Here is a 57671-nt window from a genome sequence, read left to right on the forward strand (position 1 = left end):
GCACCTGCTCGAGCAACTCGGCGAGGTCGAGCGCGCCCGGGCGGAGTTCCGTGCCGCAGCGAACCTGACCACGAACGACATCGAACGCCGCTACCTCCAGCGCCGCGCAGAAGGAGCCGACCTGTGACCCTCAGGCCTCAGGTCCCGCTCGCCGAACGCGCACGCCGTTGCGGCCGAAGTCCCAGACACCGCCGTCGATCTGCTCACGGGCGATGTCGAGCTGTCCGGTGTGGGCGGCGTTGTCGTTGAACACATGTAGGAGCACGCCCCGGACGGTGCTCTGCCGGTAGCCGCCCCAGGCTCCCTCCGGCCACCACAGCGGCGCGGACCCGCTGGCGATGTGCTCGACGGCGGCACGCGCCTCGGCGCCGGTGGTGCGGCGCAGGTCCTCCAGGAGGGTCGCGAAGGGGACGTCCGGGTCGTTGTCCCAGGCGGTGTCCTCCTGGAAGTCCATGGGATGCCCGGCGACGACGTTGTGCAGCCAGAAGCCGGTCGAGTCGCGCACGTGCCCGACCAGGCCGGCGATGCTCCAGCCGGACGGGGCCGCCGGTGCGCGCACCTGGTCCTCCGTGAGTCCCTGCGCGGAGCCGCGGATGTGCTCGGTGGTGTGCTGGATCCAGTCGAGCAGTTCGATGGTGACGGGGTCCCGGTGCTGCGTGTTCGGTGTCATGACCGTAGGTCGGAGCCGTTCTCGGGTTTTCGACAGTCCGACGCACACGTTCCACGCAGGCGGTGCTGGCACACTTCTGGCGTGAGCACCTCAGCCGGCGATGCGGCCGCACCGGAGCCCCTCCGTCGTCGCAACGTCTGGGGCTTCGGCCTCGGCACCCTCGGGCGGGACATGGTCGCCGCGATGGTGACCCTGTTCCTGCTCGTCTACCTCACCGAGGTGGTCCAGGTGCCGAACCAGACCCTGGGCGCCATCACCGTGGTGCTCGTGCTCATGCGCCTGTTCGACGCCGTGAACGACCCGGTGATGGGGTTCATCGTCGACAACACCCGGTCCCGGTGGGGCAAGTTCAAGCCGTGGATCGCGATCGGCGCACTGGCCTGGGCGGCTGCCACGGTGCTCATGTTCTCCGACTGGGGCGTCGAGGGCACGGCGTTCGTCGTCGTGTTCGTGGGTGTCTACCTCGTCTGGGAGGTCGCCTACACGGTCAACGACATCTCCTACTACGGGATGCTGCCGTCACTGTCGCGGGATCAGGGCGAGCGGGAGCGGATCGGGGTCGTGGCCCGGGTCTGCGCGAACGTCGGTCTGTTCGCCCTGGTGGTGGCCCTGGTACCGGTGACGGCAGCGCTCGAGGGCGCGCTCGGCTCGGCGCAGCGCGCCTGGTTCGTGCTCGCCGTCGTCCTGGTCGTGGTGATGCTCGCGTTCCAGGCGATCACGCTCGTCGCGACCCGGCAGCGGGTCGCCGTCGAGACGATCTCGCCCACCCCGCTGCGGGAGCTGCTCGGCGTGATCGCCCGCAACGACCAGCTCCTCTGGGTCACCCTGGCGATGGTGGTGTTCATGACCGGGTACACGGTCACCACCAGCCTCGGGCTGTACTACTTCACCTACATCTTCGGCGACGCCGGGATGTACTCGGTGTTCGCGGCGATCCTCGGCGTCACGCAGATCCTCGGGCTCCTCGTCTTCCCGCTGGTCTCGGCGCGGCTGTCCCGGCGCCGGGTCCACCTGGTGGCCACCTCCCTCTGTGTGGCCGGCTACGCCGTGTTCCTGCTCGCGGACTCCACGATGGTGGGGATCGGCGTCGCCGGCGTGCTGCTGTTCGGAGGGCAGGCGTTCATCCAGTTGCTCATGATGATGTTCATCGCGGACTCCGTGGAGTACGGGCAGTGGAAGCTGGGCCGTCGCAACGAGTCGGTCACGTTCTCCCTGCAGCCGTTCATCTACAAGGCCTCCAGTGCACTCGGCGCGGGTGTCGTGGGGCTCACCCTCATCCTCTCCGGGGTCAACGAGGCAGACACGCCGGCCGACGTCCCCGCGGGTGGTGCGGCCCTGTTCAAGGTCGCGATGATGGGCCTGCCGATGCTCCTGGTGATCGTCAGTTGGCTGGTGCTCTCGCGCCGCTACCGCCTCGACGAGGCCACCTACGCCGGAATCGTGACCGACCTCGCGGACCGTGAGGCGGCGCTCGCGTCGAACGTCGGGCCGGACCCGACCGCCGGACCCCTCGGAGCCGCCGGAGGCCCCGATGACCCGCGTTGAGGCGCGCACCCGGCTGAAGGAGATCTACGGCCACCCGGTCGGGCGGGACGCGATCGACAAGGTACTGCTGCAACTGGGCCGCTCGAACCGGTGGGTCCGCAACCCGGTGGTGGCGAACCTGCGCCTCGGTACCGTCGCGCGGCTCGCCCGGCCCCTTCTCGGCGAGGAGTTCGCGCAGTCGCTCGTGACCGTACTGGCCGACCACGGACCGGACGACGAGACCACACCCGGCCCTGCGCCGTCGGGCCATGCAGCGGCGCAGCCGCCGTGGTGGCGCCGGGCGGTGTTCTACCAGGTCTACCCGCGCTCCTTCGCGGATTCCGACGGCGACGGCATCGGTGATCTGCGCGGCGTCACCTCCCGCCTCGATCACCTCGCCGACCTCGGCGTCGACTGCGTGTGGCTGTCCCCGATCTTCGACTCGCCGAACGAGGACATGGGCTACGACGTGCGCGACTACCGGGCGGTCATGGCCGAGATGGGCACCCTGGCCGACCTCGACGCGCTCATCGCCGGCGCTCACGAGCGCGGGATGCGGATCATCCTCGACCTCGTCGTCAACCACACGTCCGCGCAGCACCCGTGGTTCCGGGCCGCCGTCGCCGACCCGGACGGCCCCTACGGCGACTACTACCACCTGCGGCCCGGCGCCCCGGGCGAGGACGGCAGCGGGAGGCCCCCGAACAACTGGGCCTCGTTCTTCGGGGGCAGCGCGTGGCGTTGGATCCCGCAGGCGCACCGCTGGGCGCTGCACCTGTTCGCGCCCGGGCAGATGGACCTCAACTGGGACAACCCGCGGGTGCGGGCCGAGGTCGCCGAGATCGTGCGGTGGTGGCGCGGGCGCGGCATCGACGGGTTCCGGCTCGACGTCATCAACTACATCTCCAAACGAGGCGGCCTTCCGGACGGCAACGAGGCCATCGGTGCCCTCATGGGCTTCCCAGGGATCGAGCACTACTTCTTCGGGCCGCGGCTGCACTCCTACCTGCGCGAGTTGCGCACGGTCGGCTTCACCCGGTCCCCCGGCGATCCGGCGCCGCCGTCGACGGTGCGCTCGCGCCGCCCGGACGGCACCCTCGGCGACCCGGCTCCCCCGGACCCGGTCGGTGTCATGGTCGGCGAGACGCCCGGGGTCGGCGTGGAGATGTCCCGGCTGCTCAGCGGGGCCCGGCGGGGCGAGCTCGACCTGGTGTTCAACTTCGACGTGCTCGACGGCCCCGGCAAGGTTCGCTGGGACGACTACCGGTACGACCTCGGCTACCTCAAGGGGTTCTACCTGGACTATCTGGACCGCGTCGGGCCGGACGACGCGATCGCCCTGTTCCTGGACAACCACGACAACCCCCGGATGCTCTCCAAGGTGCTCGGCGCGCGCGACGCGGACCCGGTCCTGCGAGCCGCGCTCGCCAAGGCGCTCGCGACGATCCAGCTGATGCTGCCCGGTACCCCATTCCTGTTCCAGGGCCAGGAGATCGGCGCCGTCGACCAGGACTTCACCTCGGTGGCCGACCTGCGCGACGTCGAGTCCCTGAACCGGTTCGCCGAGCTGTGTGCGGAGGGGGCGAGCGAGGCCGAGGCGCTGGCCCGGGTGCTGCCCGGGGCGCGCGATCACGCCCGGGTGCCGATGCGCTGGGAACCGGGACCCCACACGGGGTTCAGCACGGGCACGCCGTGGCAGGTCGGCCGGGAGGACTCGGCCGGCTTCACGGTCGCCGAACAGTCCACGGACCCGGGCTCGGTGCTGAACTTCCATCGAGACCTGATCGGCCTGCGCCGCGCCGAACCGGCGCTGACCGACGGCGGGTTCCGCGCCCTGGCCCCCGGCTCCCGCACGTACTTCGGGTGGGTGCGGACGGCGCCCGGCACCGGGTCGGACTGGCTCATCGAGGTCAACCTCACCGACCGCACCATCAGGCGCCCGCGTGGCCTGCCGCGCGCGCGGGTGGTGCTCGCCTCCACCGGGACGGCACGGAGGGCGACGATGGCGCCCTACGAGTGCTCCGTCTCGCGGGTGTCACCCGAGCGGTGACCGCTGCGCGAGGAGTGACCGGACGTGTCAGGTCGGCTGGTTGCCGGAGATGTTGAACAGCCACCTGATGCCGAACCCGTCCACACACATCCCGAACGCGTCACCCCACGGCGCGACCGCGAGTGGCTCCGTGACCGTCCCGCTCCCGGAGAGCTTGTCCCAGTAGCCGCGCAGGGTCGCGTCGTCCTCGGGTCCGCCGGACAGGGAGACCGAGATGTTGCTGTTCGTGCCGGGGAACTCGAGCGAACTCGGGGTGTCCGCGGCCATCAGCAGGATGCCGCCGTCCCCCTCGAGCTGGCCGTGCATGATCTTCTCGGCGTCGGCCGGATCCTCGGCCGCGCCGAACTCGGCGAACGTGCTCGTCGTCAGTTCGCCCCCGAACACCGAGTGGTAGAACTCCAGCGCCGCGCGAGCGTTGTCGGAGAAGTTGAGGTACGGGTTCAGCCGGGCCATGGCACACCTCTTCCTGCGGTTCCGATCAGAGGAGACAAATGCTCCTCGTCCCGGGCCGGTTCCACAACCCGAACGCGTGCGTGCTCCACTGACCCCGAAACGCGGGTCAGACCCGCAACCATCCACACTTCGCGCCAGCGGAGCGCGCGGTCGCGTGAACGCGCGGGCGGGACGTCGGAGGCATCGGGTCCCGCGCGCTCACGCGTGGGTCGCGGCCGCCCACTGCTCGAGCTTCGCGGCCGCCGCACCCGAGTCCACGGCACCGGCGGCGACGTCGAGCTTGTCGCCCAGCCGCTCCACGATCGGCGTCGAGATCCGAGCGGAGTCACCGGCGAGCTCGAAGGAGACGAGCCCGGCCGCGGCGTTGAGGAGCACGATGTCGCGAAGCGGACCCGCGTCGCCGGCGAGCACCCCCCGGATCACGGCGGCATTCTCGTCGGGCTCGCCGCCCAGCAGGTCCTCGATGCGCGCCCGCGGGATACCGAGGTCGCGCGGGTCGAGGTCATGCTCGGTCACCGCACCTCGGGAGACCTCCCAGATGTGGCTGTGCCCCGTCGTCGTCAGCTTGTCGATGCCGTCGTCGCCGCGGTAGACGAGCGCCGTCGCGCCGCGGGTGCGGAACACGCCGACCAGCAGCGGCACGCGCGGCAGCGACGAGACCCCGACGGCGGACGCCTCCGGGCGGGCGGGGTTGCAGAGCGGGCCGAGGATGTTGAAGAGCGTCGAGATGCCGAGTTCGGCGCGCACCGGGCCCGCATGACGGAAGCCCGGGTGGAACTGGCCCGCGAACGCGAAACTGATCCCGACCTCGTTCAGTACCTCGGCGACGCGTTCGGGGGCGATCGTGATGTCGACGCCGAGGCTCGTCAGCACGTCCGAGGCACCCGACCTCGAGGACGCGCCGCGGTTGCCGTGCTTGATCACCGGCACGCCGGTTGCGGCACAGATGATCGACGCGACCGAGGAGATGTTGAACACCGCGCCGTACGGGTCGCCGCCGGTGCCGACGATGTCGAGCGCCATCGGATCGACCTCGAGCGGCAGGGCGGCCTCCAGCGCCGCATCCCGGAAGCCGACGATCTCGTCGACCGACTCCCCCTTGATCCGCAGCGCGGTCAACAGCGCGGCGATCTGCGTGGGCGCCGCCTGACCGGTCACCACCTCACGCATCGCCCAGGTGGCCTCGCCCACCGAGAGGTCGGAGCCTTCGACGAGGGTCTCGAGCAGGTACGGCCACGTGGGGGTCTCGGGCATTGCCGGATCCTATCGAACCCGTCCCGCGGCCCGGTCACGGGTCGATTCACAGGTCGATCGCGACCTCGGGGCGGACGTCCGGGCCAGTGATTGCCGTCGGGGAACACCTGCAGGCAGGACAGGAGGCCAGTCAGAGCGGCCCGGACCTCCCGACCGGTCCGCGTGGTTCGTAGGTTGCTGTCTGCGAAAGGAGCACGATCATGACCGAGCAGACTCCCTACGCCCCGCCCGCCGAGGCGCAGTTGCAGTACGTCCACCTCGAGAAGCTCTACGGGTACCTGCCCGGCCTCACCGAGTCGCTACCGACGATCTTCGGCGTGCAGCCCGAGGAGTACGCCGCGATCCTCGGCCGGTTCGATGCCCGGGCCCGCGCCGCCGCCGAGAGCCTCCTGGCCGATGCGGCCTTCGCCGACCGGGTCGCGCTGCTCCCGTTCGAGCCCGGCGCGCGTGTCCTTGCCGTGGGCGACAGCATCACCGACGATCTGCAGTCCTGGGCCGAGATCCTGCGACACGTGCTTGCACTCGGGCGGCCGGACGGCCAGCTCACCGTGGTCAACGCGGGCCTCTCGGCGCACACGTCGGCGATGATCCTGCGGCGCTGGCCCTCGATGCTGCATCCCGTTCCCGACTGGATCATCTGTGGGCTCGGCGGCAACGACGTCACCCGGATCGCCGGCGGAAAGACTCAGGTCTCCCTGGCCGAGAGCGTGGCCAATCTCCGGGAGCTGCACCGCGTGGCCGTGGAACGGACCCGGGCCCGGTGGGTCTGGCTGACCCCGGTGCCCGTCGACGAGACGCGGGCCGGTCAGCACAGGCCGTTCCAGTACGGGGCGAGCAGCTGGCGCAACTCCGACATCACGGCGCTGGCCGATGCCATGCGGTCGTTCGATGAGCCGGTCGTCGACCTCGTGCGTTCGTTCGGCGTGCCCGCCCGGTCCGACCTCCAGGGTGCGGACGGCGTCCACCCCTCACTCGCCGGAGAGCAGCAGATCGTGCGTGCCCTCGTGGATCTCCTCACTGGGCAGCGCCTCGACCCCGGCCGAACGTCGGATGCTTCCTCCCGCGATGCGTCGAGCAGCGATCCGTACGATTCTGTTCAGGATTGAGGCCGGACGCCCAGCCGCAAACCGCAAAGGAGCACCCGATGTCCAGGACGATCCTCGACATGTCCATCTCCCTCGACGGATTCATCGCCGGACCCCATGAGACGGTCGACCACGGCCTCGGCGACGGCGGCCAACGCCTCCACGACTGGGGGATGCCTCGGGACGCCAACGGCGCCTACCTGGAGGACGGGCTCGGCGACGTCGACGCCGAGATGATGGCGGCCTACGAGTCGGTGGGCGCTTCGGTCTGCGGCCGCGGCACCGTCGACCCGGCCGGCGGCTGGGGCGGCGAGGCCTACGGCGGGCCGCCGGTGTTCATCTATGCGCGCCGACCGCCGGCGCCCGGCGACCTGCGCTGGCCGAAGTTCACCTACGTCCAGACCATCGAGGAGGCGATCGGTGCGGCCAAGGAGGCCGCGGGCGACGCCTACGTGGTCGTCCAGGGCGCGGGGACGGGCCAGGCCGCCCTCACGGCCGGGCTCCTGGACGAGATCCAGCTGCACGTGGTCCCGCTGCTCCTGCGCGACGGCCGCCGGCTCTTCGACCCGCCCGGTGGTGCACCGATCGACCTGGACCTCGTCCAGGTACGGCAGGGCGTCGCACTGCACCTGCGCTACGCGATCGGCCCTCGCACCGAACGGGCGGCTTGAGGGTCGTCTGGCTACCTGCCAGGGCTGACGAACCGGTGGCAGTCGACGGCGACCGACCCGCCGGGGACGGGCGCACGGTGGACGATCGGGCCGCCGTCGTCCCATCCTTGCCGTTCGTAGAACCGACGGGCGGCAACGTTCCCCGTCGCCACCACCAGCCAGGCCCGCTCGTGGCCCGCCGCGATCACGGCTTCCTCCGCCGCCTTGAGCAGCGCCGACCCGATGCCGCCGCCGCGCGCGGCGCGGTCCAGGTACAGCTGATCCACCTGGTCGCCGTCGATCATCGCGAATCCGAGGACCGCCTCGCCTCGCACCGCGACGATCGTGTCCGCGACCTGTTCGCGCGCGCGTTCGGCGAACGAGGCCGGGGTCCGAGCCGCGACCAGCGCGGCGGGGACATGACCGAGATGGGCATCGGCCCACCCCTGCCGCCAGATGCGAGCGATGTCGCCGGCGTCGGCCGGGACCGCCTGCCGCATCTCGACGTCCAGCGGCGCGTGTGATCGCTCGCCACCCGGCTCCCCCTGTCGTGGCGCCGTCATCGCCTGGCCTCTCCGCCGACTCGTGCAGTGACGTCGACACTAGCAACGGTGGAGCGCTGCGATGTCCCGGGTCCGTCTCACACCGTCGGGAATCCGTCCCGCCAGGACGGGTATCGAGGACGCCAGCCGGCTGCCCGCGCCCTGGCATTGGAGACGGCCCGGCGCCGTGGCGCCCCGTCGGGCAGCCCGGCGACCCTCGGCACCGGCGCGCCGAGCCCGGCCGCGTACACCGGGAGCCACACGGTCCCGGGTGCCGGCTCGTCGTCGACGATGTTGTACGTCCCGTCGGGCCAGTGGAGTGCCTGCACCGTGGCTGAGACCACGTCGTCGATGTGGACGAACGGCGTGATCGCCGGGGTGGCCGGTAGTTGCCCGGCGACCACCGCGACGCCGGTCCGGCCGCCGGGCGCGTACCAGGTCCCGGCGCCGTAGAACATGCCGTAGCGCAGGACCGTGGCACGTGGGAGCCGCTGGACCAGTGCTTCCAAGACCCCGACGGCGGAGCCCGGCTCGAGTGGGTCGTCCTCCGTTGCCGTGGTGTCGCCCGGGGCGTACGCGAACGCGATGCTCTGCGCGATCATGCGGCCCACCCCGGCGGCCTCGGCGGCGGCCACGAGGTTCGCCGTCCCGTCCCGGCGCAGGCGGGCGTTGGCGTCGGTGTCGTACTCGCCCAGGTCGGTCAGCTGGTGCATGACCAGATCCGGCGCGGCGGCGGCCACGGCGTCCGCCAGGCGCGGTGCGTCGAAGACGTCGACCACGACCCCGCGCGCGCCACGCTCACGCAGGACGTCGATCCCCTCCGCGCGTCGGGTCGTCGCGGTGACGTCATGACCCGCCGCGTGCAGGGCCGGGATCAGTCTGCTTCCGACCACACCGGTGCCGCCGGCGAGGAAGATGCGCACGAAGGGACCCTTTCATGAGGTCTGGTGGTACGTCGGCAACGATCCGAGCGCCGGCCCTCGACGACGCCCGGGGCTCAGGTCCGCGGTCGAGGAGTCAGCCGAACGCTCTGCCGCTCGATGGAGTACAGGTCCGGCTGCTCCCTCGCGAACACGTCGCCGAGGGCGTCGAAGCCGTGCGCCAGGCAGTGCGCGGCTTCCTCCTCCGTGACCGGCACCAACTGCAGCCAGGTGACGTGGACGTCGGCGTCGCTGTAGGACTCGAACGAGTTCCAGAGGAACGGCGGCACCGACATCAGGTGCGGGGTGCTCGCCTGGGGGTAGCAGTTGCCGATCGCGCTCCGGTACACGGTCCCCGGCCGCACTGCGTTCGGTTCGCCGATCTGGAACGCACACGCGGCCACCGCGTCGCCGAGGAGCGTCCATCGTGAGTCGACGCCCGCCACGAACTCGACACCGATCGGTCGCCCGTCCCGCGTCCGGTACCCGGACGGGAAGAAGCTCGCGGCCACGGTCGCCCAGGCCGTCACCCCCGTCTGTGGGCAGTCGGGTACCTCGACCATGCCGATCTTCTTGGCGCCGTCCCCGCTCGCGCGTGTCATGGGCGCGGGCACCGCGGTCACACCCAGTCCGGCAGCGACCCGTGACACGACGTCGTAGGAATCAATCATCTCGCCCCCGTGATCAGTTCCGGTGATGCAGTTCCACTACGTCCAGCAGTGGGCCCAGAGGGACTCGAACCCCCGACATCCGCGGTGTAAACGCGACGCTCTAACCAACTGAGCTATAGGCCCTGGCGGGTACCAAGACTAGCAAGCGCACCCGGCCCCGGCGGTCACGGCTGCGGCCAGGCGCCGCGGGCGATCAGCACATCCCGGAGCACGTCGATGCGGTCGGCGACGATGCCGTCCACGCCGAGGTCGAACAGGGCGTTCATCGTGTCCGCGTCGTCGATGGTCCACACGTGCACCTGGAGCCCGTACCGGTGCGCGGTCGCCACGAAGGACTCGGTCACCAGCGCCCGCCCGCGGAACGTCGTCGGCACCTGCAGGCACACCACGCCGTTGCGGGCGGCCAGGGACCGGGCGGCGCCCACGCCCCACCGCAGGGACGCCGTCTCCAGCGGCGAGCCGGAGGTGGCCGCCTCCGGGTGCGTGCGCCGGACCCGCTGCAACCGGCGGTGGTCGAACGCCGCGATCAGGACCCTGTCGAACGCACGCTGCGCCTCGATCACGGCGAGCGCCGGCCCGGCCACGTCGTCCGACTTCACGTCGATGTTGAACCGAGTGGCCGGGAACTCCTCGAGCAACTCGGCGAGCGTCGGGATGGACTCGCCACCGGCGAGGGTGGCCGCGCGCAGGTCGGCGGCCGTCAGCGCATGCACGTCGACGGCGGAACCCACCACCCGGGACAGGTCCGGGTCGTGGAAGACGAAAGGGACGCCGTCGGCGCTTGCGCGCACGTCGGTCTCGACGTACGTGAAGCCGAGGTCGACGGCGTTGCGCACCGCGCGCAGGGAGTTCTCGATCCCCTCGTTCAGCTCGTACCCCGCGCCGCCCCGGTGCGCCAACGCCAGCGGCCCGGGGTGCAGGTAGGCCCCACCCGCACCGGCGGCGACCTGTCGCTGCCGCCGGGTGCTCACACGACCAGGGCGTCGAGGGCGCGCAGGTAGCCGTCCAGCGGCCGTGCCTGCCCGCGCGGGTTCAGCACGGACCAGCGCACCACGCCGTCCGCGTCGAGCAGCAGGCTGCCGCGCAGGGCGAGTCCGGACTCGGAGTCGAACACGCCGTAGGAGCGGGCGATCTGCCCGTGCGGCCAGAAGTCGCTGAGCAGGTCGAAGCCGAGCTGCTCCTGCTCGCCCCAGGCCCGCAGGGCGAACTTCGAGTCGCAGCTGATGCCGAGCAGGCGCACCCCGGCGCGCTCGAACGCACCGAGGTTGTCCCGCAGTTCGCAGAACTCGCCCGTGCAGATCCCGGAGAACGCGAACGGGAAGAACACCAGTGCCACGGGCGTGCCGCGCAGCGCGGAGAGCGTCACCGGGGTGCCGTGGGTGTCCTCGGCGGTGAAGTCCGGCGCGGGCTCCCCCGGCGCCGGCAGCGCGCTCACTTGCCGCGACCGCGGGCGGTCAGGCGGATCCCGGACCAGTGCTGTGCCGCCGAGATGGCGCTGGTGGCGTGCAGGCCCGCGGTGCTGGCGGCCTCCTCGAAGTCGGCGGGCCGCACGTGCCCGTCGCGACCTGACTTCGGCGTGAACACCCAGATCAGGCCGCCGTCCTCGAGCATCTCCTGGGCGTCGACCATGACGTCGGTGAGGTCCTGGACGTCGCCGTCGTCCTCGCGCCACCACAGGATGGCCGCGTCGGTCACGTCGTCGTAGTACTCGTCGACCAGTTCCTGCCCGGCGGCCTTCTCGAGTTCCGCCCGGAGTTCCTCGTCGACGTCATCGTCATAACCGAACTCCTGGATGACCTGCCCCCTGTCCACCCCGAACCGCGAGGTGGGCTGGTCGCCGGACGGACTGGCCACGGAACCCGCGGTCGCTTCCACGTCTGTTACTCCTTGCTATCGACTGCTGATCTGTCCCGCCGCTGCGGGGTTGATGTCCTACCCCACCGCACAGTAGGTCTCGGCGCAAGGCCGGGCGGTGACCCGATCCTATGGCGGGATCACTGTCGGTCGCGTCACATCTGTTGGTTCAGACTCCACTTAGCCAAGTGCGGCCCATAGGATCGTCAGTACCGCACCACACGTGCCCGCCTGAGACTGGGCAGATGTAACTGTGGCGCCGACCCAGGCGCCGGAGAGAAGAGAGTCGTGACGTCACGCAACGAGGCCGGACCGCTGATCAACGGCCTACTCAGCCAGGTCCCCGACATCGACCCCGAGGAGACCGACGAGTGGTTGGAGTCCCTCGACGGACTCATCGACGAACGCGGTGGCCCGCGGGCGCGCTACGTGCTGCTGAACATGCTCAAGCGGGCGCGGGAGCGGGACGTGACCGTCCCGTCCTCGATCACCACCCCGTACGTGAACACGATCGGCGTGCACGACGAGCCCTACTTCCCCGGTGACGAGGCCGTCGAGCGCCGCTACCGCTCCTACCTGCGGTGGAACTCCGCGGTGATGGTGACGCGGGCACAGCGCCCGGGCATCGCCGTCGGCGGTCACATCTCCTCCTACGCCTCCGTGGCCACCCTGTACGAGGTCGGCCTGAACCACTTCTTCCGCGGCAAGGACCACCCCGGCGGCGGCGACCAGATCTACTTCCAGGGCCACGCGGCCCCCGGCATGTACGCCCGCGCGTTCCTCGAGGGGCGCCTGTCCGAGCACCAGCTCGACGGGTTCCGCCAGGAGCTCTCGCACAACGGTGGCGGCCTCTCCTCCTACCCGCACCCGCGCAACATGCCCGACTTCTGGGAGTTCCCGACCGTCTCGATGGGCCTCGGCCCGGCGTCGGCGATCTACCAGGCGTGGGTCAACCGGTTCATGCAGTACCGCGGCATCAAGGACACCTCGCAGCAGCACGTCTGGGCGTTCCTCGGCGACGGTGAGATGGACGAGCCGGAGTCCCGCGGCATGCTGCAGCTCGCCGCGCAGCAGAACCTGGACAACCTCACCTTCGTGATCAACTGCAACCTGCAGCGCCTCGACGGTCCGGTGCGCGGCAACGGCAAGATCATCCAGGAGCTCGAGGGCTTCTTCCGGGGCGCCGGCTGGAACGTCATCAAGACCATCTGGGGTCGCGAGTGGGACCCGCTGCTGGAGGCGGACAAGGACCGCGCCCTGGTGAACCTGATGAACAACACCCCCGACGGCGACTACCAGACGTATCGCGCCGAGAACGGCGCGTTCATCCGCGAGCACTTCTTCGGGCGCGACCCACGCACCAAGGCCCTGGTGTCCAAGATGACGGACGACGACATCTGGGCGCTCAAGCGCGGCGGTCACGACTACCGCAAGCTCTACGCGGCCTACAACGCGGCGGTGAACCACACCGGTCAGCCGACCGTCATCCTGGCGCACACCATCAAGGGTTACGGCCTGGGCTCCTCGTTCGCGGCGCGCAACGCCACGCACCAGATGAAGAAGCTCAAGGAGAACGACCTCAAGCTCCTGCGCGACTCGCTGCGGATCCCGATCACGGACGCCCAGATCGAGGAAGACCCCTACCTGCCGCCGTACTACCACCCGGGCGCGGACGCCCCGGAGATCGAGTACATGATCGACCGGCGCCGTCAGCTCGGCGGGTACCTGCCCGAGCGGCGCAGCAAGTACACCGCGGTGACGCTGCCCGCGGACAAGTCCTACGAGCGGCTCGCGAAGGGCTCCGGGCAGCAGGAGGTCGCCACCACGATGGCGCTCGTCCAGCTGTTCAAGGACCTGCTCCGTGACAAGGACTTCGGCAAGCGGATCGTGCCGATCATCCCCGACGAGGCCCGCACGTTCGGCCTCGACGCGATCTTCCCGTCGCTGAAGATCTTCAACACCAACGGTCAGCACTACCTGTCCGTGGACCGCGACCTGCTGCTCTCCTACAAGGAGTCCGAGGCCGGCGGCCTGCTGCACACCGGGATCAACGAGGCCGGTTCGGCGGCCGCGTTCCAGTCCGTGGGGACGTCCTACGCCACCCACGGCGAAGTGCTGGTGCCGTTCTACTTCTACTACTCGATGTTCGGCTTCCAGCGCACCGGTGACCAGTTCTGGGCCGCCGGTGACCAGCTCACCCGTGGCTTCCTGATCGCCGCCACGGCCGGCCGGACCACGCTGACCGGTGAGGGCCTGCAGCACGCCGACGGGCACTCCCCGATCCTCGCCTCGACGAACACCGCGGTGGTCTCCTACGACCCGGCCTACGGGTACGAGATCCGGCACATCGTCAAGGACGGTCTGCAGCGGATGTACGGCGAGGGTGATCACCGCGACCCGAACGTCATGTACTACCTCACGGTCTACAACGAGCCGATGATCCAGCCGGCCGAGCCGGAGGACGTGGACGTCGACGGCATCCTGCGCGGGATCCACAAGATCGCCACGGCCGACGGCGAGGGCCCCCGGGCCCAGCTGCTCGCCTCCGGGGTCTCGGTGCCGTGGGCGCTGGAGGCCAAGGAGATCCTCGCCAACGAGTGGGGTGTGCAGGCGGACGTCTGGTCGGTGACCAGCTGGACCGAACTGCGCCGCGACGGTCTCGCCGCGGACCGGCAGGCGTTCATCGACCCGACCGGGGAGCAGCGCGAGCCCTACGTGACCGCGAAGCTGAAGGACGCCGGAGGCCCGTACATCGCCTCGACGGACTACGACTTCCAGCTGCCGGACCAGATCCGGGCGTGGGTCCCGGGCGACTACTGGACGCTCGGTGCGGACGGCTTCGGCTTCTCCGACACCCGGCCCGCGGTGCGTCGTCACTTCCTGATCGACACCCACTCGATCGTCACCCGGGCGCTGCAGGCCCTGGCCAAGCGCGGCGAGATCGACGCCTCCGCGCCGGCCCAGGCCGTGGAGCGCTACCGCCTCCTCGACGTCAACGCCGGCACCACCGGCACCGCCGGGGGCGACTCCTGACCGCCTGAGGGCCTGGCGTTCGGACGCCGATCACTGCCGCACGACGGCGGGGGTCGGCGTTCGTCGTCATCGGCACGCTGGTCGGTGGTGCTTCGCCGGACGAGGGGCGTCCGGGCCCGATGCGGCAGGATGGCCGCATGGACCTCCTCGACTCCGAACGCCGGGTGGTCGACGCGGCCGTGGCCCTGGCCGGGCGGCTCGGCGCCGACCCGAACCACACCGTGGCGGCCGCCGTGATGGACACCCGGGGGCGGATCCACACCGGTGTGAACGTCTACCATTTCACCGGTGGCCCGTGCGCCGAACTGGTCGCGCTCGGGGTCGCGGCCGCGGCCGACGCCGGCCCGCTGCTGACCATAGCCGCCGCGGGCGACGGCGGTCGGGGCGTGATCGAGCCGTGCGGCCGCTGCCGGCAGGTGCTCGTCGAGCTCCACCCGGACATCCTGGTGGCCGTGCCCGGCGCGAACGGGCCGCAGCTACGCACGCTCAACACGTTGCTGCCCGAGACCTACAACCACCGGGACGCCCGCCCCGCCCGCTTGGTGCGCTTCAACAAGCGGCACTACGACGACGTGGTGACCGGCCGCAAGACCGTCACCGTCAGACACGACGACCCGATCGCCGTCGGGCCCGCGCTCCTCGTCTTCGAGGACGACCCACCGCGGACGCTGCCGGGCGAGGTGCACTCGGTGGCCTCCTACCGGCTCGACCTGCTCCGGCCGGAGCAGGCCGGGGTCGACTCCCCCGAGGCGCTTGTGCGCCTGCGGGACGGGCTCCGCGGGCACTACCCCGACCTGACGCCGACCGCCACGGTCGAGGTGGTCCGGTTCGGTGTGCGGGCCGGCTGAGTTCGAAGCCGCCGACGGCGGTCGCTCAGGAGGTCTTCGCACTCGCCTCGGCGGCGGCGACGAAGGGTTCGAGCTCGGCGACCACGCCCGCGGTGCCCGGCCGGTCGGCCCCGTACTCGGCGAGGGCGCTCAGATGCTGGCGGGCCTCCGCCGGCCGGCCGGCGTCCAGCGCGGCCCGGATCACCTGGCGGCCTGCCTCGGCGTCCTGATCGGCCGGGGACCAGTGGCCCACGCCGAGGCCGAGCGCGTCCGCGGGCATGTGCGCCTCCCGGAGCATGCTGATCCCGGACGCGAGCGCCTTCCCGCTGGGGTCACGTTCGCAGGCGGCCCCGAGGCGGCGCATCGCCCCCTCCTTGTCATCGAGCAGGGACAGCCGGGCGAGTTCGATGAGCGGATACCAGGCGCGCGGCCGGCCGGCCAGTTCCTCGGCGAGGGCCCAGTGCGCGGTGTCCGCCGAGGAGGCCTCGATCGGTCCGGTGTCCGCGCTGAGCGGGTCCGGCTGCTCCACGTCGCTGGCCCGGCGCCGGACGAGTTCGGCCAGTTCGTTGAACGCGACGACGTCGTTGGGGTCCGCGGCGAGCTGCTCACGCAGGCGGTCCTCCTGGCCGGCGTCGGCAGGCAGCGGGGCGTGGCTGGGACGTCGCGATCCCGGCGTCGGGGCCGGGGCCGGCCGGGCGAAGAGCTCCCTGAGTCGCGTGAGGAATGACATACCGCGAGGATATCGTCCGGGCGCTCCACTGACCCGGTGAGGCGCAACGGCGGCTCCGACACCCACCCGGGTTGCACGTTCCGGCGGGGCGCCGACGCCGGCGGACGGCAGCACGAACATCGATCGGAAGGAACCCGCCATGACGCAGCAGCATCCGAGCCCACCGAGCCACCCGCCCGTCGACGCGGGCAGACTCTGGGCCGGAGGAGCCGCCACCGCGCTCGTGGCCGCCCTCATCGCGGTCGCCGGGATCGTGATCTGCCGCGGCGTGTTCGGGATCGCGATCCTCGCACCCGAGGGCGACGGAGCCTGGGGCAACGCGAGCACCTTCTGGTACGCCGGCGCGGCCGCCCTCGCGGCCCTGCTCGCCACGGCCCTCATCCACGTGCTGATCCTGACCACACCGCAACCACAGCGGTTCTTCGGCTGGGTGATCGGCCTCGCCACCGTGATCGCCGTCGTGATGCCCTTCGTCCCCGACGCCGGCCTCGACGCGAAGATCGCGACCGCAGCCATCAACGCCATCATCGGGATCGCGATCGGTTCACTCGTCCCGTCCGTCGCGCGCAGCGCGATGGCCATGGCGCTGCGCCGGCCGGGCGGAGCGCCGTCCACCGGTGGGATGCCCCCGGCGCGCTGACTCGCGGACCGTCGTTTGTGGGCTTTCCACAATCCGGGCCGTATCCTCACCTCATGAACAGCGCGGCATCCGAGCGAGGGAAGGCGACTCGCGGACCGGCGCCAGCGCGGACCAAGAGCGACACCGACGCCGCCGCCGACGCCGAGCGACCGGCCACGCAGGAGATGGTCCGCCGGCTGCGGCACGGCACGGACCTGCTCACCGCGGCCGCCATGCGCCGCCTGGACGACGAGCTGCCCTGGTACCGGGCCCTTCCGGCCGAGGACCGCTCCTGGATCGGCCTCGTCGCCCAGTCCGGGATCGCGAACTTCATCGCCTGGTACGAGAATCCCGAGCACGGCTCCTACAACGCGGCCGAGATCTTCCGGGCCGCGCCGCCGGAGCTGACCCGGTCGATCTCCCTGCAGCACACGCTCCAACTCGTGCGGATCGTCGTGGAGATCGTCGAGGAGAACACCGAGCAGCTGGCGGCGCCCGGCCATCACTCCAAGCTGCGCGAGTCGGTGCTGCTGTACTCGCGCGAGGTGGCGTTCTCGGCCGCCGAGGTCTACGCCCGCGCGGCCGAGACCCGCGGCGCCTGGGACGCGCGCCTGGAGGCTCTGGTGGTGGACTCGCTGCTCCGCGGCGACGGCGACGACTCGCTGCACTCGCGCGTGGCGGCGCTTGGTTGGGCGGGCCGCGGGAACACGCTCGTCATGGTCGGCACCACCGAGGGGGAGCTCGACGACGTGGGCACCGCGGAACTGCGCAGGGCCGCCCGGCGCACCGCCCAGGACGCGCTCGTGGGCATTCAGGGCAACCGGCTGATCGTGGTCCTCGGGGGCACCGGGAACCTACGCCTGCAGGCCGAGGAACTGCTGCCGCGGTTCGGCCCGGGCCCGGTGGTCATCGGCCCCCAGGTGCGCGAGCTGGCCGACGCCGGCCGGTCCGCGCGGGCGGCCCTGTCCGCGCTGCAGGCGGTGCCCGCCTGGCCGTCCGCACCGCGCCCGGTGCTGGCCGACGAGTTGCTCCCCGAGCGGATGCTGCTCGGGGACCCGGACGCGCACCGGACCCTGCTCGCGGACGTCTACGGCCCGCTGCTCGGGGTGGGCGGACCGCTCCTGGAGACCCTCTCGGTGTACCTGAACGAGGGTCGCTCGCTCGAGGCCACGGCACGGCTGCTGTATGTACACCCGAACACCGTGCGGTACCGGCTCAAGCGGATCGCGACCATCACCGGCTGGGACCCGGCGCAGGCCCGGGAGGGCTTCGTGCTCCAGATCGCGATCGCCGTCGGGCGCCTCGCCGAAACCGTGCCATTGTAGGAATCGCACAATCCCCCCGACGGAGCTTCGTGCGATCCGTCGCCCGCACCGGCAGGACCGCACAGGAAGAGTGGAACGGTGATCGCAGTCCTCAGCCCTGGTCAGGGCGCCCAGTCCCCCGGCATGCTCGCCCCATGGCTCGAGCTCGACGGTGTCGCCGGCTCGTTGTCCGACGAGCTCGACGGTTACGCCGACGCGATCGGGGTGGACCTGCGCACGCTGGGCACGACGGCCGACGCGGACACCATCAAGGACACCGCCGTCGCCCAACCCCTGATCGTGGCGACCTCACTGCTCGCGCTCAGTGCGCTGCAGGCCCGCACGGGTGACGTCACCGGCTGGGCAAGCGCCGCCGCCGGCCACTCCGTCGGCGAGTTCTCGGCCGTCGCCGCAGCCGGGGTCCTGCCCGCCACCGACGCGCTCCGACTGGTCGCCGTGCGCGGCGCCGCGATGGCGAAGGCCGCCGCCGCGGAGGCCACCGGGATGTCCGCCGTCGTCGGGGGCGACCCGGACGAGGTGCTGGCCGCACTCGCCGCCCATGACCTGGTCGCCGCGAACGTCAACGGTGGCGGGCAGATCGTCGCCGCCGGTGCGCTGCCCGGGCTCGCCGCCCTGGCCGACGATCCCCCGGCGAAGGCCCGTGTGATCCCGCTGGCCGTCGCCGGCGCATTCCACACCGCGTACATGGCACCCGCCGTCGAGGCCGTCGCCGCGGCGGCGGCCGCGCTCACCCCGGCCGACCCCCGACTGACCCTGCTCTCGAACGCCGACGGCGCCGCCGTCGCCTCGGGGGCAGCCGCCCTGACCGCGCTGGTCCGGCAGATCTCCTCGCCGGTGCGTTGGGACCTCTGCCAGAACACCCTGCTCGAATCCGGGGTGCAGGCGGTCATCGAACTGGCTCCCGGCGGGGTCCTGACCGGTCTCGCCCGCCGGACGATGCGCGGTGTCGAGACCCTCGCGCTGAAGTCCCCCGCCGACCTCGACGCGGCGGCAGACCTGATCGCCCGCCACCGCGGATGACCCGCCGACCCACCACGCGCCGGCCGCGACCCACCCGCGACGCGGCCACCCGACCGGACCGGCCCGAACCCGCCCGGACCACTCGACCCACCCAGGAGCCCCGATGACCAAGCCGACCCTCGCGCAGCCCACGCCCGTCCTCGGCTCCCGCATCCTCGCCGTCGGGGGTTCGCGTGGCAGTGAACTCGTCCCGAACGACGACATCGTCGGCCCGATCAACTCCTCGGACGAGTGGATCCAGCAGCGCACCGGCATCAAGACCCGGGCACGCGCCGCGAAGGGCGTGACGGTCAAGGATCTCGCCGTCGACGCCGCGCAGGACGCGCTCGCCAAGGCCGGCCTGACCGGGACGGACCTGGACGCGGTGCTGGTCTCCACGGTGACCCACTTCGAGCAGACGCCGTCGCTGGCCACCATCGTCACCGACGCCATCGGGGCCACCCCGGCGCCTGCGTATGACGTCTCCGCAGCCTGCGCGGGCTACTGCTACGGGATCGCCCAGGCGGACGCGCTGGTGCGGGCCGGGACGGCCGAGAACGTGCTCGTCATCGGCGTCGAGAAGATGAGCGACTTCATCGACCCGACCGACCGCACCATCTCCTTCCTCCTCGGTGACGGCGCCGGCGCCACGATCGTCGGCCGCTCGGACACGCCCGGGATCGGGCCGACCGTGTGGGGCAGCGACGGCTCGCAGGCGTCGGTGATCTACCAGACCCACTCCTGGCTGGACTACCGCCGCGAGGAGCTCGGCGAGCCGGTCCCGGAGACCCCGGAGACCGCCGAGGAGGTCTCCCAGATGACCACCCCGACGCTGCGTCAGCTCGGGCCGACCGTGTTCAAGTGGGTGATCTCTTCGATGCCGAACATCGCCCGCCGAGCCGTGGACGCCGCCGGGCTGCAGCTCGAGGACATCGACGTGTTCATCCCGCACCAGGCGAACATGCGGATCACCGACCAGCTCCTGAAGCTGATCAAGTTCCGCGAGGACATCGTGGTCGGCCGCGACATCGCCGACACCGGCAACACCTCCGCGGCGTCGATCCCGCTGGCCACCGAACGCCTGCTCCGCGAGGGGCAGGCGAAGAGCGGCGACATCGCCCTGCAGATCGGCTTCGGAGCCGGGCTCGCCTACGCCGCACAGGTCGTGGTCCTACCCTGAGACCTGCTCGGGCCGCCCGAACCTTTCCTCCGGCCGCCCAGCGCGCCGCGGTGGCACCGTCACCACGGCGTCGGGGACACTGTTCCCACCCCGAATGAAACCCTGAGAATGGAGCAAGCATGGCGCACAGCGAAGAGGACATCCTGGCCGGTCTGGCCGAGATCGTGAACGACGAGACGGGCCTGCCCACCGACGCGGTCCAGAAGGACAAGTCGTTCACCGATGACCTCGACATCGACTCGCTGTCGATGATGACGATCGTCACCCTGGCCGAGGAGAAGTTCGAGGTCCGCATTCCCGACGAAGAGGTGAAGAACCTCAACACCGTCGGTGACGCCGTGAGCTTCATCGCCCAGGCCCAGGCCTGAGCCTCGTCCCGACCCCGGTTGCCGCCGGGCGTGCGTGATCCGCACGCCCGGCGCGGCCACCCCCTGCTTCACAGTCTTGGAGTACGCAGATGAGCGATCAACCGAACGTAGTTGTGACCGGCCTCGGAACGACCTCACCGCTCGGTGGTGACGTCCCCACGACCTGGGCCGCCGCCCTCGCCGGCAAGTCCGGCGTGCGTACCCTCGAACAGGACTGGGTGAGCCAGTACGAGCTGCCCGTGACGTTCGCCGGCCAGCTGGCCGTACCGGCCGAGGACGTCCTGTCCCGGCCCGAGACCCGCCGGATGGACCCCAGCGCGCAGTTCGCGATGATCGCGGCGCGCGAGGCATGGGCGGACGCCGGCTCCCCCGAGCTGCCGGGTGAACGGATCGGCGCCGTGATCGCCTCCGGCATCGGCGGGGTCATCACCCTCGTCAACGCCTGGGACACCATCAGGGACCAGGGCGTGCGGCGGGTTCTCCCGCTGACCGTCCCGATGCTGATGCCGAACTCGCCCGCCGCCTACGTCTCCATCGAGGTCGGCGCCAAGGCGGGCGCCCACACGCCAGTCTCCGCGTGCGCCTCCGGCGCCGAGGCCATCGGCTACGGCCTGGAGATGATCCGCACCGGCCGCGCGGACGTGGTGGTCGCCGGCGGCACCGAGGCCGCCATCCACCCGCTGCCGATCGCGTCGTTCGCGAAGATGCAGGCCCTGTCCACCCGCAACGACGACCCGGCCGGCGCCTCGCGCCCCTACGACGTGAACCGGGACGGGTTCGTGCTCGGCGAGGGAGCCGGCGTCCTCGTGCTCGAGCGTGAGGACCACGCCATCGCCCGCGGCGCTCGGATCTACGCCCGCGTGGCCGGGCTCGGGATGACGTCCGACGCGTACGCCGTCGCGCCCCCCGACCCCACCGGCGCCGGTCAGGAGCGGGCCTTCCGGCTCGCCCTGGAGAACGCCGGGGTGCGCTCCTCCGACGTGGTGCACGTCAACGCGCACGCGACGTCCACCCCCGCCGGTGACGGCGTCGAGGCCGCGGCGATGCGCCGTGCGCTCGGCGACGACGCGGACCACGTGGCGATCTCGGCGACGAAGTCCATGACCGGGCACCTGCTCGGTGGCGCCGGCGCGCTGGAGTCGATCTTCACGATCATGGCGATCGCGGACCGCCAGGCGCCGCCCACGATCAACGTCTCCGACCCCGAGCCGGACCTGCCCATCGACCTGGTCCGGGACGTGCCGCGACCGCTGCGCGACGGTGACATCGCCGCCGTCAACAACGGTTTCGGCTTCGGCGGCCACAACGCCACCCTGGTGTTCACGAGCGCCTGAGAGACGCCTGACGGGCGCCTTCCCCGCAGGTTCCCCTGACCTGAAGTGTGGATCAGCCCGCGCCCAACCCGCACTTCGCGTCCGTGGAACGACCGCCCGGGTTCCCCTGACCTGAAATGTGGGTCAGCCCGCGCGCAACCCGCACCTCGCGTCAGTGGAACAGACACCCTCCGAGCTCCCCTGACCTGAAATGTGGGTCAACCGGCGCGCGACCCGCATCTCGCGTCAGTGGAACAGACGCCCTCCGCAGGTGCCATCTCAGCGCGACGGGTGCGATCTCAACGCCCAGGTGGGTGAGGTCAGTGCTGACGCGGGCCGCCTGCCTCAGCCGACGCGGTGCAGCCAGCGCACCGGGACACCGGCGCCGGCGTAGCGGAACGGCTCGAGCTCGTCGTCCCAGGCCTGGCCGAGGGCCAGGTCGAGCTCGTGCTTCATCCGTGCCGGTTCGTCCGCGTGCGTCATGGCGGCCCGGATGCGGTCCTCGGGGACCACGACGTTGCCGTGCACATCCACCTGGGCGTGGAAGATGCCCAGGTCCGGGGTGTGGCTCCAGCGGCCCCCGTCGGTGCCCAGGCAGGGCTCCTCGGTGACCTCGTAGCGCAGGTGGGTCCACCCACGCAGGGCGGAGGCCAGGCGGGCGCCGGTGCCCGCCGGTCCGGTCCAGGACAACTCGGCGCGGAACAGGTCGGGCGCGGCCGGCTGTGGAGTCCAGTCGAAGGACGCGCGCGCGTCCAGGACGGAGCCCGCTGCCCACTCCACGTGCGGGCACAGAGCCCGGGGTGCGGAGTGCACGAAAATGACGCCGCGGGTGCTTGCACCAGTCATTGCCATCCCCTTCCTGTTCTGTTCGAGATACGTCTTCCCCAACGATCTCGGTCAGTCACATTCAAGGAATGCACACGGCTTCCACGCCCATGATGCCCTAAGAGAGGGCGTTTGTGCACCTCACATCAATTCCCGGACCTTCCGCATCGCGCTCTTGCGCACGTCCCGGTCCAGCCGGTCGAGGTACAACTTGCCGTCCAGGTGGTCCACCTCGTGCTGCAGGCAGCGGGCCATGATGCCCTCGCCCTCGACGGTCACCGGGGCGCCGTCGAGGTCGATCCCCTCGACCTTCGCGTACGCGGCGCGCCTCGCCGGGAACCACAGGCCCGGTACCGAGAGGCAGCCCTCGTCACCGTCCTGGGCCTCCTCGGAGACCTCCACCAGCCGCGGGTTCAGCACGTAGCCGACCTCGCCGTCGAGATTCCAGGAGAACGCCCGCAGGCTGACACCGATCTGGTTCGCGGCCAGGCCGGCACGGCCCTCGGCGTCCACCGTCTCCACCAGGTCCACGACCAGGGCTCGGACCCGGTCGTCGATAGTGGTGATCTGCTCACACACTGTCCGCAGCACGGGGTCGCCGATCGTGCGGATGTCACGGAATGCCATGCCTCGATCCTTCCACGCGCAAGGGGCGCCGGGTGATCCCCAGCGCCCCTGCGACTGCGGTCTCTACTGCTCTGCCAGGACCCAGCGATAGTCCTGGGAGCTGCCGGTGAAGTCGAGCCAGTCCGACCACGTCACGGCCGCGACGTCGGTGGGCACGTCCAGGACGGCCCAGCCGGTGTAGGTCTGACCCGGCTCCATCTCCGACGGCGCCTGCTGGCTCGAGTCGAGGCAGAAGAGGCCGGAGAAGGCATTGGCCTCCAGGTCGGCGCCGGAGGCGGTCTGCGCCCCGAGCTCGAACCCGATGAATGAGTAGAAGCCGTCCTCGGTGTCGGCCAGAGCCGGCAACGTCGTGAACTCGAACTCCAGGCCGAGGTACTGCCCGGCCTCAGGCTCGGAGCACAGGACCGAACTCCCACCCGGCTGCCAGCCCGTCTGCGCCTGCAGCAGCCGCACCTCGACGACCGGGACACCATTCTCCGCCACGATGGCGGGGTCGGAGCCGGTGAGGTTCACGTAGTCGCCGGTCGGCGGGGCCACCGTGGTGGTGTCCGTCGGCTCATCCGTCGGCTCGTCGGTCGGCTCGTCCGTGGTGGCGTCGTCCGTCGGCTCGTCCGTTGGCGGCGCAGTGGTGACGGTCGGCGTCGGCGTGCCACCGGTGCTCCCGCCATCGCCGGTGATGGCGCGGATCGCGAAGAATGCGACCAGTGCGATCACGACGACGGCCACGATGATCCCGATGATCAGCGGCGTCTTGTTGCTCCCGCCACCGCCCGGGGCGCCGGGTCCGGCCGGGCCGCCGTAGCCCCCGGCCATGCCGTAGGGCGAGTTGCCGCCCTGGTCGAGGCCGGTCGTGGGCGCGTAGTTGTACATGCTGTTCGACGGCGGTTGGCCGCCGGTCTGGCCGCCGTAGCCCGCGGCCCCGGCCGCCTGGCCGTACTGGTCGTAGCCCTGCGGAGCCGAGGCCTGGCCGTACTGACCGGCCGACTGGTCATAACCCTGCGGAGCCGAACCCTGACCGTACTGACCGGCCGACTGGTCATAACCCTGCGGAGCCGAACCCTGACCGTACTGGCCCGCCGACTGGTCATAACCCTGCGGAGCCGAACCCTGGCCGTACTGACCGGCCGACTGGTCATAACCCTGCGGAGCCGAACCCTGACCGTACTGGCCCGCCGCCTGGTCATAACCCTGCGGAGCCGAACCCTGACCGTACTGACCGGCCGACTGGTCATAACCCGGCGCGGATGCCTGGCCGTACTGCCCCGGCTGCTGGCCACCACCCGGACCGTACTGATCCTGCGACTGGCCGAACTCCTGCGTGGGCGACTGGCCGAACGCCTGCGTCTGTGGGTCACCGTAGGACGGCTGCGGCGGGCCGAACTGGGACGCGGCCGCGCCACCGACGGCACCCGCGGCGGCAGCGCCACCGTAGGAGGGATCCTGCTGTTGCTCGCCCTGGCCGCCGCTCGCGCCACCGTAGGTCGGCGCACCGCTCGCGCCACCGTAGGTCGGCGCACCGCTCGCGGCGCCGAACCCGTCAGCTGGCTGAACCGGCTGCTCGGGTTGTGCGGGGCTCGCGGCGTGCGCACCCGGGGTGAACAACGTGGTCGGCTCGTCGCTGGCGGGCAGCGGGCCGGCCCCGGCGCCTGCCTCGCCGAAGCGCGGTGTCGCGTCTCCGCCGAAACGCGGCGCCTCGTCCGAACCTGAGGCAGCCACCCCCTGCGACGCGGAGTCGGCCGACCCCATGGCCGCCGCGGACCCCATCGAGTCCGAGCCCGCCGCCGAGTCGGAGCCCGCCAACGAGCCCGAGCCTGCCAGCGAGTCGGAGCCCGCCGTCGAGTCCGAGCCGACGCCGCTCGTGGTGTCCGAGCCGGAGATCGCGTCGCCGGTCGGCATCGCGGACCGCACGACGGTCGCGTCGGAGTCCGGGAAACCGCCCATGGCGTCCGAACCAGCACCGGAGTCCGCTGTCATCGCGTCCGAACCGGAGTCCGAGCCCGTCGAATCCGAGCCCATCGAACCCGAGCCGCCCATGGCATCCGAGCCGGACACCGCGTCCGACCCGGACGTGGCGGCGGCATCGCTCACGGCTGCAGCATCCGTCGCAGCGGCGGCGGGCGGAGCACCGGTGGCCTCGTCCAACCAGAACTGCCAACCCTCGGGCGCCGGCCCCCAGGACGCGTCCGGCTGCCATCCCGGCGGAGGGGTCCAGCCCTCCGGCGGCGTCGGCCAGCCAGGAGGCGAGTTGTAGCGATATGCCATGCCGTTCCCCTCAGAGTCCGAGCACGCCCCAGCGCCTCGGTCGATTCGATTTTCCGGCCCAGTCTAGGGGTATCGGCCCAGGTGGCGCCGGGACAACGCGATGGGCACGTCTGCCCCTCACATGTTGCGTCGGTACTCCCCGCCGACCAGGTACAGCGCGTGGGTGATCTGCCCCAGCGAGTGCGTCCTGACGGCGGACATGAGCGCCTCGAACAGGTTCCCACCGTCGCGCGCGACAGCCTGCAGGTCCGCGAGCGCAGCCGGTGCGAGCCCGTTCCGCTCCGCGCACCAGCGCGCGACCTCGGCGATCTGCTGATCCTTCTCGTCGGTGGTGCTGCGGATCAGGTCGATCTTCGTGGCGATCCGGCCCGGATCGTCCCGGGGCAGGAAGGTGTTCACCCCGACGATCGGCAGCGACCCGTCATGCTTGCGCGTCTCGTACAGCAACGACTCGTCCTGGATCCGGCCCCGCTGGTACATCGTCTCCATCGCGCCGAGCACCCCGCCACGGTCGCTGATCGCCTCGAACTCGGCGTACACGGCCTCCTCCACGAGGTCGGTGAGCTCACCGATGATGAAGCTTCCCTGCCACGGGTTCTCGGTCCGGTTCAGCCCGAGCTCGGCGTTGATGATCATCTGGATCGCCACGGCCCGGCGCACGCTCTCCTCGGTGGGGGTGGTGACGGCCTCGTCGTAGGCGTTCGTGTGCAGGCTGTTGCAGTTGTCGAAGATCGCGTAGAGCGCCTGCAGGGTGGTGCGGATGTCGTTGAACTGCACCTCCTGGGCGTGCAGCGACCGGCCCGACGTCTGCACGTGGTACTTCAGCATCTGGCTACGCGGGCCGGCACCGTAGTTGTCCCGCATCGCCCGCGCCCAGATCCGCCGCGCCACCCGCCCGATCACCGCGTACTCGGGGTCCATCCCGTTGGAGAAGAAGAACGACAGGTGCGGCGCGACCTCGTCGATGCTCATCCCGCGGGCCAGGTAGTACTCGACGATCGTGAACCCGTTCGCGAGCGTGAACGCGAGCTGCGTGATCGGGTTCGCCCCGGCCTCGGCGATGTGATAGCCGGAGATCGAGACCGAGTAGAAGTTCCGCACCCCGGAGTCGATGAAGTACTGCTGGATGTCCCCCATCATCCGCAGGCCGAACTCCGTGCTGAAGATGCACGTGTTCTGGGCCTGGTCCTCCTTGAGGATGTCCGCCTGCACGGTGCCACGCACCGCCGCGAGCGTCCGGCTGCGGATCCGCGCGTAGGTGTCGGCGTCGACGAGCTGGTCGCCGGTCACCCCGAGCAGCGCGAGACCGAGACCGTCGTGCCCGGGCGGAAGGTCGCCGGCGTATGACGGCACGGCCCCCTCCGCCGACTCTGCCCGCAGCTGCTCGAGGCGAGCCTGTGCACCCGCCCAGCGATCGCCGTCGGCCCTCAGGTAGGTCTCCACCTGCTGATCGATCGCCGCGTTGAAGAACATGGCGAGGATGATCGGCGCGGGCCCGTTGATCGTCATCGAGACCGACGTCGTCGGCGCGCACAGGTCGAAGCCGGAGTAGAGCTTCTTCATGTCGTCCAGGGTCGGCACGTTCACGCCGGAGTTGCCGACCTTGCCGTAGATGTCAGGGCGGGTGGCCGGGTCCTCCCCGTACAGGGTCACCGAGTCGAACGCCGTGGACAGCCGCGCGACCTCCTGCCCCGCACTGAGGTAGTGGAACCGCCGGTTCGTGCGCTCCGGGGTGCCCTCCCCCGCGAACATCCGGGTCGGGTCCTCGCCGGTGCGGCGGTACGGGTACACGCCGCCGGTGTACGGGAACGCGCCGGGCAGGTTCTCGTGGTGCAGGAACGCGAGCAGGTCCCCCCAGCCGCGGTAGGTCGGCGCGGCCACCTTCGGGATCCGGGTGCCGGACAGCGACGTCGAGTGGTTCGCCACCTCGAGATCCTTGCCGCGGACGCGGTAGGTGCCGGCGTCCCCGGTGATCGCGGCAAGCCGCCCCGGCCAGCCGCGCAGGAGTTCGCGGGAGTCCTCGCCGAGCCGCCCGACGGCGGAGGTGTAGGCCCGGCGCAGCGCGAGCAGGGTCGGGTCGGGCGAGTGCCCGACGGCGTCCCCGCCCTCCGTCGCGAGGGTCGCGTCGGCCCGTGGCTGCGGCGCATGCCCGACGGCGTCCACGCCGTCCGCGGCGATGGTCGCGTCGGTCCGTGGTTGCGGCGCCCGCCCGACGGCGGTGCCGCCTCCCGTGGCGGCCTCGCCGAGGTCGACGCTGCGGTAGGGCGCGAGGGCCTCCGGCAGCGCCGGGTCGCCGAGGTCACGCAGGGTGCGCCAGTAGGACTGCGCCGCGTCAGCGGTCTCCACGTCGGCCGCGACCCGGTCCCGCAGGCCGCGGCCGGCCTCGGCGATCTCGGCCAGGTAGCGCACCCGCGCCCCCGGGATGAGCGCCGCGGAGCGGGGCTCGGCGCCCGCGCTCGCACCGCCGGGGTGAGCGTCCCACTCGAGGCGGGCTGCGCCGTCGGCGGCCTCGACCTGCGCGGCGAGCATCGCCCGCAGCCGCTCGAAGACCGCGGTGACCCCGGGATCGTTGAACTGGCTCGCGATCGTGGGCAGCACCGGGACCTGCTCGGCCGGGACGTCGAACGCGACGCGGTTGCGCCGCCACTGCTTGCGGATGTCGCGCAGCGCGTCCGGGGCGCCGCGGCGGTCGTACTTGTTCAGCACGATCAGGTCCGCGTAGTCGACCATGTCGATCTTCTCGAGCTGGCTGGCGGCGCCGTAGTCGCTGGTCATCACGTAGACAGGGAGGTCCACGAGTTCCACGATCGCCGAGTCGGACTGCCCGATGCCCGCGGTCTCGACGATGACGAGGTCGAAGCCCGCGGCCTTGAGCAGTGCGATGCAGTCCCCGAGCATCGCGGCGATCGAGGTGTGCTGGCTGCGGGTGGCGATCGAGCGCAGGTGGATCGACCTGCTGCGCAGGGCGTTCATCCGGATCCGGTCGCCGAGCAGCGCGCCGCCGGTGCGGCGGCGGGTGGGATCGACCGAGAGCACCGCGATATGGATGTCTTCGAAGGCGGCGAGGAAGCGGATCAGGAGCTCGTCGATCACGGAGGACTTGCCGGCGCCGCCGGTTCCTGTGACGCCGACGACGGGCACGGCGCGACCGGCCGCGGCCGCGGCCCACTCGGCGCGGGCGGCTGCCAGGTCCGCCTCCGCGAGCACCCCGTCCTCGATGGCGCTGATCGTGCGCGCGAGGGAGACGTCGTCGCCGACGGACGGGACGCCGTCGGGCATCGACGAGGGGCGGCGCGCGGCGCCGGCGCGGGCGATGACGTCGTCGATCATGCCCTGCAGACCCAGCTGCATGCCGTCGTCGGGGTGGTAGATCCGCTCGACGCCGTACGCCTCGAGCTCGGCGATCTCCGCCGGGGTGATGGTGCCGCCGCCCCCACCGAAGACGCGCACGTGGCCGGCGCCGGCCTCCCGGAGGCGGTCGACGAGGTAGCGGAAGTACTCCAGGTGCCCGCCCTGGTAGGAGGAGATCGCGATCGCGTCCGCGTCCTCGGCGAGCGCGGCGCGGACCACGTCATCGACCGATCGGTTGTGGCCCAGGTGGACCACCTCGGCGCCGCTGGCCTGGATCAGGCGACGCATGATGTTGATCGCGGCATCGTGGCCGTCGAAGAGGCTGGCGGCGGTGACGAACCGGAGCGGGCTCGCGGCACCCGCGCCCGTTTCCCCGCGGACACGGTCGGTCGACACGCTCATCTGGCTCCCTCCACACGACGCCGGGCGGATCTTGTGATCGTAACCCGCCAACTCGGTCGCCACAGGGCGGGACGCGGACGCGCCGATGCGACACAATGGCCACCAGCACTCGCCGGAGACCAAAAGGGGAATCGACCGTGACCAACCCACCTGCCAGCCCGTACGGACCGCCCGACCCGCAGCAGGGCGGCTACGGTCAGCAGGGCGGCTACGGCCAGCAGGGCGGCTACGGCCAACAGCCCGGCTACGGACAACAGCCGGGTGGCGGCTACGGCCAGCCCGGTGGCGCAGGCGATTACGGCCAGGGTGGCGGCTACGGCCAGCCCGGCTACGGACAGCAGCCCGGGGGCTACGGACAACCGAGCGGCGCCCCGGCCGTACCGCCGGGACCGGGCCAGTACGGCGCGAACCAGGTCGGCGGGAACCAGTTCGGCGCGAACCAGTACGGCACGCCGTTCGGGCAGACCCCCTACGGGCTCCCGCCCGAGAAGCCCGGGTCCGTGAAGGCGGCCGCGATCATGAGCTGGATCGGCGGCGGCCTCGGGGTCCTGCTCGGCCTGCTCATCGCGATCGCCGGTGGGGCCCTGGCCAACGACCCGGAGTTCGCCGACATGCTGCCGGGCAGCGCCACCGGATTCATCGTGGGACTCGGTCTGCTCGTCGTCGTGTGGTGCATTGCTGTGATCGTCCTCGCCGTCCTGATGTCGCGCGGGAAGAAGGGCGCGGCGATCGGCCTGGCCGTGATGGGCGGGCTCTACGTCGTGCTCAGCATCGCCTCGGTCGCGACCGGCGACGGTGGCGCCCAGCTCGGGCTCGGCGTCATCTGGGTCATCGCGGCGTCCGCCCTCGCGATCGTGAACTCCTCCCGGACCTGGTACGACCAGCAGGCAGGCATCCGCTAGCCGGTCGTATCGGCGACGGCGTCGGCGGTCCGAGGACTGCGCTGCGCCCCGATCGTGGTCCCGGTGACCGCGCCGCCGCCTCGCTCCCCCTGCCCGGTCATGACGATCGGACAGGGGGAGCTGTCACATCCGCAGCCGGTGTCCGGTCCTTGCTGATGCGTGGGCCGGAGCAGGGGCCGAGTCGCAGGTAGGGACGAGAACCACCGGGTTTCACCGGGGCGGGCGTGAGGCCGCCATGCCGGAAGCAGAGAGCGACTGGACCCGCTCGTCGTCCCCTCCCGCCCGCGCGAGCGTCGCCGGACCATGCGAACGAGTCATTTGTGCGGCGCAACGCGGCGGTCCGGTGGTGGTGCGTCTGTCCGTGCGCAGGAGGGTGGTCGCCGTCGTGGAACTACAGGACCTCGTCGGTGACCAGGACGTCCTGTCAGGGATCAACCGAAGCAACCGTCAAGCATCAACCGAAGTCACAGATGACGAGTGCCCCAGGTGGGGCTTGAACCCACGACCGACGGATTATGAGTCCGCTGCTCTGACCGGCTGAGCTACTGGGGCCGACGGCGCACCAGCCTATCGGCCCGCGCGGTGGGTTAGCGTCAGGGGTATGGCTCGATCACGCGAATCCTTGCCCACTGCGGCCGCCGAGAAGCTGCCCCCCGGGGTGCGCCCCCTGCTGGTCCAGACGCTCGACGGCGGAGGTTGGGCCGTGCTCGCGCGCGGAAGCGTGTTCGTGGTCACCGAGGACGACCTGGTGCTGAACCGGCCCTGGTCCGAGGTGGACCACGGCGACTGGGACGGCGAGACCCTGACGATGACGCTCACCTGGGTGGATGGCGCCGCGCCGACCGAGCTGACCCTGACCGAGGGGGCACCGGCGAGGTTCCCGCTGCTGATCCGCGAGCAGGTGGAGCACTCCCTGGTCCAGGTCATCACCGAGAAGGCGCCCGGTGGCGGCCAGCTGCGGGCCGCCGTCAGGCGTGGGCCGGACGGCGAGTTGTTCTCCCAGGTGACCGCGTCCGGCAAGGTGCGCGGCGGGCCGGCCCTGGAGGCTCAGATCGCCGACCTCGAGCGGCGGATCCGCTCCGACGTCGGGCTCCAGCCCTGAGGTCACGCACGGCGACCGGCGGGCCGGAGCACCCCGCCGGGACTGTTAGTATTCTCAGCGCGATCCCTCGTAGCTCAATTGGCAGAGCATCCGACTGTTAATCGGACGGTTACTGGTTCGAGTCCAGTCGAGGGAGCCAGCGCAAGGCCCGGAATCCACGAGATTCCGGGCCTTCTCTCATTGGGGCCGGCACCGCGGCACGACCGGCCCGAACCGGAGCCCTGTCCCGCGACCGGGCTTCGCACGATCCGGTCGCGCGGCCGGTGTCCGGTGTTGCCGAGCTGGGGTGCGCAGGGGGCGGGAACGAGCGTGATCCTCGCCACATACCGACCGAGCCGCTCGTGATCGCGTGCCTCGGACACGCCGCAGGGCGTGACCCCCGGGTGGGAGTCACGCCCTGCGTGGTTCGGTCGAGGCAGGCCTACCTCGCGGCGCCTGCTCCGATCACGGAGCCGCCTCGAAATAGAGGGTGTTACCCGCCTCGTCGATGAAGCCCCACTGGCCCTGGCCGTCGTCGTCAGCCGGGATCTCCAGACCCCAGTTGCCCGAAGCGGATGCGCCCGGTGCCACGTCGTCGAGCTGGAAGGCGTCATCGGGCACGACCGCGAGCGTGCTCTCGTAGATCTCGCCGTCGGTGGCCAGGTAGCCGATCCCGATGCTGTTGTACAGGTTCAGCGCCGCGGCGCCGTTGTTCATCCCGGTCACCCGGATCATCGCGTAACGGAAGCCGTCCGGCGCTGGGTCCGAGCCCTCACCGGCGACCAGGTCGTTCGCGTCCGGGACGAAGTCGCTCAGCGAGAGCGACCAGTCACCGAGCGTGCCGGTCTCCCCGAACGGGACGATGTCACCGGAGGCCGACGGCATGTCCGTCGGGTCCTCGGTCGGCTCGTCCGTGGTGGGGTCGTCCGTCGGTGCGTCGGTCGTCGGCTCCTCGGTCGTTGGGGCCTCGCTGGTGGTCGTGGGAGATCCGGTCGGGTCCTCGCCGCCATCCCCGCGGGTCGCGACGTACACGCCGACGGCGATCAGGGCGATGATCACGACCGCGGCCACCCAGGTGTACCACTGGGCGTACCAGGGCTTGGGGCCCTGCGGGGGTTGGCCACCCCCGTAGCCACCGCCGCCGGGACCATAGCCCGGCTGCTGACCGTACCCCGGCTGCTGTCCGTAGCCGGGTTGCTGCTGGCCGTAGCCGCCGCTGGACTGGCCGTAGCCGCCCGCACCCGCGTCGGGCTGCTGACCGTACCCCGGCTGCCCGTAGCCCGGTTGCTGCGCGCCCGGCTGCTGCCCGTAGCCCGGCTGCTGTCCGCCCGGCTGCTGTCCATAGCCAGGCTGCTGCCCGCCGGGTTGCTGTCCGTAGCCGGGCTGCTGCCCGTAATCCGGTTGGCCCATCGCCTGTGCTCCCATCGCTTGTTGCGGCCCTGCGCCGGCTTGGTCCGGCGGGGGTGTCGGTTGCCCGTATCCGGGCTGGCCCGGTGGCGTCTGCTGCCCGTGACCGGGCTGGGAGCCGGCGCCGTACGAACTCGGGTTGTACAGCGTGGTCTCCTCGAACGCCTCCGGCGGGAGTGACGACTGCGCGTCCCCCGGTGACGTTCCACCGATCGACTCCGTCGGCGGTTCACCGTTCCCTGCCGGGTCGGTGGAGCCGCCCTGTCCCTGCGGCGGGTTCTCACTCATGGCTCAGAACCCTAGGCCACCTGCCTGGGAGCCGCAGTACAGCGCACGGGCAGACCTACCCGTCCGGCCGGGGCCGCCGCCTACGGCGTCGACCGCCGTCAGGCGTCGGTGAGCAGGGAACGACGGCGTTCCTCCAGTTCGAGCAGTCGGCCGAAGGTCGCCGCGTACGCCTCGTCCGCCGGGTCCATCCGCTGCAGCCGGCCCTTCGCATCGGCGATCTCCCGGGTGACGCCCAGGCGCAGCAGCGCCACCAGGACCCCACGCGCGTAGCCGCCGAGGGCCTCGGGTCGGTCCTCGGGCAGCGGGGCGACCGCGAGCTCGGTGACGAGCACTCCGACGGGGCCGATCGCGGCCTCGCGGACCTGCTCGTTCCACGCCGCCGCCGCCCGGGAGTTGGCCTCGCCGCCGGCACCACGCGCCGAGGCGTCCCCGGCGAGCTCACCGAACGCGCGCACTCCCCCGGCAGCACGGATCGCGTCGTGCACCGCACGGTGGGCGGGCACCACGAAGGTGTCCGCGCCGAGGTCGTCGAAGGACGTGGCCAGCGCGAACTGCGGGAGCTGGAGGACGACCTCGAGGACCTGCCGCTCCAGGCGGGCCACCGGGTCGTCCCGGTGGGAGGCACCGAACCCGGAATCCGAGCCGCCGTACCCACCTGAGGTGTCCTGGCCCCGCTGACCGCCCGAGTCCCGCTGCCCGTTCGAGGAGCTGCCGCCGTAGCCGTTGCGACCGCTCTGGGAGCTGCCATACCCGTCGCGGCCGTTCTGACCGCCACGACCGCCGACCGGCCCGCCCTGGCCACCGCGCCCGCCCGCGGCGCCGTCCACCCCGGGCCGCCCAGGTGTCGACGGTGCCGGTGGAGGGTTTCGGGCCGTCCTGGTCACGTCGCGACGCACCGAGGCCTCGTCCATGCCGAGCCAGCCGGCGAGCTCGCGGGCGTACTCGCCGCGCAGGGCGTGGTCGCGGATCCGGGCGACCACCGGAACCCCGGCGCGCAGCCCGGCGACGCGGCCCTCGGCGGTGTCCAGGTCGACCTGGCGCAGCACGGACCGGATCGCGAACTCGAACAGCGGCTCGCGTCCGCCGACCAGTTCCCGGACCGCCGCGTCGCCACGCTGTTGCCGCAGGTCGCAGGGGTCCATCCCGTTCGGTTCCACGGCCACGAACGTCTGGGATGCGAACTGCTGGTCCTCGGAGAACGCCCGCAGTGCCGCCTTCTGTCCGGCGGCGTCGCCGTCGAAGGTGAAGATCACCTCACCGCCGCGCGCACCGCCGGTCGCGAGCATCACGCCGGCCGCGGCGTCCGCGGTGTCCCCGAGCAGGCGACGCACGATCCGGATGTGGTCGGTGCCGAACGCGGTACCACAGGTGGCCACCGCCGTCGGCACGCCCGCCAGGTGCATCGCCATCACGTCGGTGTAGCCCTCGACGACGACCACCTGCTTGGACTTGGCGATCTCCCGCTTCGCCAGGTCGATCCCGTACAACACCTGGGACTTCTTGTAGATGGTGGTCTCGGGGGTGTTCAGGTACTTCGGGCCGGGGTCGTCCTCATAGAGCTTCCGGGCGCCGAACCCGACGACGTCCCCGGACAGGTCCCGGATCGGCCACATGAGGCGGCCCCGGAACCGGTCGTAGGAGCCGCGGTTGCCCTGGGACAGCAGACCCGACGCGGTCAGTTCCGCCTCGGTGAAGTGCTTGCCGCGCAGGTGCCGGGTCAGGTTGTCCCAGCCCTTTGGGGCATAGCCGACCCCGAACGTGGCCGCGGCGGTCCTGTCGAACCCACGCTCGGCCAGGAACGCACGGCCCATGTCCGCCTCCGGCGTCGCCAACTGCTCGACGAAGTACTCCGCCGCGACGCGGTGCGCCTCGATCAGTCGCTGGCGCCGACCCGGCTGTTCCCGTGGACGGTTCGCGCCGCCGTCGTCCTCGTACCGCAGTTGCAGCCCGACCCGGCCGGCGAGGTGCTCGACGGCCTCGGTGAACGTCAGGTGGTCGATCTTCTGCACGAACGAGATGACGTCCCCGCCCTCGTCGCAGCCGAAGCAGTGCCACAGGCCCAGCTGCGGGCGCACGTGGAACGAGGGGGTTCGCTCATCGTGGAACGGGCACAGGCCCTTCATCGACCCGACGCCGGCGCCGCGAAGCGTCACGTGCTGGCCGACGATCTCCTCGATCCGGGCCCGTTCGCGGACGGCGGCGATGTCCTCGCGTCGGATCAGGCCTGCCATGGGCCGAGTGTAAGCCGGATCCGAGCCGGAACCGGCGCGGCGACGGAGGCTCAGATCTCGGTGCCCGCATCCGGGCCGCACAACTGCGCGTGCCACTGCAGGGCGGACAGGTCCGTGAGCGAGGCGACCTGGTCGATGACCACCCGCAGCCGGATGTCGTCATCGGTGGCCTCGGACCAGTCCTCGGCGAAGATCTCGGCGAGGGCGAGCTCGGCGCGGTCGTAGAGCACGGCGACCAGGTCGGTGAGGATGAGCCGCTGCCGGCGGAACACCGGGTCGTCCTCGCGGGGTGCCATCACGAACGCGGCCGCGACGCCCTTGAGCACGGTGATCTCGGCGAGGACGTGATCGGGCACGATGAGGTTGCCGTCGTAGCGGATCAGCGGACCATCGCCGTAGGTGGCCCGGGTGGCCCGGGCGGAGGAGTCGCAGAACCGGCCGATGAGCTGGCTGGTCATGTCCTTAAGCGCGGCCAGCCCGCGGCGTGTGCCGTCGTACCGGTGCACCCAGTAGTCCAGCGCACTGAGCTCGTCCATCGCCGTGACCAGGACCTCGTCGGACAGCGCCGGGGCGTACCAGTCCCGGATCTGGGCGATGATCCGCTCGCGTGCCTCGTCCTCGGCCACCCGGCGCAGGTCCACCCGGCCGGAGAACACCGCGTCCTCGACGTCGTGCACGGAGTAGGAGATGTCGTCGGCGAGGTCCATGACCTGCGACTCGATGCAGCGGACCCCATCAGGGGCGCCCTCCCGCAGCCAGGCGAAGACGGGGGCGTCATCGACGTAGACGCCGAACTTGCCCGACGGCGTCCCGTCCGCCCTCGGTGGTGCGTCAGCCGCCGACCAGGGGTACTTCGTGGCCGCGTCGAGGCTGGCGCGGGTCAGGTTCAGACCCACGCCCACGCCGTCGGGCGTGAACACCTTCGGCTCGAGCCGGGTGAGCAACCGCAGGGTCTGCGCGTTGCCCTCGAACCCGCCGATGCCGGCAGCGACCTGTGCCAGGGCGACCTCGCCGTTGTGCCCGAACGGCGGGTGCCCGAGGTCGTGCGCGAGGCACGCGGTGTCCACCACGTCCGGGTCGCAGCCGAGGGACTTCCCGAGTTCCCGTCCCACCTGCGCCACCTCGAGCGAGTGCGTCAGGCGGGTCCGAGCGAAGTCGTCCGTGCCGGGCCCGAGGACCTGCGTCTTGGCTCCGAGCCGGCGCAGCGCGGAGGAGTGCACCACCCGCGCGCGGTCCCGCTCGAAGGGGGTGCGGGCGGCGGATTTGCCCGGCTCGGCGAGCCAGCGGTCGGTGTCCGCGGCGTCGTAGCCTCCGACGAGGCGCTGGGGTTGGACCGGCACGGCCTCAGACTACTTGCGAACGGCGATCGGGCCCGCAACGGCTGGGGAGATCGCGCCGATTTCCCTCCGGGCGCGGCCGGGATGACAATGGCCGGATGTTGATCGAGGACACGCCCGACGTTCGTACCACCCTCATCCATCGGGCCGACTCCCCGGGCGGCCAGTGGTGGCGCAGCGCGGTGATCTACCAGGTGTATCCGCGGTCGTTCGCGGACTCGGGCGGCGACGGGATCGGCGACCTGCCCGGCGTCACCGCGCGCCTGGGCCACCTCAGCAGGCTCGGCGTCGACGCCGTCTGGCTCTCGCCCTTCTACACCTCCCCCCAGCACGACGCGGGCTACGACGTCGCCGACTACCGGCAGGTGGACCCGCTGTTCGGGACCCTCGAGGACGCGGACGCCCTCCTCGCGCGGGCGCGGACCCTCGGCCTGCGGGTGCTCGTGGACCTGGTGCCGAACCACACCTCGGACGAGCACGCGTGGTTCCGGGCGGCGCTGCCCGCACCGGCCGGGTCCGGGGAGCGGGCGCGCTACATCTTCCGCGACGGCCGCGGGCCCGACGGTGCCGAGGCACCGAACAACTGGCGCAGCGTGTTCGGCGGACCGGCCTGGACTCGCGTCACCGATGCCGACGGCACCCCCGGGCAGTGGTACCTGCACCTGTTCGACGTCCACCAGCCGGATCTGAACTGGGAGAACGAGGAGGTCCGGGCGGAGTTCGAGGCGATCCTGCGGTTCTGGCTCGACCGGGGCGTGGACGGCTTCCGCGTCGACGTGGCGCACGGGCTGGTCAAGGACCAGGGCTTCGAGGACTGGGCCGGGCACGCCGAGATGATCGCCGGCGACGACGCGGGTGCAGAGGGCGTCGGCCCGGCCCCGATGTGGGACCAGCCGGGGGTGCACGAGATCTACCGGCGCTGGCACCAGGTGCTCGCCTCCTACGACGGTGACCGCGCGCTGGTGGCCGAGGCGTGGGCGGACACCGACGAGGCGATGGCCCGCTACATCCGCCCGGACGAGATGCACCAGGCGTTCAACTTCGACTTCCTGTGCACGCAGTGGTCCGCGCCCGCCCTGAAGCACTCCATCACCGAGGGCCTGGCGGCGTGCGACTCGGTCGGCGCGCCGACCACCTGGGTGCTCTCCAACCACGACGTCGTGCGAGCCACCACCCGGCTCGGCCTGCCGACCACGGGCAAGGGTCCGAACGGGATCGGCGCCGACGACCCGCAACCGGACGCCGAGCTGGGCGCCCGCCGGGCCCGCGCCGCCGCCCTGCTGATGCTCGCTCTGCCGGGCTCGGCCTACATCTACCAGGGCGAGGAGCTCGGCCTGCCCGAGCACACCGCCCTGCCGGACGACGCCCGCCAGGACCCGGCGTACTGGCGGTCGGGGTACACCGAGAAGGGCCGGGACGGCTGTCGCGTGCCGCTGCCGTGGGAGGCCGACGCCCCGGCGTTCGGGTTCTCCCCCACGGGCGCCTCCTGGTTGCCGCAGCCGACGGCGTGGGCCGCGTTCGCGCTCGACGCACAGAAGGGCGTGGCCGGCTCGAGCTACGAGCTGTTCCGCAAGGCACTGCGGCTGCGCCGTGAGTTCGACCTCGGCACCGGGTCGCTGGCCTGGGTGGAGGGCTCGTGGGGGCCTGAGCAGGGCCTGCTGGTGTTCACGAACCGCCAGGTCATCGTGGCGGTCAACATCAGCGACGGCCCGATCCCACTGCCGGACGGGCTCGACGTGATCCTCGCCAGCGGTGAGCTCCGCGGCGAACTGGGGCACCAGGCCCTGCCCGCCGACACCGCCGTGTGGGCCGTGCTCGAAGGCTGAGGCGACCGGCCGCCGTCGGGCATCGCGTGCGGGCCACGGTCGCGGAACTGTAACGTCCTTGCGATGAGCAGCACCCCAGCGAGCCGGCAGCCGGACCGGTGGCAGGCGATGGTCGACGACCCGGGCCGTCCCGGCAACTGGGTGGCTCTGCCGGAGAACGGATCGTCCACGAGTCGATCGCCGAGTACCTCGCCGAGGCCGGCATCGCTGCCGCTCCCGTGACCGCGTGCGAGATCCTCCTGCCCGAGGGTGTGACCGGTACGGACCTCGAACTACGCACCGGTGCGGCGATGGCCAAGGTGCCCGCACCCCGAGGCGGCCTGTTGACCCAGGGCGAGGTCGACGCGATCGTCCACGCCGTCCGGGAGACCGTCCTCGGTCGGTAGCAGCCGACGTGCCGCCGGGCGGCTCAGCCCTTGACCGAGCCCGCCGTCAGGCCGCCGACGATGTAGCGCTGCAGGAACAGGAACAGCAGCAGCACGGGCAGTGCGCTGATCACGGCGCCGGCCGCGAAGATGCCCCAGCGGGCGTCGAACTGGCCGGAGATGAACTGGTAGAGACCCACGGCGATCGTGAGCTTGTCCTGATCCTGCAGGACGATCCCGGCGATGATGTAGTCGGAGAAGGTGCCAACGAAGGACAGCAGCGCCACGACCGCGAGCACCGGCGCGACCAGCCGCAGGATGATCGTGAAGAAGATCCGGGCGTGACCGGCCCCGTCGATCTTCGCGGCCTCGTCCAGCTCCTTCGGGATGGAGTTGAAGAACCCGAACATCAGGAACGTGTTCGCCCCGAGCGCTCCGCCGAGGTAGACGCAGATGAGGCCGAGTTGGGAGTTCAGCCCGAGGATCGGGATCACGTCCCGCAGGCTCAGCAGCAGCAGGAAGATCGCGACGAACGCGAGGATCTGCGGGAACATCTGCACCAGGAGCAGGAACGTGAGGCCACCGTTGCGGCCGGCGAACCGGAACCGGGAGAACGCGTAGGCCGCGGCGGAGGCCATCAGCACGGTGGCGATGGCCGTCACGCCGCCGATCACGAGCGTGTTGACGATCCACTGCGGGAAGTGCGTCTGGAACAGTGCCTCGTACTGGGCCGTGGTGATGTCCGCGAAGAGTTCGTTCGAGCCGGTCAGCGTGCCCCGCGGGGACAGCGACGCGGACAGGATGTAGACGATCGGGAACGCCGCGTACACGACGGCGGCGACGGCCACCAGGTAGCGCCAGCTGACCTCGCGCCACCAGCGGCGGTCCTTCATCTGCACGTACGCCTCGGCGGCCATGTCAGATCACCTCCTCGAGCTTGCGGGTCTGTCTGAAGCCCAGCCAGGAGATCAGCCCGACCATGACGAAGATCAGGATCGACATCGCGGAGGCCAGGCCGTACTGCTGGGTGCCCGACTCGATGGCCACGGAGTAGACCATCGAGATCAGGATGTCCGTGGCGCCGACGGCGATCGGCGAGCCTGGGAAGTTCGGGCCGCCCTCGGTGACGAAGTAGATCAGGTTGAAGTTGTTGAAGTTGAAGGCGAACGAGGCGATCAGCAGTGGCGCCACGGAGATCATCAGCAGCGGCAGCGTGATGGACCGGAACACCCGGCCGGCCCGGGCGCCGTCGATCTTCGCCGCCTCGTACACCTCCGACGAGATGGCCTGCAGGGCGCCGGTGGTGATCAGGAACATGTACGGGAAGCCGAGCCAGAGGTTCGCGCCGATCACGGACAGCTTGGCCAGCCAGGGGTCGGTCAGCCACGGGATCTCCGCGCCGCCGAGCAGCACCTGGTTGATGAACCCGAATCTTCGGTTGAGCAGGCCCGCCCAGACGAGCCCGGAGAGGAATCCGGGGAACGCGTACGGGAGGATCAGCAGCGACCTGATGATCTTGCGACCGCGCACGGCCGGGTGGTTGAACACGATCGCGAAGAACAGGCCGAGGAAGAACGTGGTCGCCACGGACAGGAACGCGAACACGAACGTCCACACCAGCACGGACAGGAACGGCCCGCTGAGTCGGGAGTCGGTGAACATCTTCGTGAAGTTGTCGAACCCGACCGCCACGCGCCAGCCGACCACCAGGGTCGAACCGTCCTCCGCCTCGAAGGACCCCTCACCGTTGTCGGAGTAGACGACGCCGGTGTCGGTGTTCGTGATGGCTCCGGTGGCCTCGTCATAGGTGAGGACGGAGCGGTACAGGTACCCGGTGGAACCGTCCTGGGTGCGGATGCTGCCCTCGTCGACGTCGTCGAACCCGACCCGCAGGGAGGTGATCTCGTTCTGCTGCTCGAGGACCTCGCCGAAGGTGAGGACGCTGTAGCCGGGGACCTCGGTGACGTCGCCGTCGGTGACCGTGGCGTCCGGCGCCGCCTCGAAGGTCTGCTCCTCGGTGCCGACCAGCACCCCGTCATCGCCGTCGATGATCGCGAAGCCGAGTTCTCCGTCCGCGCCGGTGACCACGGTGAGCGGGTAACTCGGCGAGTCCGGCACGCGGTTCTCGTTCTGAGCGAGGTTGGCGGCGATCGCGTCCTCGCGGGTGGCGTTGTGACCGGTCCCGTAGTTCGTGAAGCTGATGTAGGCGGTGTAGCCCATCGTGAACAATTGGTAGACGAGCAGGAAGACCAGACCCGGGAAGAGGTACTTCGCGGCGATCATCCGCTTGGAGAAGTAGACCCAGTTGGCCACGATCAGGATCGCGACCATCGAGCCGAGGATGCCCCAGTGGCTGACCTGCCAGGCGGAGTAGATCACGAACAGACCGAAGGCGTTGATCAGGGCCAGGACGGAGAGTTTGACCAGGAAGAACGGCCCCATCTCGCGGGCGTGCGAGGTGGTGCCGCGCCCGGCGGTCGCGTGCTCGGCAGCCGTGAGGTCCTTCGAGACGTAGCCCGGCGTTCTGGTGGAATCCGCCGCGTCGCGGCCGTTCGTGCGTGCCAAGAGGAGCCTCCCGGGCGGTGGCACGCGACGTCACGTGCCTTCGATCTGAACAGTAGGACCAGCAGCGCCCCGTCGCCTCGGGACATCCCGGCGCGACGGAGCGGAGCGAGTGGGGGTGGACCGGCCGCCCGTCACGGCCGGCCCACCCGCGTGCGATTAGGCCGCGTCGATCGCGCCCTGGATGTTGTCCACCATCGTGGCCCAGGCTGCGGCCGGGTCAGTGGCGACACCGGAGACCAGGTTCGCCTCCGTGACACCCCAGAAGGCCCAGACCGAGTTCATCTGCGGCAGCGACGGCATCGGCACACCGATCTCGCCGGCGGCGACGAAGCCGGCCGCGATCGGGTCGTCCGAGACGGCCTCCGCGGCCGAGGTCAGCGCCGGGATCCGGCCACCGGTCTCGTACATCGCGACCTGGACGTCCTCGGTCGCGGCGTAGTTGATGAGGAACTCGTTCGCGAGGATCGCGTTCTCGGAGTATGAGTTCACGTAGAAGCCCTGCACGCCGACGAACGGCGCGGCGGGCTCGCCGCCGGCGCTCGGGATGGGCAGGACGGTGACGTCGATGCCGGCCTCGGTGAACGGAGCGATGTTCCACGGCCCGGTGAGGATGTACGGGGACTCGCCGTTGGCGAACGCCTCACGAGCGATGTCGGCAGTGATCGCGGTGTCGAGCACGCCCGAGCCGGCCTGGCCGATCGAGGCGAGGTAGTCGGCGAAGGCGGTGCCGGCGTCGCCACCGAGCGCGAGCTCGGGGATGTAGGAGCCGGTGTCGTCGGTGGCGAACACCGGGGCACCGAACGAGGTCTGGAGCGGGTACATGTGGAAGGCGTCACCCTCCTCGCCCATCTGGATCAGCACCGGGTACTCGGCACCGGTGGCCTGACCCTGCGCGATCAGCTCGTCGAAGGTGGCCGGGGTGTCCGAGGCGAGCGCGTTGTTGCGCACCAGCGCGATGTTCTCGATGCCGTACGGGACGCCGTACACGGAGCCCTCGTAGGTGAAGGCGTTGACCGCGACCTCGGAGAAGTCGGCCGCCGCGTCGCCGAGCTCGACCGGGCTGACCAGACCGTTGGTGACGAGCTCGCCGGACCAGTCGTGGGCGCCGACGATGATGTCCGGGCCCTCCCCGGTGGGCGCCTGGGCGATGAACTCGTCCTTGATGTCGTCGAAGTTCTTCTCGACGATCTCGACCGTGACGCCCTTGTCCTCCTCGAACTGGGCCACGATGTCGGTGAGGGCTGCCGCACGGAACTCGTCCGCCCAGATGGTGAGGGTGCCGGCCGAGCCGCCATCCTCGGTGGTCTCTTCGGCACCGGCGGTGGTCTCTTCCTCGCCACTACCCGTTCCGCCACCGCAGGCGGCCAGGGCCATGGTGAGGCCCACCGCCGCGGTGATGACAATGCTCCGTCGCATCCGACTCTCCTGAAATGTGTCCACGTATGTGGCGACGCGGGGCAGTTTGTGACCACAGCGTCGCCCGGATGACGAGACCGTAACCGCTCCGGCTTGGATCTTGCAAGTCCTTGCTGTAACTTTCAGACCGTCGTTACAGAACCGTTGTCACGGCGGCCCCCCGGCCAAGTACCCTGCGGGACGGACCGCTGCCCAGGACAAGGAGGTCCAGTGCCCACGCGTACCACGCTCACCGATCTGGCCGAACAGGCCGGCGTCAGCACCGCCACCGTGTCCCGGGTGCTGAACGGCAAGGCAGGCGTCTCCGCGGACACCCGCCAGGCCGTGCTCGCGGCACTGGACGTGCTCGGCTACGAGCGGCCGGAGAAGCTGCGGCGCCGATCCGCCGGACTGATCGGGCTGGTCGTCCCGGAACTGACGAACCCGGTGTTCCCGAACTTCGCGCAGAAGATCGAGTCCGCGCTCGCGCACGCCGGGTACACCCCGCTGCTGTGCACGCAGTCCCCCGGCGGCACCACCGAGGACGAGTACGTCCAGATGCTCCTCGACCACGGGGTGGACGGGATCATCTTCGTATCCGGACTGCACGCCGACACCCAGGCGGCGCCGGACCGCTACCAACGGCTGCGCAGTCTCGGCACCCCGTTGGTACTCGTGAACGGGTTCGTGGCGGAGCTGGACGCGCCCTCGATCTCCTCCGACGATGTCGGGAGCATGGACCTCGCGGTCCGGCACCTGATCTCCCAGGGGCACGCCAAGATCGGCCTGGCGATCGGTCCGCAGCGGTTCCTGCCCGCGACCCGGAAGATGGAGGGGTTCAGCCGCGCCCTGTCCGAGCGGCTCGGCATCACCGACGCCGCACCGCACATCGCGACCAGCCTGTTCAGCGTGGAGGGCGGCCAGGCCGCGGCCACCGAGTTGCTCGAGAGCGGTCACACCGCGATCGTCTGCGGCTCGGACCTGATGGCGCTCGGCGCGATCCGGGCGGTGCGTTCGCGAGGCCTGTCCGTGCCGGAGGATGTCTCCGTGGTCGGCTACGACGACTCCCCGCTGATGGCGTTCACGGACCCGCCGCTGACCACGATCCGCCAGAGCGTGGACGCGATGTCGATGGCCGTGGTGAACACCATGCTCGCCGAGATCGCCGGCGCGAACCCGCCCCGGACGGAGCTGCTGTTCAGCCCGGAACTGATCGTCCGGGACTCCACGGCCGCCTGCCCGCGCCCGTCCTGACGCACGGCTCGGCCGCCCCGCTGACCCGCCCCCGCTCGACCCATGCGAGGGTGCGATCCTGCGGCGGACGGCCCTGATCCGCCGCACAAGGACACCCTCGGCCGAACCCTGGGCCGGTCGCACCTGCCGGACGAGCGATCATGCGGCCGATGGAGCCGATGGGCGCACGATGACTCTCTCGGCTGAGGTCTGAGGTCTGGGAGCCTCGGCGCCCGTCCTCAGCCGCCGGAGACGCTGAGTTCGGCCTCGGCGAGCATCGCGCGCAGACCGGCGTCGATGGCGCGCGAGTCCAGCCAGCCCTCCGGCACGTGCGGCACCTTCGCGGTGCCGGCACGCCCGCGCGGCCCCTCGGCGCCCTCGCCCGGGTACGGCTGCGCGAGCTCGAGCGCACCGAGCCGCTCGTCGAGCTCGTCGAGGGTGGAGACCATGCCGAGCGCGGCTCGGGCCTCGCCGCCCACCACGTAGCCCTTGAGGTACCAGGACATGTGCTTGCGCAGTTCCCGCAGCGCCTTCAGCTCCTCGCCGAAGTGCGCCACCATCAGGTCGGCGTGCCGGCGGATCACCGACGCGACCTCGCCGAGGCCCGGCTGGATCCGCGCGTCCGAGCCCGCGAACGCGGAAACGAGGTCCGCGAACAGCCACGGCCGCCCCTGGCAGCCACGCCCGACCACGACGCCGTCGCAGCCGGTGTGGGCGACCATCGCGAGGGCGTCCTCGGCGGACCAGATGTCCCCGTTGCCGAGCACCGGCACGTCCGTGACGGCCTCCTTGAGCGCGGCGATCGCGTCCCAGTGGGCGGTGCCGGAGTAGTAGTCCGCGGCGGTGCGCGCGTGCAGCGCGACGGCGGCCACGCCCGCGTCCTGGGCGCGCCTGCCGGCGTCGAGATAGGTGAGGTGATCCGCGTCGATGCCCATCCGCATCTTGATGGTGACCGGCACGTCGGAGCCCGCGGTCGCCTCCACGGCGGCGCTGACGATCGCCGTGAACAACTCGCTCTTCCAGGGCAGCACCGCTCCCCCGCCCTTGCGGGTCACCTTGGGCACCGGGCAGCCGAAGTTCAGGTCGATGTGGTCGGCGCGGTCCTCGGCGACCAGCATCCGGGTGGCCGCACGCACGGTCGCCGGGTCCACGCCGTACAGCTGCACGCTGCGCACGCCCTCGCCCTCGTCGTGGGAGATGATCCGCATCGACTCCGGGGTCCGCTCCACGAGCGCGCGCGAGGTCACCATCTCGGCGACGTACAGGCCCACCGGCGCGGGGTTGCCCTCCAGCTCGGCCGCCCGCTCCGACGGCAGCGCGCCGGCCGCGGCGTCCCGGCACAGGGTCCGGAACGGCGCGTTCGTGACCCCCGCCATGGGCGCGAGGATCACCGGGGTGCCCACCTCGATGGGCCCGATCCGTAGGGATGTCACGTCACGATTGTCTCAGGTGCCGCGGCCGATGCCCGACGGCGGACGCTCGCTCCCGCTGTGATGTTCGCCAAGGCGGTCGGTCACCCCGACGCCGCGGCGCGGCCGGGGCCGGGCACGGCTCGACGCGAGCGCGCTGCGCCCGGCGCGGCCCGTCACCGCGCCGGCAGGTCTCAGCGGCTGATCGTGAATCCGCCCTCGACCACCCGAACCTTTCGACCCGCTCGCATCTGGCCGCGCTGCTTCCCGGCGCGGGTGTACGCGCGGGCGGTGCCACCCGCGAGCGCGGGAGTCAGGGTGACCCGGTCGCCGGCGTTGACGTAGAGCACCGCGTCGCTGCCCGTGGTGGCGTAGTGCGCGGTCGTCACGAGGGGGCGCAGCAGCAGCGCGTCCAAGCGCAGGTCCCCGTCGCTCTCGCAGCGGACGGTCACGACACCGGCAGGGACGACCTCGTCCAGGTCCTGTGGGACGAGACTGCCCGGAACCTCGGTCATGCCCGCCGCTCCGGTGCCGCCGTTGGCGGTGACGCCCAGTGCCGCACCGCCGACGAGGCTCCACCGGGCGGTGCCCGCCTCGGCGTCCGTGCGCCACACGATCGGATACGCCAGCGCGGCCTGCTCGGCGTCGAGGTCGAACTCGACCCACTCCCCCGCCGGGACGTGCAGGTAGGCGCCACCGGAGAGGTTGCCCTCGCCCATCCAGGCACCGCCGCTGGGGGTCACCACCGTGCAGCCGGCACTGAACCGTGCGGTCTCGGCGTCGACGGCGCTCAGTCCTTCGAACGCGTGCAGGGACGTGATCGAGCGGGCCAGTGCGGCGACGTCGGGCCGGGTGTCCAGGGCGAGCATGGTGAGCTGCCCGTGGATCGTGGACTCCGCGCCGGAGTTGCGGTTGATCCGCCCGTCCGTCTCGACACCGTCGAAGGTGATTCCGGTCGCCGGGTCGTAGACGGCGGTGCCCGCCGTGTTCGCCCCGAAGAACCACCCGGCGGCCAACCCGGCGAGCTCACGGAGCCCCGGTCCACCACCCGCATCGGCCGCGGCCAGGGCGGCGGCCACCCGCCCGTGCGCGCCATAGGCGATCTGGGCCTCGGCGGGCAGGGGCGCCCAGGCGTTGTTCGGTCCGCCGCAGGCGAGCACCAGCGGGGTGAACGTGCCGGCGTCCGTGATCGCGACCTCGATCAGGTCGTCGCGGCCCAGGGTCTCGCCCGCCCGGGCGAGGGCCTCCGGGGCGGCGCCACCCCACGCGTGCCAGAAGCCGAGCGACCCGGTCCACGGCAGCACGGCCCCGAACGGCCACCCGCCGGCTGCGGTACCCATCGCGGCGATCCCCTCGGCGTAGCGCTCGAGGGCGCTGCCGACCCGGTCGTCGGGTGCCGCGGAATGCGCCGCGGCCAGGCCGAGCACGGCCTCGGCCGTGGCGTCGGCACCGCCGCCGATGAGCCAGGCGGGCAGGTCGACGCCGTCGCTGGTGACGAACTGGCCGTACCGCGAGAGCGACTCCTGATCGAGGGCGTCCAGCGCCAGGTGCAGGCGTTCGTACAGGAACGCGGCGAACTCGTCATCCTCGCCGCTGAACGCCGCGTGGCCCTCGCCGAGCGCCCAGACGGTGCGAGCCAGCCAGTAGGACTCCGCCGAATCCGATGGGTCGGGCAGCTCGACCGGCTCCGCGCTCGGGTTCAGCGAGCCGTCGAACTGCTGCCAGAGCACCACCCGGCCGGTGTTCGGCCCGTCGACGGTCTGCAGGTAGGCCAGCGCCCGCAGGTTCTCGTAGGCGTGGCCGCGGCTGCGAGCGTCACCCGTGGCCTGCCAGTCCCGCAGGAACACCACGACGGCGCGGGCGATGTCGTCGGCGTTGAACGCACCCTGGCCGTAGTACCCGGTCGCCGGATCGAAGGTGCCGCCACCCACCCGACGGAACGATCCGCCGTCGGCATCGGCGTACGTCCAGGGCGCCAACGCGACCGGCTCGGAGTCGATGCGGTAGGTGGTGTGCGCCGTCGACGGCGTGAGCGGCACGTCACCGAGGAGGAACCGCAGGTGGTCGAGGTTGGCGAGCCGGGCGTTGCCGCCGGCTCGGGCGACCGGGCCGGCGACGGCGGTCGGGGCCGTGGCCACGGCGGCGCCGGCAGCGGCGAGCGCGCCCAGGAAGGCGCGGCGGGAGGTTCTCATCTTCGGGTCTCCTTCGACTCGAGAGCGGCGCGCACCTGCGCGCCCCAGGGCTGGGCGGGGTCGTGCACGGCGACGGCGAGGGTGGTGTCGGACTGCCCGTAGTAGGCGAACCACTTGCCGCGGAAGGAGACCAGGCCCTCGACGAAGGTCACGTTCGAGACGAGGCCATGGCGGTCCTCGAAGGTCTGCGGCCGCAGCCACGGCACCTGCATCCGGGCGATCACGGTGGTCGGGTCCTCGGGGTCGATGGCGATCTGCCCGCAGCGGTAGTCCACGTCGACGCGGCCGTCGGAGTGCACCGTTCGGGTCGCCCCGTTGGTGAGGAAGACCAGCAGCCCGTTGGACGAGAGGACCGGGGAGGTGCCGATCTCGACGAGGTCGGCGTCGAAGGAACCGGGGGTGGGCGAGTACATCGGCTCGGTGTCGGGCGTGCCGGGCGTCCAGTGGATCAGGTCGTCACTGGTCGCCCAGTAGATCGCGCCCTCGCCGAAGTACATCCACCACTTGCCCTGCATCTGCACCGGGACGATGACGCCGGCCTTGGACCAGTTGTGGCCACGTGGGTCTACGGTCGCGAACGTGTCGAAGTCGTCGAAGAGCGGGCCGTGCCGGGTCCAGGTGTGCAGGTCGGTCGAGGTGGCCAGGCACAGCTGCGCGCTGTGGCGGTCCCAACCGGTGTAGGTCAGGTAGTAGACGCCATCGATCAGGACGATCCGTGGGTCCTCCGCTCCGAACCGCTCGTAGTCCTCCTGCGGGGAGAACACCGGGGCGTCCTCGCGTTCGAAGGTGTAGCCGTCCGAGCTCCGGGCGAGGCCGATGTGGGACACGATGTCCTCGGCGTGCGCCCGGTACAGGAGCACGACCTCGTCGCCGTCCACGAGTGCGGCGGGGTTGTACAGGTTGGACGACTCCCAGCTGTTGCCCTTCGGACGCAGGATCGGGTTGCCCTCGTACGGGACGAACGGTCCCAGCGGGAAGGTGGCATCGGTAAACATGGGTTCCTCTCAGCCCTTGACGGCGGAGCCGATCTCGGACGCGGTGAAGTAACGCTGGAAGATGCAGAACAGGACGACCACCGGGAACGCCAGGGTGGTGGCGCCGGCGAGGATCGCTCCGTTCGGGTTCGCCGTCGACTGGGCGACGTTGCTGATGTAGTTCGCGAGCGAGACCGCCAACGGCTGCATCGTCACGTCCTTGGTGATCAGGAACGGCCACAGGAACTCGTTCCACGGCCCGATGAACGTCACCAGAAGCACGGTGACCAGGGCGGGGCGCACGAGCGGGACGGCGACCGAACGCAGGATCCGCAGTTCGCTGGCGCCGTCGATGCGGGCCGCCTCGAACACCTCCTGCGGGAGGGCGCGGAAGAACTGCGTGAAGATGAACACGGCCGTGGTGTTGATCGCGAACGGCAGGATCATCCCGAGGTAGCTGTCCCCGAGCCCGTAGGTCCGGGTCACCTGCACGTACAACGGGATCATCAGCAGCTGGAACGGCACCATCTGGATGAGCAGCATCAGCACCCAGGTGGCCGCCTTGCCCCGGAAGTCGAGGCGGGCCAGGGCGTAGCCGGCCAGCAGCCCGAACACGACCGTGCCGAGCAGCACCCCGGTGGTGAAGATCAGGGAGTTCAACAGGGAGCCGCCCAGATCCAGCCGGCTGTCGATGGCCGAGAAGTTCTGGGTGGTCCAGCCGTCCGTCGGGAACAGCGAGGACGGCGAGTTCGTCGGGTTGACCTGGAACGCGCCGACCACCATGAAGTAGAACGGGAACGCGAACACCAGTGCGGCAAGGGTGAGCGGCAGGTAGCGCCACCAGCGGATCTTCGTCCTCATCTCACTTCTCCCGGTTCAGTCGGCTCGCGGCCATGGACAGCAGTCCGACGACGATCACCAGGAGCATCCCGATCGCCGATGCGGTGTCCGGGTTCTGCTGCTGGATGCCCTTCTGGTAGATGAGCAGCACCGGCGTGGCGCTGGCGCCGTCCGGGCCGCCGCCGTTGGTGAGCAGGTAGGGCTCGGTGAACAGGTTCGCGCCGAGGATGATCGCCAGGATCAGCACCAGGGTGGTCGTGGCACGAACCCCGGGCACTGTCACGTTCAGGAACCGCTGGCGCAGGTTCGCGCCGTCGGTGGCCGCGGACTCGTACAGCTCCTTCGGGATGTTCTGCAGCGCAGCCAGGTAGAGCAGGATGTAGAAGCCGAGCTGCTTCCAGGTGACGTAGAGCGCGATCGTGGGCATCGCCAGGCCCGAGTTGATGAGCCAGGACGGGCTCGGAGCGAGTGGCCCGAGGATCGTGTTGATCAGCCCGTTCTGAGCGAACAGCAGCATCCAGACGCCGACCAGGGACACGCTCGCGGTCAGGTACGGGACGTAGAACGCGACCCGAAAGGCCGAGACGAACCGGATCCCCGCGTTCAGCGCCGTCGCGAGGATCAGCGAGAGCACCACCGTGAGCGGCACGAAGATGACGAGGAACACCCCGGTGTTGCGGAACGACTGGAGGACCTTCGGGTCGGTCAGGACGTCGGCGAAGTTGTCGAACCCGACGAACGGCGTGGGCACCGAGACGCCCGGAGCGGTGAAGATGTAGTCGTGGAAGGCGATGTACACCGCGAAGCAGAGCGGGTAGACGAACACCACCGCCACGAACACCAGGTACGGCAGCGCGAACACGGTTCCGATCGGCTGCACACCCCACCACGGACGGCGTGGGGTGCGCAGCTGGGTCGTGGTCACGTCAGTCCCCGACGAGGCCGTTGATCTCGGTCTCGGCGTTCGTGAGGAAGTCGTCGACGGACTGGCTCCCGAAGATCACAGCCGAGGAGTACTCGTCGCGGAACACCTGCCAGACCTCGACCGAGTTGTCGATGCTGGGCACGTCGGCCACCCGTTCGGTCTGGCTGGCGAACGCCTCGTACATCGGGTTGGCCGCGAAGTAGTCGCTGAACGTGGTGGCCAGGTCGGTGCGGATCGGCATCTGCCCGGTGTTCTCCAGGAGCAGGCCGTCGTTCTCCTCGCTCGTGGTGAACTTCAGGAACTCCCAGGCCGTGCCCTGGTTCTCGCACGAGGTGAACATGGAGATGTTCTTGGAGTCGGCGAACGTGAAGACCTCGTCGGCGCCGCCGGAGGTCGGCACCGGCATGAAGCCGACATCGACACTGTCCGCGTAGGAGGCGATCGCCCACGGGCCGGCGAGCTGCATCGCGGTGGTGCCCGCGGACATCGCGTCGTCCGTGGACGCCTCCTGCGGCGAGAGGCCCTCGGAGTACATCGTCGCCCAGAACTCCCCGACCGCCCGGCCCTCGTCGGTGTTGAAGGTCGACGCGCCGTCCTCGACGAGCATCGTGCCGCCGGTCTCGGCCAGGTAGAGCGGGTAGAAGTCGAACCACGGCTGGTAGAACTCGCTCGTCGGCGAGGGCCAGATCGCGCTGGCCGCCGCACCGGAGGAGACGATCTGCCGCGAGCCGTCGAGGAACTCGTCGAAGGTGGCCATCCCTGGGTTCTCCGGGTCGAGCCCGGCCGCAGCGAAGACCGTCTTGTTGTACATCACCATGACCGGGTTGGACTTCCACGGGAGCTGGTAGTACGAGCCATCGGTCTGGTAGCTCGCGACGTTCTCGCCGCCACGGTCCTCGATGTAGGAGGCGCCGTCCTCGAACTCGGACAGGTTGACCAGGCCGCCCTGGCGGACCCAGCCCGACACCGCGGCGTTCGCGATGTTGTACACGAGGCAGGGCGCGGTTCCGGCCGTGATGGCGGCGGTGATGGCCTCCTCCGAGGAGGCCCCGGCGGGGATCTCCTGGGCGGTGACCTGTTCGTCCGGATGCTCGGCGTTCCAAGCGTCCACGACTGCCGTGGCCCAGGCGAGCTCGGCCTCGTTGTTCGACGTCCAGATGTCGATCGGGCCGGTGGCGCCGGCGGCGCCGTCGCCACCTCCGCCACCGTCGCCGTCGCCGTCGCCGCCTCCGGAGCATCCAGCCGCGAACAGGGCCACGGCCCCGATCACCGCGAGGGTACGTGTGGTGGTCTTCATCGGTCTCCTCCTTGAGCGATTGATGGTGCTGGTGCGGCTGTGCTGGCGCGCAGTCGCAGTTCGTTGCAGTCGATCTCGACGGACCGGGGGGTGGCCCCGTCGATGTCGGCCAGGAGCACCTCCGCCGTGATCCGACCGCGCCGGAACGGGTCGGTCGCGACGGAGGTCAGGGCCGGGGACAGGTGCGCGGAGAGGTGGTCGTCGTCGAAGCCCGCGAGGGCGAGGTCGTCGGGCACCTTGAAGTCGCGGCTGCGGGCGAGGGACAGGCCCGCGATCGCCATCGTGTCGTTGGCGTACAGCACCGCGGTCGGCCGATCCGTCACGTCGAGCAGTTCCGCGGTGAGGTCGCGCCCGCTGGCCGCCCCGAAGTCACCCTCGCGGAGCAGCTCCTCCGATCCGATCTCCTCGACGTAGGCGCGAGCGCGGGCGTGCGAATGCACGTAGCCGAGCGGGCCGGAGACGTGGGCGATGCGCTCGTGCCCGAGGCCACGCAGGTGCGTGATGAGGTCTCGCATCTGGACGGCGTCGTCGCTGCGCACGCAGGAGAACGGGCTCTCCTGCTCATAGGCGCCCAGGAGGACCGCGGTGAGCCCGAGTTCGGCGAGGAAGGCCACCCGCCAGTCCGAGCGGTGCAGGTCGATGACGATCACGCCGTCCGCCTTGCCGTGCGCCATCGACCGGTAGGCCCGCTCCTCCGCGGACCGGGAGCCCGCCACCTGCAGCAGCAGGGCCACCTCGGCATCGGCGAGGCCGGACTCGAGGCCGGCGATGAAGGCCGGGAAGAAGGAGTCCGAGGCGATCACGCCGGGATCGCGGGCGATCACCATGGCAACGGCGTTCGCGCGCCGGGTCGCGAGAGCGCGAGCACTGTGACTGGGCACCCAGCCGAGCGACTCGGCCGCCTCGAAGACCCGGGCCTTCGTCGGAGCCGAGATCGAGCGCTTGCCGCTGTAGGCGTGCGAGACCGTGGCACGGGTGACCCCCGCGACACGTGCCACATCGCCGATCGTCGGCTTCGCCATCTGGATTCCCTCGACTCTGAGCTCGACCTGAGAGCCCCAGGTTAACCGGTTTGACGATGAGAGGTCAACCGGTTTGACGATGGGAGTTTGACGGATTCGTTCGACGATCCCCGGCTCGCGCGCTCCACATTCGCTCGCCGCACCCGTCGGGTCTGCTCACAGCCACGAGCGACCGCGTCGTTCGGATCCGACCGCGGTGGCTCGTCCCAATCGCGAACTACCGGTCGACGGCGTCTGGTCCGGGTGGGCCTGTGGCCGCACCATCGTCGTCGGTCGGTTCGGCGCGGTGCGCACCACCGCCGTCGCGACGCCGCTCGCGGTCCGCACCACCGCCGTCGCGACGCCGTTCACGAACCGCGCCACCGCCGTCGGCGAGCGTCTCGCGAACCGCACCACCGCCGTCGGCGAGCTCTGCCGGAACCGCACCACCGCCGTCGGGCGTTGCGAGGACCGCGAACCGGTCGCGCGCCCTGGACGAGGCGACCAGGAGGGTCGCGATCGCCGTCGTGGCGGGGATGGCGAGCACCAGGCCGATCGAGGAGACGAGCGTGCGCACGACCTCCTCGGCGATCTCGCCCGCGGTGAGCGTGCTGCCGAGCGAGCGGTCGTAGAGCATGACGATCATCAGGACCGGCAGCGCCGTGCCGACGTAGGCGAACGCGAGCGTGTAGACCGTGGAGGCGATGTGATCGCGACCGATCCGCATCGCGCGGCCGAACACCTGCCGCAGCGGAGCGTTCGGGGAGGCGGCGCGCAGCTCCCAGACGGCCGACGCCTGCGTGATCGTGACGTCGTTGAGGGCGCCGAGGCCGGCGATCACGATCCCGCAGAGCAGGATGTCGCTCAGGTTCACCCCGGGCAGCACCGAGCTCAACACGAGCGAGGAGTCGGAGTTCGCGCCGGTGAGGCTGGCCGCGCCGGTGGCCCACGCCGCCAGGGCCGTGGTGGCGGCGAGGCCGATGAAGGTGCCGAGCAGCGCCGTCGTGGTCCGGATCGAGATCCCGTGCGCGAGATACACGGCGAAGAACATCATCGCGCTGGCGCCCACGATCGTCACCAGCAACGGCGGGCCGCCGCCCATCAGGGCCGGGATCAGGAACACCCCGACCACGCCCAGGCTGGCGAGCAACCCGACGATCGCCATGAACCCACGCAACCGGGCGACGGCGAGCACCACGAGCGCATAGACGATGCCCAGGATGATCAGCGGCACATCACGCACGAAGTCGACGAAGACGTACGGACTGCCCGAGCCGAGCGCACTGGCGGTGAAGAAGACCCGCATCTGCGAGCCGACCTCGATGCCGGACTCGACGATCTCCGGCGGCACCTGGACCGGGACGATCCTGCCGGTGCCGTCATGCAACTCGGCGCGGACCTCCTCGCCGATGACCCCGGTCACCTCCACCACGGTGGCCGTGGTGAAGTTGGGGCCCTCGACGGGGTTCTCGAGCGAGCCGATCGGGGTGTCGCCGCCGGGCCACAGCGCGATCAGGCCGACGATCGTGGCGATGAGCAGGGGTAGGACGCACGCCGCGAGGATGCGGCGGGCCCGACGAGCACCGACGACGCCGAGGTCGCGATCAGGATCGAGTTCGGTGTGCTGGTGGCTCATCGGGCCCGGGCGCTCAGGCGCCGACGAGGCGCGCTGCGAGGTAGCCGGAGACCTGGTCGAGTGCGACCCGCTCCTGCGTCATCGAGTCGCGCTCGCGGATGGTCACGGCCTGGTCGTCCGCGGTGTCGAAGTCCACCGTGATGCAGAACGGGGTGCCGACCTCGTCCTGGCGGCGGTAGCGGCGACCGATCGCACCGGCGTCGTCGAAGTCGACGTTCCAGTTCTTGCGCAGTTCGGCCGCCAGATCCTTGGCGGCCGGGGTCAGTTGCTCGTTACGGGACAGCGGCAGCACCGCGGCCTTGACCGGCGCCAGGCGCGGGTCCAGGCGCAGGACCGTGCGCTTGTCCACGCCGCCCTTCGCGTTCGGGGCCTCGTCCTCGTGGTAGGACTCGACCAGGAAGGCCATCAGCGAGCGGGTCAGGCCCGCCGCGGGCTCGATCACGTACGGCACCCAGCGCTCACCGGTGGTCTGGTCGAAGTAGGACAGGTCCTGGCCGGAGTGCTCGGTGTGTGTGGTCAGGTCGAAGTCCGTGCGGTTCGCGATGCCCTCGAGCTCGCCCCACTCGCTGCCGGTGAACCCGAACCGGTACTCGATGTCCACGGTCCGCTTGGCATAGTGGGAGAGTTTCTCCTTCGGGTGCTCGAAGTGGCGCAGGTTCTCCCGGGCGATGCCCAGGTCGGTGTACCAGTCGGTGCGGGCGTCGATCCAGTACTGATGCCACTCCTCGTCCGTGCCGGGGGCGACGAAGAACTCCATCTCCATCTGCTCGAACTCGCGGGTGCGGAAGATGAAGTTCCCGGGGGTGATCTCGTTGCGGAACGACTTGCCGATCTGGCCGATGCCGAACGGCGGCTTCTTCCGGGCGGCGCCCATCACGGTCGCGAAGTTCACGAAGATGCCCTGGGCGGTCTCCGGGCGCAGGTAGTGCAGCCCGGACTCCTCCTCGACGGGGCCGAGGTAGGTCTTGAGCATCATGTTGAAGTCGCGCGGCTCGGTCCACTGCCCGCGCGTGCCGCAGTTCGGGCAGGCGATGTCCGCGAGGCCGTTCTCCGGGGCGCGCCCCTTCTTCTCCTCGAACTCCTCCTCGAGGTGATCCGCGCGGAACCGGCGGTGACAGGACATGCACTCGGTGAGCGGGTCGGTGAACACGCCGACGTGGCCGGAGGCGACCCAGACCTGCCTGGGCAGGATCACCATGGAGTCGAGGCCGACGACGTCATCGCGGCCGCGGACCATGTTCTGCCACCACTGCCGCTTGATGTTCTCCTTCAGCTCGACGCCGAGCGGCCCGTAGTCCCAAGCGGACCGGGTACCGCCGTAGATCTCACCGGACGGGAACACGAACCCGCGGCGCTTCGCGAGATTGACGACGGCATCGAGACGGGACGGCTCCTTGGCCAACTGACTCACTCCTGGATGTGTGTCCGGACCTGGCTGGTTCCGGACGTGCGGGCCCGAGCCTGGCTGGCCCGGGCGAGACCCATCCGACAGGCTACCTGCCGGTGGGCGAGTGTCTGGTCCGGGTGGCCCGGGCGGCGCGGTGCGACCCCGGGCGAGATCCCTGCAGCCAGGAGACGCGCCCAGACCCCGAGCCGAGACCCGTCCGAGGCACACCCTCCCCGCGTGAGCCAGAACCTCACGCCTGAGCCAGAACCTCCCCGCGCGAGGTAGAGCCTCGTGCCTGAGGCAGACCGTCGTATCGGACTACTTCAGGCACAAGGTTCTGCATCACGGACTGCGGCACGCGCGTGACGACGCCTGGCTTCCTGCCACACGACGATGGCTCGATCAACACGGCCCAGTGAAGGCTCAGCGTCGACCCGTGAACGTCCGCAGCGCAGGCCGTGGTCGCAGCATCGGACGTGCCGACTCGGGGAATGCCGCATACAGCCGAGCGAAGGCGGCCCCCGGATCCCGCAACTGCTGGTGAACGAATCGTTCGGTATGCACACCCGCTCGGCGCAGACTGTCCTCACGGACCTTCTCGTGGAACAGCGCGTCCCCGGAGGCGATCTCCTCGGATCGCGCACCATCGCCGGATCTACGGCTGTACTTGGCTCGGCCACCGCCTTGAGGCTGTTGAGCGTACTTGGACCGGCCGTCGTACTCAGCACCGAGTCTGACGAAATCGACGTCGTCTCCCTCGACCATCCAGCCCATGTCCACCCACTTCGGCCCCGCATCTGTGACGACGCGCAACTGCGTCTGCGGCCGCGGCAGGCCGAAGGCAAGTGCGATCCAGCGCAGCCACGACTCCCCGGCCGACTCGCTGAGCGGATCCGCGTGACGGATGATCTCTCGTGCGCCTTTCAGCCCCCGTCGGACCGGCCGGTTCTCGAGTTCGGCGAGGAGGTCACGGATCGCGCGGGCGATCCCGTCACGGAAGTCGTCCTTCCGCTCGCGGCTCGGCTTGATCCGGAGCCGCAAGAGACTGTCCACGGCGACGAGTGCACGTCTCGGGCGGAGCGAGAGCGCGCAGTCGAGCGCCGTTCGCTCGAGACTGGTCACTGGTAGCCCGTTGACCTCGACGACGTCCGCCGGGGTCAGGTCACTCGCGTGGTGCCGACGGATATCGGAGTGGCGCAGGACCCTGGGCGTGTTGGTCTGGGAGATATGCACGACGTCCGTGGGGTGATCGATCCAACCACCATGGATCAGTACGGCGCTCTCATGACTGAATGCGAAGGAGCACGTCAGTTCGGCCGCGACGGCGACGCAGCGCGCAAGCGAGAGGTGGTCGGCCCGTGCCCATGTCTGTTTGGCTTCGCTGGCGCGGACGATCGCCCCTCGCCGCACGTTCGTGTAGTCCCCCGTTCGGCGCAGGGCAGCAAGATCCTTGGCTCCGTAGTCGCGCGCGAGGAGGATGTTCGGCGGCACGGGCAGGGTGAGGGAGTCGTTCATCCGGACAGACTCGGGCTCCGACGCCAACTCCGCAGGCCGGCGCGGTCGGCTGGGGACAGAGGAGCGTCGCCGTTCGGATGTGGAGCACTTGGGTCTGGCGCTTTCAGGTGTGAGGTATCAGGTCTCGAGTTGCCGGCGGGAGTGCCGGTCCAGCGCCCCGACACTCAGAACCGTGCGCGACCGAGCGGCCGCACTGATGGTGACGCAGTGCCCCACGCCTGAGGCAGTCCGTTACAACGCACTTCCTCAGGCGCGAGGAACTGCGTGACGGCGCAAGGTGCTACCTCAGGCGCCAGGTACTGCGTGAGCTCGCGGGTTGCTGCGTGAGCGC

General features: G+C 70.8%; 48 protein-coding genes and 3 tRNA genes (1 of these 51 only partly in view). 19 read left to right on the forward strand and 32 right to left on the reverse strand.

Annotated features, from left to right (window positions below):
- Positions 1 to 127: the 3' end of an RNA polymerase sigma factor gene (locus GKS42_RS15295; RefSeq protein ID WP_154794614.1), read on the forward strand. The gene continues 1157 nt to the left of window position 1, outside the view; only the last 127 of its 1284 coding nucleotides appear in the window; its start codon lies off the left edge, out of view; the stop codon is at positions 125 to 127.
- A gap of 3 nt (positions 128 to 130) precedes the next feature.
- Here the strand turns inward: GKS42_RS15295 and GKS42_RS15300 are convergent, their stop codons facing one another.
- Positions 131 to 670: a DinB family protein gene (locus GKS42_RS15300; RefSeq protein WP_154794615.1), complete on the reverse strand. Its 540-nt coding sequence runs from the start codon at positions 668 to 670 to the stop codon at positions 131 to 133.
- 81 nt (positions 671 to 751) lie between these two features.
- On the opposite strand from GKS42_RS15300, the gene GKS42_RS15305 reads away from it, so the two are divergent.
- Complete coding sequence (locus tag GKS42_RS15305) at positions 752 to 2215, forward strand: glycoside-pentoside-hexuronide (GPH):cation symporter (RefSeq protein ID WP_210769197.1); 1464 nt, start codon at positions 752 to 754, stop codon at positions 2213 to 2215.
- Positions 2202 to 4244 (forward strand): alpha-glucosidase, encoded by a 2043-nt coding sequence (locus GKS42_RS15310; protein ID WP_154794616.1) that lies wholly within the window; start codon positions 2202 to 2204, stop codon positions 4242 to 4244. Before GKS42_RS15305 ends, GKS42_RS15310 begins: the two co-directional genes overlap by 14 nt.
- Before the next feature lie 27 nt (positions 4245 to 4271).
- Here the strand turns inward: GKS42_RS15310 and GKS42_RS15315 are convergent, their stop codons facing one another.
- Both GKS42_RS15315 and trpD read right to left on the reverse strand, forming a co-directional pair.
- Positions 4272 to 4697 carry a VOC family protein gene (locus GKS42_RS15315; protein WP_154794617.1) on the reverse strand — a complete coding sequence of 142 codons (426 nt, stop codon included), beginning with the start codon at positions 4695 to 4697 and terminating at the stop codon, positions 4272 to 4274.
- Between the two features lie 198 nt (positions 4698 to 4895).
- Entirely contained in the window at positions 4896 to 5951 is a 1056-nt protein-coding gene (trpD, locus tag GKS42_RS15320) for an anthranilate phosphoribosyltransferase (RefSeq protein ID WP_154794618.1), read from the reverse strand.
- Positions 5952 to 6151: 200 nt separating this feature from the next.
- On the opposite strand from trpD, the gene GKS42_RS15325 reads away from it, so the two are divergent.
- The gene (locus GKS42_RS15325) at positions 6152 to 7057 is read left to right on the forward strand and encodes an SGNH/GDSL hydrolase family protein (protein WP_154794619.1); all 906 of its coding nucleotides are present in this window, start codon (positions 6152 to 6154) and stop codon (positions 7055 to 7057) included.
- Positions 7058 to 7095: 38 nt separating this feature from the next.
- The gene (locus tag GKS42_RS15330; RefSeq protein WP_154794620.1) at positions 7096 to 7707 is read left to right on the forward strand and encodes a dihydrofolate reductase family protein; all 612 of its coding nucleotides are present in this window, start codon (positions 7096 to 7098) and stop codon (positions 7705 to 7707) included.
- Between the two features lie 11 nt (positions 7708 to 7718).
- On the opposite strand, the gene GKS42_RS15335 is transcribed toward GKS42_RS15330, so the two are convergent.
- The 7 genes from GKS42_RS15335 to GKS42_RS15365 all read right to left on the reverse strand — a co-directional run bounded on the left by GKS42_RS15335 (position 7719) and on the right by GKS42_RS15365 (position 11694).
- Positions 7719 to 8249, reverse strand: coding sequence for a GNAT family N-acetyltransferase (locus GKS42_RS15335; RefSeq protein WP_154794621.1), 531 nt, complete (start codon positions 8247 to 8249; stop codon positions 7719 to 7721).
- A gap of 77 nt (positions 8250 to 8326) precedes the next feature.
- A complete protein-coding gene (locus GKS42_RS15340) occupies positions 8327 to 9151 on the reverse strand; it encodes an NAD-dependent epimerase/dehydratase family protein (protein ID WP_154794622.1) in 825 nt (274 codons plus the stop codon).
- Positions 9152 to 9225: 74 nt separating this feature from the next.
- Positions 9226 to 9750, reverse strand: coding sequence for a suppressor of fused domain protein (locus GKS42_RS15345; protein WP_168217856.1), 525 nt, complete (start codon positions 9748 to 9750; stop codon positions 9226 to 9228).
- A 118-nt stretch (positions 9751 to 9868) separates the two neighbouring features.
- A tRNA-Val gene (locus GKS42_RS15350) sits at positions 9869 to 9942 on the reverse strand.
- A 41-nt stretch (positions 9943 to 9983) separates the two neighbouring features.
- The gene (locus GKS42_RS15355) at positions 9984 to 10790 is read right to left on the reverse strand and encodes a glycerophosphodiester phosphodiesterase family protein (RefSeq protein WP_232847686.1); all 807 of its coding nucleotides are present in this window, start codon (positions 10788 to 10790) and stop codon (positions 9984 to 9986) included.
- Positions 10787 to 11254: a peroxiredoxin gene (locus GKS42_RS15360; RefSeq protein WP_154794624.1), complete on the reverse strand. Its 468-nt coding sequence runs from the start codon at positions 11252 to 11254 to the stop codon at positions 10787 to 10789. The genes GKS42_RS15355 and GKS42_RS15360 overlap by 4 nt, the downstream gene beginning before the upstream one ends.
- Positions 11251 to 11694 carry a DUF3052 domain-containing protein gene (locus GKS42_RS15365; RefSeq protein ID WP_435529625.1) on the reverse strand — a complete coding sequence of 148 codons (444 nt, stop codon included), beginning with the start codon at positions 11692 to 11694 and terminating at the stop codon, positions 11251 to 11253. The genes GKS42_RS15360 and GKS42_RS15365 overlap by 4 nt, the downstream gene beginning before the upstream one ends.
- 267 nt (positions 11695 to 11961) lie before the next feature.
- Between GKS42_RS15365 and aceE the strand changes: the two genes are divergently transcribed.
- Positions 11962 to 14706: a pyruvate dehydrogenase (acetyl-transferring), homodimeric type gene (gene aceE, locus GKS42_RS15370; protein WP_154794625.1), complete on the forward strand. Its 2745-nt coding sequence runs from the start codon at positions 11962 to 11964 to the stop codon at positions 14704 to 14706.
- A gap of 137 nt (positions 14707 to 14843) precedes the next feature.
- Complete coding sequence (locus tag GKS42_RS15375; protein ID WP_154794626.1) at positions 14844 to 15554, forward strand: hypothetical protein; 711 nt, start codon at positions 14844 to 14846, stop codon at positions 15552 to 15554.
- Between the two features lie 25 nt (positions 15555 to 15579).
- Here the strand turns inward: GKS42_RS15375 and GKS42_RS15380 are convergent, their stop codons facing one another.
- Positions 15580 to 16263, reverse strand: a complete 684-nt coding sequence (locus GKS42_RS15380) for a hypothetical protein (RefSeq protein ID WP_154794627.1) — start codon at positions 16261 to 16263, stop codon at positions 15580 to 15582.
- 139 nt (positions 16264 to 16402) lie between these two features.
- On the opposite strand from GKS42_RS15380, the gene GKS42_RS15385 reads away from it, so the two are divergent.
- From GKS42_RS15385 to GKS42_RS15410, 6 genes are all read left to right on the forward strand, one after another.
- Positions 16403 to 16903 carry a DUF6069 family protein gene (locus GKS42_RS15385; protein ID WP_174791081.1) on the forward strand — a complete coding sequence of 167 codons (501 nt, stop codon included), beginning with the start codon at positions 16403 to 16405 and terminating at the stop codon, positions 16901 to 16903.
- 53 nt (positions 16904 to 16956) lie between these two features.
- A complete protein-coding gene (locus GKS42_RS15390) occupies positions 16957 to 18207 on the forward strand; it encodes a PucR family transcriptional regulator (RefSeq protein ID WP_154794628.1) in 1251 nt (416 codons plus the stop codon).
- Positions 18208 to 18285: 78 nt separating this feature from the next.
- Positions 18286 to 19227 (forward strand): ACP S-malonyltransferase, encoded by a 942-nt coding sequence (locus GKS42_RS15395; protein WP_154794629.1) that lies wholly within the window; start codon positions 18286 to 18288, stop codon positions 19225 to 19227.
- 103 nt (positions 19228 to 19330) lie between these two features.
- Positions 19331 to 20386, forward strand: a complete 1056-nt coding sequence (locus tag GKS42_RS15400; RefSeq protein ID WP_154794630.1) for a beta-ketoacyl-ACP synthase III — start codon at positions 19331 to 19333, stop codon at positions 20384 to 20386.
- A gap of 119 nt (positions 20387 to 20505) precedes the next feature.
- Complete coding sequence (locus tag GKS42_RS15405; RefSeq protein WP_154794631.1) at positions 20506 to 20754, forward strand: acyl carrier protein; 249 nt, start codon at positions 20506 to 20508, stop codon at positions 20752 to 20754.
- 89 nt (positions 20755 to 20843) lie between these two features.
- Entirely contained in the window at positions 20844 to 22088 is a 1245-nt protein-coding gene (locus GKS42_RS15410; RefSeq protein WP_154794632.1) for a beta-ketoacyl-[acyl-carrier-protein] synthase family protein, read from the forward strand.
- A 324-nt stretch (positions 22089 to 22412) separates the two neighbouring features.
- On the opposite strand, the gene GKS42_RS15415 is transcribed toward GKS42_RS15410, so the two are convergent.
- From GKS42_RS15415 to GKS42_RS15430, 4 genes are all read right to left on the reverse strand, one after another.
- Positions 22413 to 22913, reverse strand: coding sequence for a DUF3145 domain-containing protein (locus tag GKS42_RS15415; protein ID WP_154794633.1), 501 nt, complete (start codon positions 22911 to 22913; stop codon positions 22413 to 22415).
- A gap of 120 nt (positions 22914 to 23033) precedes the next feature.
- Positions 23034 to 23519 carry a peptide deformylase gene (def, locus tag GKS42_RS15420; RefSeq protein WP_154794634.1) on the reverse strand — a complete coding sequence of 162 codons (486 nt, stop codon included), beginning with the start codon at positions 23517 to 23519 and terminating at the stop codon, positions 23034 to 23036.
- Positions 23520 to 23582: 63 nt separating this feature from the next.
- Positions 23583 to 25781 (reverse strand): hypothetical protein, encoded by a 2199-nt coding sequence (locus GKS42_RS15425; protein WP_154794635.1) that lies wholly within the window; start codon positions 25779 to 25781, stop codon positions 23583 to 23585.
- Between the two features lie 117 nt (positions 25782 to 25898).
- Positions 25899 to 29534, reverse strand: a complete 3636-nt coding sequence (locus GKS42_RS15430) for a methylmalonyl-CoA mutase family protein (RefSeq protein ID WP_154794636.1) — start codon at positions 29532 to 29534, stop codon at positions 25899 to 25901.
- A gap of 137 nt (positions 29535 to 29671) precedes the next feature.
- Here GKS42_RS15430 and GKS42_RS15435 point away from each other — a divergent pair, with 137 nt between their 5' ends.
- Positions 29672 to 30436 (forward strand): hypothetical protein, encoded by a 765-nt coding sequence (locus GKS42_RS15435; protein ID WP_154794637.1) that lies wholly within the window; start codon positions 29672 to 29674, stop codon positions 30434 to 30436.
- A 478-nt stretch (positions 30437 to 30914) separates the two neighbouring features.
- Here the strand turns inward: GKS42_RS15435 and GKS42_RS15440 are convergent.
- Positions 30915 to 30988: transfer RNA gene (locus tag GKS42_RS15440), tRNA-Ile, on the reverse strand.
- A 49-nt stretch (positions 30989 to 31037) separates the two neighbouring features.
- On the opposite strand from GKS42_RS15440, the gene GKS42_RS15445 reads away from it, so the two are divergent.
- Together GKS42_RS15445 and GKS42_RS15450 are read left to right on the forward strand one after the other, a co-directional pair.
- Positions 31038 to 31538: a hypothetical protein gene (locus GKS42_RS15445; protein WP_154794638.1), complete on the forward strand. Its 501-nt coding sequence runs from the start codon at positions 31038 to 31040 to the stop codon at positions 31536 to 31538.
- Positions 31539 to 31601: 63 nt separating this feature from the next.
- Positions 31602 to 31677, forward strand: a tRNA-Asn gene (locus GKS42_RS15450).
- Positions 31678 to 31982: 305 nt separating this feature from the next.
- On the opposite strand, the gene GKS42_RS26555 is transcribed toward GKS42_RS15450, so the two are convergent.
- From GKS42_RS26555 to GKS42_RS15465, 3 genes are all read right to left on the reverse strand, one after another.
- The gene (locus tag GKS42_RS26555) at positions 31983 to 33212 is read right to left on the reverse strand and encodes a DUF4352 domain-containing protein (RefSeq protein WP_232847687.1); all 1230 of its coding nucleotides are present in this window, start codon (positions 33210 to 33212) and stop codon (positions 31983 to 31985) included.
- Positions 33213 to 33310: 98 nt separating this feature from the next.
- Positions 33311 to 35443, reverse strand: coding sequence for a DNA primase (gene dnaG / locus GKS42_RS15460; RefSeq protein WP_154794639.1), 2133 nt, complete (start codon positions 35441 to 35443; stop codon positions 33311 to 33313).
- A 50-nt stretch (positions 35444 to 35493) separates the two neighbouring features.
- Positions 35494 to 36783, reverse strand: coding sequence for a deoxyguanosinetriphosphate triphosphohydrolase (locus GKS42_RS15465; protein ID WP_154794640.1), 1290 nt, complete (start codon positions 36781 to 36783; stop codon positions 35494 to 35496).
- Between the two features lie 95 nt (positions 36784 to 36878).
- Here GKS42_RS15465 and GKS42_RS15470 point away from each other — a divergent pair, with 95 nt between their 5' ends.
- Complete coding sequence (locus tag GKS42_RS15470; protein ID WP_154794641.1) at positions 36879 to 38606, forward strand: glycoside hydrolase family 13 protein; 1728 nt, start codon at positions 36879 to 36881, stop codon at positions 38604 to 38606.
- 98 nt (positions 38607 to 38704) lie between these two features.
- Complete coding sequence (locus GKS42_RS15475; protein ID WP_154794642.1) at positions 38705 to 38992, forward strand: hypothetical protein; 288 nt, start codon at positions 38705 to 38707, stop codon at positions 38990 to 38992.
- Positions 38993 to 39015: 23 nt separating this feature from the next.
- Here GKS42_RS15475 and GKS42_RS15480 read toward each other — a convergent pair whose 3' ends face one another.
- The 3 genes from GKS42_RS15480 to GKS42_RS15490 all read right to left on the reverse strand — a co-directional run bounded on the left by GKS42_RS15480 (position 39016) and on the right by GKS42_RS15490 (position 42952).
- Entirely contained in the window at positions 39016 to 39888 is an 873-nt protein-coding gene (locus GKS42_RS15480; RefSeq protein ID WP_154794643.1) for a sugar ABC transporter permease, read from the reverse strand.
- A 1-nt stretch (position 39889) separates the two neighbouring features.
- Positions 39890 to 41413 (reverse strand): ABC transporter permease subunit, encoded by a 1524-nt coding sequence (locus GKS42_RS15485; protein ID WP_154796752.1) that lies wholly within the window; start codon positions 41411 to 41413, stop codon positions 39890 to 39892.
- Positions 41414 to 41692: 279 nt separating this feature from the next.
- Entirely contained in the window at positions 41693 to 42952 is a 1260-nt protein-coding gene (locus GKS42_RS15490; protein ID WP_154794644.1) for a sugar ABC transporter substrate-binding protein, read from the reverse strand.
- Positions 42953 to 43162: 210 nt separating this feature from the next.
- Here GKS42_RS15490 and GKS42_RS15495 point away from each other — a divergent pair, with 210 nt between their 5' ends.
- Positions 43163 to 44185: a LacI family DNA-binding transcriptional regulator gene (locus GKS42_RS15495; RefSeq protein ID WP_154794645.1), complete on the forward strand. Its 1023-nt coding sequence runs from the start codon at positions 43163 to 43165 to the stop codon at positions 44183 to 44185.
- Positions 44186 to 44403: 218 nt separating this feature from the next.
- Here GKS42_RS15495 and dusB read toward each other — a convergent pair whose 3' ends face one another.
- The 10 genes from dusB to GKS42_RS15545 all read right to left on the reverse strand — a co-directional run bounded on the left by dusB (position 44404) and on the right by GKS42_RS15545 (position 57316).
- Positions 44404 to 45597, reverse strand: a complete 1194-nt coding sequence (gene dusB, locus GKS42_RS15500) for a tRNA dihydrouridine synthase DusB (RefSeq protein ID WP_290368021.1) — start codon at positions 45595 to 45597, stop codon at positions 44404 to 44406.
- Positions 45598 to 45767: 170 nt separating this feature from the next.
- The gene (locus GKS42_RS15505) at positions 45768 to 47765 is read right to left on the reverse strand and encodes a hypothetical protein (RefSeq protein ID WP_154794646.1); all 1998 of its coding nucleotides are present in this window, start codon (positions 47763 to 47765) and stop codon (positions 45768 to 45770) included.
- A complete protein-coding gene (locus GKS42_RS15510; protein ID WP_154794647.1) occupies positions 47762 to 48760 on the reverse strand; it encodes a glycoside hydrolase family 130 protein in 999 nt (332 codons plus the stop codon). The genes GKS42_RS15505 and GKS42_RS15510 overlap by 4 nt, the downstream gene beginning before the upstream one ends.
- Before the next feature lie 9 nt (positions 48761 to 48769).
- Positions 48770 to 49600 carry a carbohydrate ABC transporter permease gene (locus GKS42_RS15515; protein WP_154794648.1) on the reverse strand — a complete coding sequence of 277 codons (831 nt, stop codon included), beginning with the start codon at positions 49598 to 49600 and terminating at the stop codon, positions 48770 to 48772.
- A gap of 1 nt (position 49601) precedes the next feature.
- Complete coding sequence (locus tag GKS42_RS15520; protein WP_154794649.1) at positions 49602 to 50504, reverse strand: carbohydrate ABC transporter permease; 903 nt, start codon at positions 50502 to 50504, stop codon at positions 49602 to 49604.
- A gap of 1 nt (position 50505) precedes the next feature.
- A complete protein-coding gene (locus GKS42_RS15525; RefSeq protein ID WP_154794650.1) occupies positions 50506 to 51801 on the reverse strand; it encodes an extracellular solute-binding protein in 1296 nt (431 codons plus the stop codon).
- Positions 51798 to 52823 carry a LacI family DNA-binding transcriptional regulator gene (locus tag GKS42_RS15530; RefSeq protein ID WP_154794651.1) on the reverse strand — a complete coding sequence of 342 codons (1026 nt, stop codon included), beginning with the start codon at positions 52821 to 52823 and terminating at the stop codon, positions 51798 to 51800. Before GKS42_RS15530 ends, GKS42_RS15525 begins: the two co-directional genes overlap by 4 nt.
- A gap of 217 nt (positions 52824 to 53040) precedes the next feature.
- Positions 53041 to 54438 carry a YibE/F family protein gene (locus tag GKS42_RS15535; protein WP_210769198.1) on the reverse strand — a complete coding sequence of 466 codons (1398 nt, stop codon included), beginning with the start codon at positions 54436 to 54438 and terminating at the stop codon, positions 53041 to 53043.
- A 13-nt stretch (positions 54439 to 54451) separates the two neighbouring features.
- Positions 54452 to 55840 carry a glycine--tRNA ligase gene (locus GKS42_RS15540; RefSeq protein WP_154796754.1) on the reverse strand — a complete coding sequence of 463 codons (1389 nt, stop codon included), beginning with the start codon at positions 55838 to 55840 and terminating at the stop codon, positions 54452 to 54454.
- Between the two features lie 408 nt (positions 55841 to 56248).
- The gene (locus tag GKS42_RS15545) at positions 56249 to 57316 is read right to left on the reverse strand and encodes a hypothetical protein (protein ID WP_154794652.1); all 1068 of its coding nucleotides are present in this window, start codon (positions 57314 to 57316) and stop codon (positions 56249 to 56251) included.
- Positions 57317 to 57671 lie beyond the last annotated feature (355 nt).

The sequence above is a fragment of the Occultella kanbiaonis genome, from assembly GCF_009708215.1.
In the GTDB taxonomy this organism is placed as follows: Bacteria; Actinomycetota; Actinomycetes; order Actinomycetales; family Beutenbergiaceae; genus Occultella; species Occultella kanbiaonis.

What these genes read in the sequence shown, in the direction of transcription:
- GKS42_RS15510 (WP_154794647.1), bottom strand. Translation starts at nt 48,760, where the DNA reads ATGTTTACCGATGCCACCTTCCCGCTGGGACCGTTCGTCCCGTACGAG.
- GKS42_RS15425 (WP_154794635.1), bottom strand. Translation starts at nt 25,781, where the DNA reads ATGGCATATCGCTACAACTCGCCTCCTGGCTGGCCGACGCCGCCGGAG.
- GKS42_RS15535 (WP_210769198.1), bottom strand. Translation starts at nt 54,438, where the DNA reads ATGAGCCACCAGCACACCGAACTCGATCCTGATCGCGACCTCGGCGTC.
- dnaG (WP_154794639.1), bottom strand. Translation starts at nt 35,443, where the DNA reads ATGGCAGGCCTGATCCGACGCGAGGACATCGCCGCCGTCCGCGAACGG.
- GKS42_RS15375 (WP_154794626.1), top strand. Translation starts at nt 14,844, where the DNA reads ATGGACCTCCTCGACTCCGAACGCCGGGTGGTCGACGCGGCCGTGGCC.
- GKS42_RS15385 (WP_174791081.1), top strand. Translation starts at nt 16,403, where the DNA reads ATGACGCAGCAGCATCCGAGCCCACCGAGCCACCCGCCCGTCGACGCG.
- GKS42_RS15485 (WP_154796752.1), bottom strand. Translation starts at nt 41,413, where the DNA reads ATGGGGCCGTTCTTCCTGGTCAAACTCTCCGTCCTGGCCCTGATCAAC.
- def (WP_154794634.1), bottom strand. Translation starts at nt 23,519, where the DNA reads ATGGCATTCCGTGACATCCGCACGATCGGCGACCCCGTGCTGCGGACA.
- GKS42_RS15415 (WP_154794633.1), bottom strand. Translation starts at nt 22,913, where the DNA reads ATGACTGGTGCAAGCACCCGCGGCGTCATTTTCGTGCACTCCGCACCC.
- GKS42_RS26555 (WP_232847687.1), bottom strand. Translation starts at nt 33,212, where the DNA reads ATGAGTGAGAACCCGCCGCAGGGACAGGGCGGCTCCACCGACCCGGCA.
- GKS42_RS15480 (WP_154794643.1), bottom strand. Translation starts at nt 39,888, where the DNA reads ATGGCCGCCGAGGCGTACGTGCAGATGAAGGACCGCCGCTGGTGGCGC.
- GKS42_RS15470 (WP_154794641.1), top strand. Translation starts at nt 36,879, where the DNA reads ATGTTGATCGAGGACACGCCCGACGTTCGTACCACCCTCATCCATCGG.
- GKS42_RS15530 (WP_154794651.1), bottom strand. Translation starts at nt 52,823, where the DNA reads ATGGCGAAGCCGACGATCGGCGATGTGGCACGTGTCGCGGGGGTCACC.
- trpD (WP_154794618.1), bottom strand. Translation starts at nt 5,951, where the DNA reads ATGCCCGAGACCCCCACGTGGCCGTACCTGCTCGAGACCCTCGTCGAA.
- GKS42_RS15325 (WP_154794619.1), top strand. Translation starts at nt 6,152, where the DNA reads ATGACCGAGCAGACTCCCTACGCCCCGCCCGCCGAGGCGCAGTTGCAG.
- GKS42_RS15390 (WP_154794628.1), top strand. Translation starts at nt 16,957, where the DNA reads ATGAACAGCGCGGCATCCGAGCGAGGGAAGGCGACTCGCGGACCGGCG.
- GKS42_RS15400 (WP_154794630.1), top strand. Translation starts at nt 19,331, where the DNA reads ATGACCAAGCCGACCCTCGCGCAGCCCACGCCCGTCCTCGGCTCCCGC.
- GKS42_RS15300 (WP_154794615.1), bottom strand. Translation starts at nt 670, where the DNA reads ATGACACCGAACACGCAGCACCGGGACCCCGTCACCATCGAACTGCTC.
- GKS42_RS15330 (WP_154794620.1), top strand. Translation starts at nt 7,096, where the DNA reads ATGTCCAGGACGATCCTCGACATGTCCATCTCCCTCGACGGATTCATC.
- GKS42_RS15525 (WP_154794650.1), bottom strand. Translation starts at nt 51,801, where the DNA reads ATGAAGACCACCACACGTACCCTCGCGGTGATCGGGGCCGTGGCCCTG.
- GKS42_RS15490 (WP_154794644.1), bottom strand. Translation starts at nt 42,952, where the DNA reads ATGCGACGGAGCATTGTCATCACCGCGGCGGTGGGCCTCACCATGGCC.
- GKS42_RS15380 (WP_154794627.1), bottom strand. Translation starts at nt 16,263, where the DNA reads ATGTCATTCCTCACGCGACTCAGGGAGCTCTTCGCCCGGCCGGCCCCG.
- GKS42_RS15315 (WP_154794617.1), bottom strand. Translation starts at nt 4,697, where the DNA reads ATGGCCCGGCTGAACCCGTACCTCAACTTCTCCGACAACGCTCGCGCG.
- GKS42_RS15345 (WP_168217856.1), bottom strand. Translation starts at nt 9,750, where the DNA reads ATGACACGCGCGAGCGGGGACGGCGCCAAGAAGATCGGCATGGTCGAG.
- GKS42_RS15445 (WP_154794638.1), top strand. Translation starts at nt 31,038, where the DNA reads ATGGCTCGATCACGCGAATCCTTGCCCACTGCGGCCGCCGAGAAGCTG.
- GKS42_RS15505 (WP_154794646.1), bottom strand. Translation starts at nt 47,765, where the DNA reads ATGAGAACCTCCCGCCGCGCCTTCCTGGGCGCGCTCGCCGCTGCCGGC.
- GKS42_RS15405 (WP_154794631.1), top strand. Translation starts at nt 20,506, where the DNA reads ATGGCGCACAGCGAAGAGGACATCCTGGCCGGTCTGGCCGAGATCGTG.
- GKS42_RS15310 (WP_154794616.1), top strand. Translation starts at nt 2,202, where the DNA reads ATGACCCGCGTTGAGGCGCGCACCCGGCTGAAGGAGATCTACGGCCAC.
- GKS42_RS15410 (WP_154794632.1), top strand. Translation starts at nt 20,844, where the DNA reads ATGAGCGATCAACCGAACGTAGTTGTGACCGGCCTCGGAACGACCTCA.
- GKS42_RS15335 (WP_154794621.1), bottom strand. Translation starts at nt 8,249, where the DNA reads ATGACGGCGCCACGACAGGGGGAGCCGGGTGGCGAGCGATCACACGCG.
- GKS42_RS15430 (WP_154794636.1), bottom strand. Translation starts at nt 29,534, where the DNA reads ATGAGCGTGTCGACCGACCGTGTCCGCGGGGAAACGGGCGCGGGTGCC.
- GKS42_RS15515 (WP_154794648.1), bottom strand. Translation starts at nt 49,600, where the DNA reads ATGAGGACGAAGATCCGCTGGTGGCGCTACCTGCCGCTCACCCTTGCC.